Here is a 56,053-nt window from a genome sequence, read left to right as displayed (position 1 = left end):
TTCCCTGCAGCAGTTCCTTGCGGAAGCCATCCGCTTCCTTGCGCACGGTGTCATACACCTGCAGGCCCGCCTCGGTCAGCACGACGAGTTTCACGCGGCGGTCCGTTTCCGATGGCTGGCGCTGCGCGAAGCCCGATTTCACGAGCCGGTCCAGCATCGACACCATGGTGGGGTTTTCCACGCCTAATTGATGGGCCAGCTCGCTTTGCGACGGCGGCTGCGGCGACTTGGCGATCATGGCGATGCACATCCAGCTCGCTTGCCCCAGGTCCAGGTCTTTCAGGCGCCGGTCGATGGCATGGCGCCAGCCGCGCGCCGTCTTGTGGAGGGCGGCGGAAAATCGCTCTTCGATAGAAGTCATAAGGTAAGTCGTCTAATGGTTAGGTTTCTAACTAATATTCTAGCATGCGCGTTTGGCAGGCGTACAGGCCTTCCCGTTTATCGGCGCCGCTGGTACATTAGTGCCAGACCATCATCCTCAGGAGAGCGCCATGACCACCGCAGAACAGAAGCAGGACGGACAGCACCGCGACAGCAGCGACTTTGTCATCACGCAAACTTTCGACGCGCCGCGCGAACTGGTATTCCAGTCGTGGGTGGAGCCGGAGCGCCTGGCCCAATGGTGGGGTCCCGTCGGCTTCGAATTGAGCGTGCTGGCGCTGGATCTCAAACCGGGCGGAGTCTTCCACTACGGCATGCGCGCCGACAATGGCTATGAGATGTGGGGCAAGTTCACTTACCAGTCCATTGAAGCGCCGGAACGCATCGTCTCCATCCTGTCGTTTGCCGACAAGCAGGGCAATGCCGTGCAGCATCCGGTCAGCGCGACGTGGCCTTTGGAATCGTTCAATACCATGACCCTCACCGAGGAAAACGGCAAGACGACGATGACCTTGCGGTCCACGCCGCACAAGGCCACGGATGAGCAGCATGAGACTTTCAAGCAGGGGTTTGAGTCGATGAAGGAGGGGTTTAAGGCTACCTTCGCCCAGCTGGCCCAGTACCTGGCGCGTGTTCAGTAATATTTAAGAACGGCGGGCCAGAGCCGCGGGCCTGAGAAAATGTCCATGGCTGCGTTGCTTGGGCTCGCCGTACATGCGTACTGTCTTCGCCCGCGCGCCTTGCCCTGGCCATTTTTCAGGCTCGCTGGGCCCCGGGAGCCTTTATTTGAGGCGCGGGCGTGTTCTTGCTGTTGCTGGCAGTTTGCGGTTGAGGAAGGTCTGCTTTCGCCCCGAAGCAGACATAGATATGACGCATTCGACATATGCCACCGCAGCAGATTAAGCGTCGTGATAAACAACGCCGTATGTGTCGAACATAGCTCCAGCTAGCTCGACCATGCTTAAGCCGCTGCGCTCCCAAAAAAACAGAAAGTACTCCAACTTGTCGTAAGGTGCTTCAGCGTCCATGCCGTGCAGCGCACAAATCGTGGTTCTGATACGCAACACCTCAGGGTCATCCGACATATCGCGTCCTCGGATGGTCTCCCAAAGCCTCACCCGGACAGCTAAGGCCTCGCTATCCGTTGCCGCGCCCTCAAGATATCGTTTAGCAGCCAAAACAGAAGACTGCGCGGTAACGGGTAGATATTCGATCACCCGAGCCAGGGCGTTAACCATAAAGCGTTGAGCATCACCGTGCTCTACCGGATCATCCAGATCAACGGTGGATGAAATAACATCAAAAGGATCACGGTGAGACATGCTGACTTTCTGAGTAAAGCTTAATTGGTCAATTGCCGACTGTCCGCTTCTGGCCGCTTGCCGCCCGGGCCAATAGTATCAGTTGAAATGAGAAACGGATAATCTCAGCCGGCAGGTTCGCGGCCTTCATTGAGCATGCGTTCCCTCGCCAATCCACCAGGTACGCAGACCTGTAAATACAACGCGATCTTGTGGCCCTCGATATCATAAGTATTGATACTGGTGCAGATCGTCGTGTTTCGTGATGCTTAAAGGCGCATCCCCAGCCAGATCACCGATTCCGTGGCGCCGGACACCACAGCGCTCAGCATGCGTCCGAACATCCCGCTGCCTTGCGTGTAGATCGATGTCTGGTCGTGATGTTCCTGCTCGTCCCTGAGTATCGCTGCAATGGCGTGTACCGCGTCATCGTCCTCGCTCAACATGGTGAGTTGGTGCCGCAGATGTTGGAGGACCACCCGTTCGACGGCGACGGTGGTCAGCGAGATCGCGCGCGCTCCGCACAGTCCCGTGACGATGCCCAGCGCATAGCCTCCGGCCGCACACAGGTAATAGCTGCGGCAGCGCGGCAAGCCACGGCGCTTGAGAACGTCGTGAAATATTGTCCTGTGCTCCCGCTCATGCGTCTTGAAGGCGCGCAGTTCCTGCACGATATGGCTTGCCGTCCAACGTGCCATGAAGATCTGGCCCGTATAAATGCCGATGGCACCTTGCTCTCCCACATGGTTCACCTTCATTACCCGGTCTGAAAACTGTGTATTCGCATCCATTGATCGCTTGCCTTATTGGCTCTTGTCGCTCTCCATCCCCAGCATCTGTTTGATCACCGGCAAAATCATCCCCCAAGCATTCGACGTCGCCGCAATCTCGTCATAATGGCTGGCCCCCGGCAAGATCAGCACTTCCGCATGGTCGCCGGCCAGCCGGGCCTTGGCCGCATAGTCGTGCGCGACGCGGGGTGGGGAGATGGTATCGAGCTCGCCTGTGATCAGGACGGTGCGGCTGCCGTTGGGCATCAGGTCGGCCGCGTTGGTGTCGCTGTAGATGTCGGGGCGCTCGGTGCTGGCGCTACCTGCCAGCTGGGCGATGTCGCGCTCGCAGCTGGTCTTGATCAATTCCTTTTCATGGCGCAGGTCGGCCAGGCCGCCCAGGCTGACGATGTTTTTCACTGGCAGGAACTTGTCGCGGTACAGGGGGCTGGTCTTTGGCAGCTTTTCCCGTCCGGCGATCCACTGCACCAGCTGGCCGCCGGCCGAGTGGCCCATGGCAACGATGCGGTTCACGTCCAGCTGGTACAGGGGCGCGTGCTGCTGCAGGCTGTCGAGCGCCGCGTGCATGTCTTCGTAGGTGCCCGGATAGCCGCCGCCCGGCTCGTCCACCCGCCGGTACTCCACATTCCATACGGCGATGCCTTGCGCCACGAGGGCGCCGGCCACGTTGCGCATCTGCTTGATGCCGCCGAAGGCCACCGTCCAGCAGCCGCCATGCACGAGCACGACGACGGGAAACGGTCCGCTGCCGTCGGGCCGGAACAGTTGCGCGTACTGCGATGGCGCGGGGCCATAGGCGATCTGCGCCGTAGGCGGGGGGCCGTTCAGGGCCAGGTAGTCGTCCAGGCTCATGGGGGCGGCGACGGCGCCGTGGGCGGAGGCGAGCAGGGCGGTGGCGATCAGGGAGGACGGCAAGGAGGTAGGCATGCTGGGATTCGCTTGAGAAGAGAGCAACACTTTAGCATAGGGCCGCGTGGGCGCAGAGATCAAGCGGTGCGCTGTTTTCCTCCTGCAAGAGGGGTGCCCCATGGTATATTTCGGGCATCAGTTTTCCCCTTATCGACACGGTGCACGCAAACAACATTCTTTCCTTGCTGGACGCCGAGCATACTGCGCTGGGCAGCATCGCGGCAGGCGCCAACCTGGCCCATGCATTGGAGCATTTGTTGCAGGCGCTGCAAGACCTGGCCGACGGCGGCGCGCATGCCTGCCTGGTGCTCATCGACGAAGCCGACCGCTTTTGCGGCTTGTCCGCGCCCAGCCTGCCACAAGACCTGTGCCTGGCCTTGCGCCACGGCGGCGACCAGCCATCCCCGTTCGGCACGGCCGCCTTTTCCGGCGCACCCGTGTATTGCGGCGACATCACGCGCGACGTGCACTGGAGCGCGGGCCGCAAGGAAGCCATGCTGCACGGCTACCGTGCCTGCTGGGTCGCCCCCGTGTTTGGCGCCAAGGGGCATATCCTGGGCGTGCTGGGCCTGTTTTTCCAGGCGCCATGCCATCCCACGCAACCCGAGATCGAATTGCTGGCGCTGGCCGCGCGCGTGGCCGCGCATGTCATCGAACGGGGCCAGCTGGAACAGGCGCTGCACGACAGCCGCGAACACTTCCATTACGCCATCGAACTGAACACGCAAGTGCTGTGGACGGCAGACGTCGACGGCAAGCTCGATTATGTGGCGCAGCGCTGGCGCGAATGGACGGGCGGCAATGGCCTGGGCACCAGCTGGCTGGACGCCATCCACCCCGAGGACGTGCCCCATTCCCTGGCGGCCTGGAGCGAAGCGGTGGGCAGTGGTCAACCTTTCGACCAGGAAATGCGCGTGCGCCGGCAGGACGGCCAGTACCGCTGGGTGCATTCGCGCGCCTACTGCCGGCTCGACGAGCGGGGCCAGCCCGTGAAGTGGTATGGCTCGTGCGAGGATATCGACGAGCACTGGCAGGCGCGCAACGCCTTGCTCGACAGCGAAGCGCAGTTCCGTTCGCTCGCGTCCACCATGCCGAACCAGGCCTGGCTGGCGCATGGCAGCGGCGCCACCTACTGGGTCAACGAGCAGGTCTGCGAATACACGGGGCAATCGCTGAAGTCGCTGGTCACCAGCGGTTTTCGCCACTGCGTGCATCCGGACGACATGCTGTCCACCCAGCAGAGCTGGGACCGGGCCGTCGCTACCGCCAGCGCCTATGAACACGAGTTCCGCATGCGCCGCGCCAGCGACGGCGCCTACCGCTGGTTCCTGGCGCGCGCCTTGCCGCTGTTCGACGAGGCGGGCACGGTGCTGCGCTGGGTGGGCACGAATACGGACGTGCAGGAACAGAAGAACGTGCTGGAAAAGATGGCTTACCTGAATTCCTCGCTGGAAGTGGAAATGGCCAACCGCACTGCCGACCGCGACCGCATGTGGCGGCTGTCGACCGACATCATGCTGGTGGCGGACCTGGCCGGCATGATCATCGCCGTCAATCCCGCCTGGAGCCAGATCCTGGACCGGCCGGAAATCGAGTCGCTGGGCATGGATTTCATCAGCCTCGTGCATCCCGACGACCGCATGGCCGCCTTGAAGGACTTGTCGCGCCTGGCCCATGGCGCGCCCACCTTGCGCATGGAAAATCGCTACCGGCGCCGCGATGGCGGCTACCGCTGGATTTCCTGGACGGCCGTGCCGGCGCAAAAGCTGATCCACGCCATCGGCCGCGACGTCACCGATGAAAAGGAAGCGCGGCTGGCGCTGGTGCGCAGCGAGCAAGCCTTATTGCAGGCGCAAAAGCTGGAATCGATCGGCAAGCTGACGGGCGGCGTGGCACACGATTTCAACAACGTGCTGCAAATTATCTCGGGTAATCTGCAGTTGCTGAAACTGACGGTGGCCGACAATCCGTAGGCGGCCAGGCGCCTCGCTTCGGCCGCATCGGCCGTCGAGCGGGGCGCCAAGCTGTCGTCGCAACTGCTGGCCTTTGCGCGGCGTCAACCGTTGCGGCCGCTGGTGACGGACCTGGGGCGCTTGCTGCGCCGCATGCATGAGCTGATCCGGCGCGCGCTGGGCGAAGCGATTGCCGAGGAAACCTTCATCAGCGAAGGCTTGTGGCATACCCTGGTCGACCCGAACCAGATGGAAAACGTGCTGCTGAACATGGCCATCAACGCGCGCGACGCGATGCAGAAGGGCGGGCGCCTGACTTTTACCTTGAGCAATGTCACGCTGGATGCCGCCTACGCCAGCCGGCATGCGGACGTGCTGGAGGGGCAATACGTGCTGCTGACCATCACCGACACGGGCCATGGCATGGCGCGCGACGTGATCGACCAGATATTCGAGCCTTTCTTCACGACCAAGCGTGAAGGCGAGGGCACGGGCCTGGGCCTGTCCATGGCTTACGGCTTCATCCGCCAGAGCGCGGGCCACATCAAGGTGCACAGCGCGCCGGGCGCCGGCACGACGTTCAAGATTTACCTGCCCCGTTCGCTGGAAACGCTGGCCGAGCCGCCACCAGGCCTGACGGGCCCCGTGCTGGGCGGCAGCGAGACCATCCTCGTGGTGGAAGACGATGCTCCTGTGCAGCATACCGTGGTCGACATGCTGCGCGGCCTCGGCTACGACGTGCTGCATGCGGACGATGGCGCCTCGGCGCTGGCCCTGCTGGGCACAGGCGTGGCCATCGACCTGTTGTTTACAGATGTGGTGATGCCGGGCCCCGTCAGCAGCAAGGAGCTGGCGCAGCAGGCCAAATTGCTGCTGCCGGAGCTGGCCATCCTGTTTACCTCGGGTTACACGCACAATGCCATCATGCAGGGCGGGCGGCTGGACCCGGGCGTGGAGCTGTTGAGCAAGCCCTACCAGCGCGAAGACCTGGCGCGGCGCATCCGCCATTTGCTGGCCGACCGCCGCCTGGTGGGCGCGCCCGACCCGTCCGGGCGGCGCATCCTGCTGGTGGAAGATAATGACGATGCACGCGAAATGACGACGGAAATGCTCAATATGCTGGGCCACACCGTGCACGGCGTGTCCAGCGCGGAGGAAGCCTTGCCCCTGCTGGCCTTGCCGGGCCTGGACGTGCTGGTGACGGACATCAGCCTGCCCACCATGTCCGGCCTGGAACTGGCGCGCCATGCGCGCGCGCACTGGCCGCAGCTGGACGTGGTGTTTGCTTCCGGCCACGACTGGGGCGCCAGCCTGATGCAGGACGCCAGCGCGCGCTTCCTGCGCAAGCCGTTTGGCCTGGAAGAGCTGGCCGGCGCACTGAAGGCGCGCCGGCTCGACGTTTACTAGATGGTTAGTCCGGCGGCAGCAAGGCTTGCTGCAATTGTTCCATGGTAAATGGTTTCACCAGGAAGCGCGCCTGCGGGTCAAGCACGCCGGAATTGGCTGGCGCATGGCCGGTGGAAAACACCACTTCCAGCTGCGGATGGTCGCGCGCCGCAACCTCGGCCAGCTCGACGCCCGACATCTGCGGCAGGCTGATATCGGTCAGCAACAGCTCCAGTCCCGGCGTGCCCAGCAGGGGCAAGGCTTCCTCGGCCGTGCCCACGGCCAGCACCGTGTGTCCCAGCATGTCCAGCAGCTCGCCCGTCATGGCGCGCGCGTCCGCATTGTCTTCCACCAATAGGATATGTCGCGCCTCCGATTGCGCGGGCGTGGGAGACTGCGGCGCCAGCTGCGCGCGGTACTGGTGCAGGGCCGTCACGTGGCGGCCATTGGCCAGCAAGTGGCGGATGCGCCGCGCCAGGTCTTCGCGCCGGTAGGGCTTACTCAACAATTCGACGCCCGGTTCCAGCCGGCCTCCCTGCATCATGGCGTCCTGCGTGTAGCCCGAGGTAAACAGCACGGCCAGCTGCGGCAGCAGCGCGCGGGCCTGGCGCGCCAGCGCCGTGCTGGCCACCTTGCCCGGCATCACCACGTCCGTAAACAGCAGGTCGATGGGGACGCCGCTGCCGATGATGGCCAGCGCGCTTTCGCCATCGCTGGCGCGCAGCACGACATAGCCGAGGCCGCGCAGCATGTCCACCACCGTCGTCTGCACCTGCACGTCGTCTTCCACGACAAGGATGGTTTCCTTGCCGCCCAGCACGGGGCCGCCCAGTTGCAGCGGCAGTTCCGTTTCCGCTTCAAGCGAACGCGGCAGATAGATGCGGAAGGTGCTGCCATGGCCCGGTAAACTGTCCACCGTCAGGTGGCCGCCGCTCTGGCGCAGGAAACCGTAGGCCATGGACAGGCCCAGTCCCGTGCCTTCGCCTTCGCGCTTGGTGGTAAAGAACGGTTCGAAAATCTTGTCCAGCAGTTCCGCGGGAATGCCCGTTCCCGTGTCCGAGACGGCCAGCTGCACGTAGTCGCCGGGCGTCACGTCCGCATGGCGGGCCGCGTAGTCGTTGCCCAGCACGCAGTTGCTCAGTTCGATGGTCAGCTGGCCCTGGCCATCCATGGCGTCGCGCGCATTGATGGCCAGGTTGAGGATAACGTTTTCCAGCTGGTGCGGGTCGACCAGGGCGCGCCAGCAATTGTCGGCCAGCAGCAAGCGCGTTTCGATGGTTTCACCGGTGGCGCGCCGCAGCAGCTCTTCCGTTGCGCGCAGCAGTTGCGCCAGGTCCGTCACCAGCGGTTTCAATGGCTGGCGCCGCGCAAAGGCCAGCAACTGGGCCGACAGCTTGGCACCCCGTTCCACGGCGGCAGAGGCGCTGGCGATGCGCTTGGCGGCCAGCGGGTCGTCGTCCAGGCCCAGCTGCAGCAGTTGCAGATTGCCGGAGATAATTTGCAGGACGTTATTGAAATCATGGGCCACGCCGCCCGTCAGCTTGCCCAGCGCTTCGAGTTTTTGCGATTGCAGCAGGGCCATTTCGCTGTGGCGCAACGATTCCTGCATGCTGTGCAAGGTGTTTTGTGCCTCTTTTTCCAGGGTGACATGGCGCCCGGTGGCAAACACCAGGTCGCCTTCGGGCGCCGCCACCCACGACAGCCAGCGGTGGCCGCCATCGCGGTGCCGGTAGCGGTTTTCAAAGCTGGGCATGGATTCCTTGCCGACCTGCAGCAAGGCCTGGCGCGTGGCGGCGGCGTCCTCGGGCAGCACGAAATCGAAGATGCTGCGGCCCAGCATTTCCTCGGGCAGCCAGCCCAGGATGGCGCCGGCGGCCGGGTTGACGGCGGCGAAGCAGCCTTCGGCATCGATGGCCACCATCAGGTCTTGCGCGCTGCGCCACAGCCGTTCGCGCTCGCTGTTGCGCGCGGCCAGGTCCGCTTCCAGCTTCTTTTCCACCGTGATGTCGCGCGCGCTGCAATACACCTTGTCGCCTTCGGGCACGGCCACCCACGACAGCCAGTGCCAGCCGCCCAGCTTGTGGCGGTAGCGGTTTTCGAAGCGCAAGGCAGGCTGGCCCTGGTTGGCCGCCTCCCAGGCCGCATGCGTGCGCGGCAAGTCCTCGGGATGGATCAGTTCCAGGAACTTCGTCGTGCGGATTTCCTCTGCCGACCAGCCCAGGGTGGCTTGCCAGGCTGGGTTCGAATGTTCGAAATAGCCGTCGAGGTTGAGCACGCCCAGCAAATCGGGGCTGACGTTCCAGGTGCGGCCGAACTCGCGCGTGCGTTCGGCCACTTGCGTTTCCATGCTGGCACTGAGGGTGCGCAGCCGCGCTTCCGCCTGGGCCCGCAAAATGGTCGACCAGACCCGTTCCGACACTTGCACGGCCAGTTCGATTTCGTCCGCATGCCACAGGCGCGCCGTGCGGCTGTGCACGACGAACAGGGCCGCCAGCTGGCCATCCTTGGCAATGGGAATGTTGAGGAAGGCACGGATGCCCAGCCGCGCAAACGTGGCCAGTGCGGCCGGCATGGCCGTGCGCGGGTCGCTTGCCACATCGCTCACGGCCAGCGCCTGGCCCGCGCCGAGCGCCTCGGCCAGGCCTGCCGCGTAATCGCCGAGGAAATACTCGCCGGCGGCGCCCGGCGCCAGGCCATCGCTCCACGCATGCTGGAGGGTGGGGCACTGCAGGGCCTGGTCGATATCGAAACAGGCTACTTGCTGGGCGCCCAGGCGTTGCCCCAGCAGCTGCGCCGACAGGGAAAGGATCTCGCCCGTGTCTTGCAGCAGGCGCAGCCGGCGCTCCAGTTGCAGCAAAAAGGCGACGCCGCTGGCGCCGGCCTGGCTGCTGGTGGCAGGGGAGGTGGTCATGCGGGCCTCAGCTGCCGGCCAGCGGCAGGGTGACGCTGAACAGGGCGCCATTGCCGGGCTGGCTTTGCAAGGTGATGGCGCCGCCATGCGCATCGACCAGTTGCTTGGTGATGAACAGGCCCAGGCCCAGGCCGCCAGTGCGGTCCTGGTGGATGACGCGTTCGAAGGCGTCGAAAATGCGTTCCTGGTCGCGCGCGTTGATGCCGATGCCATGGTCGCGCACTTCGATGACGGCGCTGTTCTGCGTGTGCGCCAGGCTGATTTCCACAGGCTGGCCCTGGCCGTAGCGCACGGCATTGCTGATCAGGTTGACAACAATTTGCTCGACGCGGAAGGCATCCCAGAAACCCTGGATGGGTTCGAAGGCCAGCACTTCCAGCACGCTGCCCGTCGTGGCCGCATACGGTGCCAGGTCGTCAGCCACCCGGCGCACGAGGCTGGTCAGGTCGACGGCTTCGCGGCGGATCGACAGCTTGCCGCTGGTGATGCGCGAGACGTCGAGCATGTCGTCGATCAGGCGCACCATGCTGCGGATTTGCCGCCCGTCGCGCGCCACCATCTTGCCCAGCTTTTCCGGTTCAAAGGCGGCCAGGTTGCCCCGTTCCAGGTTGACGGTGCGCATCTGCGTCTCGAGGAATAACGTATTTAATGGGGTGCGCAGTTCGTGCGCCACCATGGACATGAATTCGTCGCGCAGGCGCAGCGAGCGCTGCAGTTCCGCTTGCGTGGCGCGCAATTCCTTCAGCAGCGCTTCCTGCTGCAGGCGGCTGTGCTCGAGCGCCTGTACCTGGCGCCGCGTTTCGCTGCGCTGCTGGTGCAGGGCAACGAACACATTGACCTTGCTTTGCACGGCATTGATGTCGAGCGGCTTGTGCAGGAAATCGACGGCGCCGCTTTCATAGCCCTGGAAGGCGAAATTCATTTCCTTGCCAGCGGCCGTGACGAAGACGATGGGGATGTGGCGCGTCTTTTCCGTGCCGCGCATCAATTGCGCCAGTTCAAAACCATCCATTTCCGGCATCTGCACGTCGAGGATGGCCAGCGCGAAATCGTGCTCCAGTAGCAGGGCCAGCGCTTCTTCGCCTGAGGAGGCCTGGTAGACGCTGCGGTCGCTCTCGCGGATCAGCGCATTGAGCGCGCGCAAGTTTTCCGGCAAATCGTCGACGATCAGCAGTTTGGTGCTTGTTTCATTCATCATGTTTCATTCCTGGCATGGCTTTGCCGTCCAGCGTAGTGGGAAGCAGCGTGCGACGGCGCACGCTTGCGGTAGAGCTTTTCGGGACCCGGCAATGGCTCGAAGTCGGCGGCAAAGCGGGTGAAATGCGTGCTTTCCTTGCTGCCCAGGCCCAGGAAACCCCGGTGGCACAGCGAATCGTGGAACAGGCCCAGGGCCCGTTCCTGCAAGGTTTTGTTGAAGTAAATCAGCACGTTACGGCAGCAAATCAATTGCGTTTCAATAAAAACGCTGTCCGTGGACAGGCTGTGGTCGGCAAAGTTGATCCTGTCGAGCAGGCGCTGCTGGAAACGCGCAGTGACATGTTCGACCGTGTAATAGTCGGCCAGCTGGCCCAGGCCGCCCGCGGCCAGGTAGTTGGCGCCATATTCATCGAGCCGGTGCAGCGGATACACGCCGCGCGCGGCCGTGGCCAGCGCTTGCGGATTGATATCGGTGGCGTAAATCGTGCTGCGTTCAAGCAAGCCTTCCTCGTGCAGCACGATGGCCAGCGACAGCGCTTCTTCGCCCGTGCAGCAGCCGGCCACCCAGATCGTCGGCGACGGGTAGGTTTTCAGCACGGGCACCACCTGTTCGCGCAAGGCGAGAAAAAACGCCGGGTCGCGGAACATTTGCGTGACTGGTACAGTCAAAATCTGCAGCAGCTTGCCAAAGGCGGTCGCATCGCCGAGCACCAGCTGTTGCAAGGCAGTCAAGTCGGCGCAATGGAAGCGTTCGAGCGCCTGATTCAGGCGGCGCCGCTGCGAGGGCAGCGAGTAGTCGCGAAAATCATAGCTGTAGCGCTGATAGATCGCTTCCATCAGCGCCTGCAGTTGCGCATCCGTGTAACGCAGCGACATCAGTGACGCTCCAATCGATGGCGCAGCAGAGGCCGGTGGCGCAGGCGATGTTGCATCACATGCGTTCCATCTTCGGCATCCATACGCGCAGCAGCGAATACAGGCGGTCCAGGTCGATCGGCTTGGCCAGGTAATCGGAGGCGCCCGCCTGCAGGCATTCTTCCTGGTCATTCTTCATGGCCTTGGCCGTGATTGCGATGATGGGCAGCTTGTTGTAGCGGCCGTCGGCGCGTATCAAGCGCGTCGCTTCCAGGCCATCCATGCCCGGCATCATGACATCCATCAACACGAGGTCGATATCGTCTACGCTGTTGAGCTTGCTGATGGCTTCGAAGCCGTTGCGGCCGATTTCCACCACCACGCCTTTCTGTTCCAGCGCATTCGTCAGGGCAAAGATATTGCGCACGTCGTCGTCCACCAGCAAAATCTTGCGCCCTTCAAACACGCGTTCGCGGCTGCGCACCTGCTGCAGCATGCCCTGGCGCTCGCTCGACAGTTCGGACTCCACCTTGTGCAGGAAGAGGGTGACTTCGTCGAGCAGGCGCTCGGGCGAGCGGGCGCCCTTGATGATGATGGAACGCGAATACTTCATCAGGTCCGCTTCTTCTTCGCGGCTCAGGTTGCGGCCCGTGTAGACGATGACGGGCGGGAACGAGCACAGCTCTTCATGTTCCATGCGTTCGAGCAATTCGTTGCCCTGGATATCGGGCAGCTTCAAGTCGATGATCATGCAGTCGAAAATCTGCGTTTTCAGCAATTCCAGCGCCTGCTCGCCCAGGGCCACTGCCGTGATTTCCACGTCGTCGTCGCTAATCAGGTGCACCACGCTTTCACGCTGGCGTTCGTCGTCCTCGACCAGCAGGATGCGTTTCATCTGCTGCGTAAACTTCGATTCGAGCTTGCGGAACACTTCCTTCAACTGCTCGCGCGTGCGCGGCTTGGTGGCGTAACCGATGGCGCCCAGCTGCATGGCTTCCTGGATCTGGTCATTGCCGGAGACGATGTGCACGGGAATGTGGCGCGTCAGCGGGTTTTCCTTGAGCTGCTGCAAGACCAGCAAGCCCGGGCGGTCCGGCAGGCCCATGTCGAGCAGGATGGCGTCGGGCAGGAATTCTTCCGCCAGGCGCAAGCCTTCGTCGGCGCCGTGCGCCACCAGGCAGCGGTATTGCATTTCATGCGCGAGGTCGAACAGGATGCCGGCAAACGACGGTTCATCCTCGATCACCAGCACGGAACGCTGGCCGGTCTTGACAGCCGGCACGCTATTCCTGTCATCCTGGAAGGTGGGCAGCGGCACGGGCTTGGCGGCGGGCGTCGCCTTGGGCGCGGCGGCCGCGGCGGGTGCTTGCGGCGCGGCCGTGGGTACTGCCGCCGCTTCCACTGCGCGTTCCGGCATGGCGGCCGGCAGCACGAGGGTGAACGTGCTGCCCTGGCCAGGTGTGCTGGCCAGTTCGATGCTGCCGCCGAGCAAGGCGGCCAGGTCGCGCGAAATCGACAGGCCCAGGCCCGTGCCGCCATAGCGGCGGCTGGTGGTGCCGTCGGCCTGGTGGAAGGCGTCGAAAATCTTGTGCTGCTGGTCGTCGGCGATGCCGATGCCCGTATCCTGCACCTGGAAGCGCACCTGGCCGGCGGCACCGGTGTTCACGTGCAGCGATACCGTGCCCGCATCGGTGAACTTGATGGCGTTCGACAGCAGGTTTTTCAGGATTTGCTCGAGGCGCTGGCGGTCGCTGACGAATGACGGCGGGGCGTCAGGCGCCACCTTGATGTCAAATACCAGTTTCTTTTGCTGCGCCTGGGCACCGAACAGCATCCTCATGCTGCTGAGCAGTTCGTCGAAGGGCACTGCTTCCGGCGTCAGTTCCAGCTTGCCCGCCTCGACCTTGGAAATGTCGAGGATATCGTTGATAAGGGTGAGTAAGTCGTTGCCGGCCGAATAAATGGTTTGCGCGAAGGTCACTTGCTCCGGCGTCAGGTTGCCGCTGGTATTGTCCGACAGCAGTTTCGACAGGATGAGCGAGCTGTTCAGCGGCGTGCGCAGCTCATGCGACATGTTCGCCAGGAATTCGGACTTGTAGCGGCTGGCCCGCTGCAACTCTTCCGCACGGGCTTCCAGCTGGGCATGCGCTTCGCCGATGGCCATGTTTTTCTGGTCCAGCGACAGCGCCTGCACGGCCAGCTGCTCGTTCGACTGCTCCAGCGCCGCCTTTTGCTCTTCCAGGTGGGCTTGCGACTGTTCCAGCACGCGCGACTGCTCGCCCAGCTCTTCATTGGCCGTGCGCAGTTCTTCCTGCTGCACTTCCAGTTCTTCATTCAGTTGCTGCGTTTCTTCCAGCACATTTTGCAGGCGCTGGCGGTACAGGGCCGCTTCCAGCGAGGTGCCGACATTCGCCGCAATCAGGTTCAGCCATTCCTTGGCGCGGGGACTGACGGGATGCGTAAAGCCCAATTCGATGACGCCGTTGACGGCGCCTTCATTGTTGACTGGCGTCAAGACCAGTTCCAGCGGCGTGCCGCGGCCCAGGCTTGACGTCACGGTCAGGTAATCGTCGGGCACCTGCCGTATATGCTTGAGGCGTTTTTCGCGCGCCGTCTCGCCCACCAGGCCTTCGCCCAGCTTGAAGACTTGCTTGTCCTTCACGCCCTGGTCGTTGAAACCGTACACGGCCGTGCGGCGCAGGCTGCCATCCTCGTCGACGACGTACAGGGTGGCGACGGCCACGTCGAGGCGGTGGGCCAGGAAATCGAGCACGTGACGTCCCAGTTGCGGCAGGCCCAGCTGGCCGCTCGTGTGCGCCGCCAGTTCCGTCTGGCCCGTGCGCAGCCAGGCTTGCTCCTGCAGCACGTCGTTGTCCTTGCCGCGCTGTTCGAGCGCATCGTTGTAGATATCGGACAGGCGCAGCAGTTCGCGCCGTCCCAGATAGGCCAGCAGGCCCGACAATCCCAGGCTGAGGACGAGGAATACGACCACGGCCAGCATGGTGCGGCTTTCGGCCGTATCGGCCCTTTCCTGGCGCAGCCGCTGTTCCATGGACAGGAAAGTGAGGAATTCGCGGCGGATTTCGTCAAATTCCAGCTTGCCTTCACCCTGGCGCACGCGCGCGAGGAATTCCTGGTTGCTGCGGCGCTGGGCGATCACGCCTTCGGCGTAATCGAGCCACTGGCCTTGCAGCGCGCGGATGCGGCGCAAGCGGTCCACCTGGATGGGACTGTCGGATACCAGTTCCAGCAGGGTGGTCATTTCGACGGCGATCTTCGCCTTGCCCGATTTATATGGCGCCAAAAACGTTTCGTCGCCCGTCAGCAGGTAGCCGCGCATGCCCGTTTCCAGGTCGACCGACAACTTCATGACTTCATTTGCATTGCCGATCACCCGTTCGGAATGCTCGACCGAGCGCAGGGCCGAGAGCAGGTAAGCGATGAGGCCGACAAACACGAGGGCCGTGATGACCCCGATGACCAGCGGCAAGGTGACATTGCGGGCGAGGATGCGGCGAAAGCTGAAGGAATCGATCGGGGTCTTGGTATTCATCATGTCCGTATAAGGCTGTCGCGAAAAAATCAATTTTAATTGAAATGCAAGCTTTCTGGTGGTCAAGCATAGCGTGCGCTAGCATAACAGCCTTGGGGACAATTTCCGACTTACAAGACTGTGTAAAGCGTGGTAGCGCACGGATGAAAGTCAAGGAAAAATCAAGTTGGCCACGATTGAGGCAGATCAACGAGATTGGCTGTTGCCATCCTAAGATGCAGGAGGTGGTGGCGTTCTTGCGGACGGCCGCCGTGTGCAAGCCAGAGCCCATGCAGGAGGACATCATGGCCAATCATTTGATACAGCGCGATGCGCTCAACCCCTTGGGGCGTTTTGACCCGTTCAGCGACATGGAAGACATGATGCGCGACTTTTTGTTGCCCGCCTTGCGCGCGCGCGACGTGGGCAATGGACGCATGCGTGTCGACATTGCCGAAACCGAGCAAGCTTATCTGGTGCAGGCAGACATTCCAGGCGTCAACAAGGACGATATCAAGGTCTCCATCGACGGCAACCGCGTCTCCATCAGCGCCGAACTCAAGAACGAAAGGGTGACGCGCGACGGCGGAGGCAAGGTCGTGCGCAGTGAACGCGAGTACGGCCAGCAATACCGTAGCTTCGTGCTGCAGCATGAAGTGGACGAGGCCGGTGCGCAGGCCCGCTATGAAAATGGCGTGTTGCTGCTCGACTTGCCGAAGAAGGAAGGCACGGGCGGGCGGCTGCTGGCGATACAGTGACACGGGCCGGGGCATGAAAAAACGCCGGACGGAGCCGGCGTTTTTTTTGAGGGGGCTGGGTGGCAGCGCGCTGCCACCCGGTTTGCCTCTATATATATGTCAGTCGCGGATTTCCAGCGCCCGGTTCAGGCTCAGGGCGGCCAGCGAGGCGACGGCGCCTGACAGCAGGTAGAAGCTGACATAGGCGAGGCCGAAGTTGGCCGACAGGCCCAGCGCCACCAGCGGGGCGAAGCCGGCGCCGACCAGCCAGGCCAGGTCGGACGTCAATGCCGCGCCCGTGTAGCGGAAGCGGGCAGGGAAGTTGGCCGTCACGGCGCCGGCTGCCTGGCCGTAGGACAAGCCCAGCAGGCTGAAGCCGACGAGGATGAAGACATCCTGGCCGAAGTTGCCGCCACCCATCAGGGTCGGCACGAAGGCGCTGAAGATGGCGATCAGCACGGCCAGCACGCCCAGGGTGGTGCGGCGGCCCACCTTATCGGCCAGCAAGCCGGAAATCACCACGCCGATGGCAGCCAGCACGGCGCCCATCATTTGCACTTGCAGGAAGTCCGAAGCGGAACGCGTCTGGTAGACGGAAATCCACGACAGCGGGAACACGGTCACCAGGTGGAACAGGGCGTAGCTGGCCAGCGCGGCGAGGGCGCCGATCAGCACGTTGCGTCCCTGGCCGCGGCTCATTTCAAACACGCTCACGGGCTGCAGTTCGCGTTCGTCCAGCAGGCGCGCATATTCATTCGTCGACACCAGGCGCAAGCGGGCAAACAGGGCCACCACGTTGATGGCGAATGCCACATAGAACGGATAGCGCCAGCCCCAGTCGAGGAAGTCTTCATCCGTCAGGGTGGTCAGCATGAACCAGAACAGGCCGGCGGCGATCAGGAAGCCGGCGGGCGCACCCAGCTGGCCCAGCATGGCGTACCAGCCGCGCTTGTTTTCCGGCGCGTTCAGGGCCAGCAGCGATGGCAGGCCATCCCATGAACCGCCCAGCGCCACGCCCTGGCCGATGCGCAGCACGGACAGCCAGATGATGGCGGCAAAGCCCAGGTGCGAATAGGTTGGCAGGAAGGCGATGCCGGCCGTCGACACGCCCAGCAGGAAGAGGGCGATCGTCAGCTTGGCGCTGCGTCCCATGCGGCGCTGGATCTCCATGAAGATCACGGTGCCGAAGGGGCGGGCGATGAAGGCGAACGAGAAAATCAGGAACGCATATAAGGTACCTTCCAGGCGTTCTTCAAATGGGAAGAAGACGCGCGGAAACACCAGCACCGAGGCGATGGCGTAGACAAAGAAGTCAAAGTATTCGGAAGCGCGGCCGATGATCACGCCGACGGCGATCTCACCAGGGTCGATATGCGATTCGACCGTGCCGGCCCCGCGTGCGTCGCGCAGGGAGTGGGGGGAAAAGTCGGCGGGTACATCCCCGCTGTGTATGCGCGTGCTGGACATGATGATCGTCTCCAATATAGTTTCGAGTTCGGCCAACGCGTAACTTACTCCGGGTGTCTCACGCCCGGAGTAGGACTATTCATCAGGTAGCCGTAGGAAAACTCCGCGTCTACGCAGTGAAAGTCCGAGCAAGGGGTAGGACAAAACGTCCAATTGCCAACGCGCTCCAGTGAGAATACAGTACCATATCTTCATCCCCTGTACTGGACTTTCCTGTATGTTTTCATTAAAAGTTCGTCGCGGACTGCTTCTTTTACCTCTCGCATTGTTGGCTGGTTGCAATACGGTGGTACTGAATGCGTCTGGTGACATCGCAGTTCAGCAAGGCAATTTGATTGTCATCTCGACATTGCTGATGCTGTTGATTATCGTTCCGGTAATCGCCCTGACCCTGCTTTTCGCATGGCGCTATAGAAAAAACAACACCGCGGCCAAATACGAGCCGGACTGGGACCACTCGACTCGCCTCGAGCTGATCATCTGGGGCGCGCCCCTGCTGATCATCATCGTGCTGGGCCTGCTGACCTGGATCAGCACCCACACCCTCGATCCTTATCGTCCGCTGAGCCGTATCGACGCCAACCGTCCGATTCCTGCCAGCCACAAGCCGATGATCGTCGAAGTGGTGGCGCTGGACTGGAAATGGCTGTTCATCTATCCGGAGCAAGGCATCGCTTCCGTGAATGAACTGTACGCGCCCGTCGATCGTCCGATCCGCTTCAAGATCACCGCGTCGTCCGTCATGAACTCGTTCTTCATCCCCGCACTGGCAGGTCAGATCTACGCCATGCCAGGCATGGAAACGCAGTTGAATGCCGTCATCAACAAGCCTGGCGTCTACAAGGGCTTCTCCGCCAACTACAGCGGTGCCGGTTTCTCGGGCATGCGCTTCAAGTTCCACGGCGTCAATGATGCGGACTTCGATAAATGGGTGGCATCGGCACGTGCCGGTGGCGGCGCGCTGAACCGCGACGACTACCTGTCGCTGGCCCAGCCTAGCGAACGCGACCCGGTCCGCCGCTACAGCGCCGTACCTAGCGATCTGTACAAGGCAATCCTGAACCGCACCATCGTTTCCGACGCCCTGTGCGTGACGCCGGTCGAGCCATACAAATTGACGATGGCAAATAGCCCGGTAGCGGCCGTAACGGCAGTAGTCGCTAGCGATGCAGTAGTTGAAAAGGGCGTTCAAGCCAAGTAACGACTGCATGAATCCCGCAGCGCATTGCGCTGCAGATACTGGCGCCGCTTGCCTGGCGCCTCCCTTTTTTCTCTGAGAGTAACAATGCTAGACCATATTGATCTGACGAAGCTTATATTCGGCCGTCTGACTTGGGATGCAATTCCATTTCACGAACCTATCCTGCTGGTGACCTTTGCCATGGTTGCCCTGGGCGGTATCGCACTCGTTGCGGCACTGACGTATTTCCGCGTCTGGGGTACCCTGTGGCGCGACTGGATCACCAGTATCGACCATAAAAAAATCGGTATCATGTACATGATCCTGGGCCTCGTCATGCTGCTGCGCGGCTTTGCCGACGCGCTCATGATGCGCACCCAGCAGGCTGTCGCCTTTGGCGATAATGCTGGCTTCCTGCCACCGCATCACTACGACCAGATCTTCACCGCCCACGGCGTGATCATGATCTTCTTCGTCGCGATGCCTTTCGTGACGGGTCTGATGAACTACGTGGTGCCGCTGCAAATCGGCGCGCGCGACGTGGCTTTCCCATTCCTTAACAACTTCAGCTTCTGGATGACCACCATGGGCGCCGCCCTGGTCATGGCTTCGCTGTTCGTCGGCGAATTCGCCCGCACGGGCTGGCTGGCCTATCCGCCGCTGTCGGGCATCGTCGGCAGTCCGGACGTGGGGGTAGACTATTACATCTGGTCCTTGCAGATTGCCGGGGTCGGGACGCTATTGTCCGGTGTCAACCTGATCGCCACCATCGTCAAGATGCGCGCGCCAGGCATGACCTGGATGAAAATGCCTGTCTTCACCTGGACCGCACTGTGCACCAACATCCTGATCGTCGCCGCTTTCCCGGTGCTGACGGCTGTGCTGGCCATGCTGTCGCTGGACCGCGTTGCAGGCTTTAACTTCTTCACGACGGAACTGGGCGGCAACGCCATGATGTACGTCAACCTGATCTGGATCTGGGGTCACCCGGAAGTCTATATCCTGATCCTGCCGTTGTTCGGCGTGTTCTCGGAAGTCGTCGCCACCTTCAGCAGCAAGCGCCTGTTCGGCTACGCTTCGATGGTGTACGCCACCTGCGTCATCATGATCCTGTCGTACCTGGTATGGCTGCATCACTTCTTCACCATGGGTTCGGGCGCCAGCGTCAACTCCTTCTTCGGCATCACGACGATGATCATCTCGATCCCGACGGGCGCGAAGATCTTCAACTGGCTGTTTACCATGTACCGCGGCCGTATCCGTTTCGAACTGCCGATGCTGTGGACGATCGGCTTCATGGTCACCTTCACCATCGGCGGCATGACCGGCGTGCTGCTGGCCGTACCACCAGCTGACTTCGTATTGCACAACAGCCTGTTCCTGATTGCCCACTTCCATAACGTGATTATCGGCGGCGTGGTCTTCGGTGTATTCGCTGCGATCAACTACTGGTACCCGAAAGCCTTCGGCTACAAGCTCGACGCGTTCTGGGGCAAGTGCTCGTTCTGGTTCTGGTTCGTCGGCTTCTACCTGGCCTTCATGCCGCTGTACGTGCTGGGCCTGATGGGCGTGACCCGTCGTGTCAACCACTTTGAAGATCCATCGCTGCAGATCTGGACCATCATCGCCTGGTTTGGCGCCGTCTCGATCGCACTGGGTATCGCTTCCATGCTGATCCAGTTCTACGTCAGCTACCGCAACCGTCACGCCCTGCGCGACGTGACCGGCGACCCATGGGGCGGCCGTACGCTGGAATGGTCGACGTCGTCGCCACCGCCAGACTATAATTTCGCCTTCACGCCACAAGTGCACGAACTCGATGCATGGACTGACATGAAGAAACACGGTTACCAGCGTCCGACGTCCGGTTTCACGAAGATCCACATGCCGAAGAACACCTGGGCTGGTTTCGTGATCGCCGCACTGTCCGCACTGGTCGGTTTTGGCCTGATCTGGCAAATGTGGCTCGTCGCCAGCATTGGCTTCGTGATCATGATGGTCACCATCATCGTCCATACCTTTAACTACAAGCGCGATTACTACATTCCTGCGGAAGAAGTGGTCCGTACCGAAGACGCTTATACTAAATTGCTGAGCAGCCATGTCTGATACCATCGCCCATAACACCGGCGCCGCTGGCGCCGCACCAAGCACGCGCAGCTACTTTGTGCGCGAGCACCACCCGGAAAACGGCAGCCTGCTGGGTTTCTGGCTCTACCTGATGAGCGATTGCCTGATCTTCGCCTGTCTGTTCGCCACGTACGCCGTGGTCGGCCGCAGCTACGCGGACGGCCCGACGGGCGCCGCGCTGTTCGACCTGCCGCTGGTGGCCGTCAACACGGCCATGCTGCTGCTGTCGTCGATCACCTACGGTTTCGCCATGCTGGCCATGCAGCGCAAGCAATTGCGCAGCACCCTGGTCTGGCTGGGCATCACGGGCCTGTTCGGCCTGGCCTTCCTGTCGCTGGAAATGTATGAATTCATTCATCTGATCCACGAAGGCGCCGGTCCGCAGCGCAGCGCGTTCCTGTCGTCGTTCTTTGCACTGGTCGGTACCCACGGCTTGCACGTGACGTTCGGCGTGATCTGGCTCGTGACCTTGATGTTCCAGTTGAACAAGCATGGTCTGACCCCGGAAAATGGCCGTCGCATGATGTGTCTGTCGCTGTTCTGGCACTTCCTGGACGTCATCTGGATCGGCGTCTTCACCTTTGTCTACCTGATGGGAGTGCTGCCATGAGCGACCACCACACACACGGCGATAGCCACCACCATGACAATCACGATCATGGCAGCCTGAAAAGCTATGCCATCGGCTTCATCCTGTCGGTGATCCTGACGGCCATTCCTTTCTGGCTGGTGATGACGAAAGCCATCACCAACTCGGGCACCATGGGCCTGGTCCTGCTGGCGTTCGCGGCTGTTCAAGTGGTCGTGCACATGGTGTACTTCCTGCACATGAACACCAAGTCCGAAGGCGGCTGGAACATGATGGCGCTGATCTTCACCATCATGATCGTGGGCATTGCCATGGCCGGTTCCCTGTGGGTCATGTACCACATGAACCACAACATGATGCCGGATCTGATGCCTGAGTACATGCATACGAAAACGGCTCCATGATGAGTAATACGCGCCCAAGCAACACCGGGCGCGCCCCTGGCGCCGCATCGCAAGATGCCGCGCCAGGCCCACGCGGCATGGTCGTGCGGTATGCACTGGCCTTGCTGGCGGGGATCTTGTTTGCCGGTTTCTGTGCCCTGGGCACCTGGCAAGTCAAGCGCCTCTTCTGGAAGCTTGACCTGATCGAGCGCGTCGAACAACGCGTACATGCGCCCGCAACGGACGCACCTGGACCCGCAGCCTGGGCCAGTGTCACGCAGCAAACGGATGAATACCGCCATGTGCGACTCTCCGGAACGTATCTCCCCATTTTCAATACCCTGGTGCAGGCAACGACGGCACTGGGCAGCGGTTATTGGCTGATCACGCCATTGCGCCTGGCCGACGGCAGCACCGTGCTGGTCAACCGCGGCTTCGTGCCGAAACGCGAAGGCATCGCCGCCAGCACGCCGGCCGGCATCGTGCACGTCGACGGCTTGCTGCGCGTCAGCGAGACGGGCGGCGGTTTCCTGCGCGAAAACAGTCCTGCCACGCAGCACTGGTATTCGCGCGACGTGGCCGCCATCGGCGCCTCGCACATGCTGACCAATGTGGCGCCATATTTTGTCGATGCGAAGGAAAAATCGGAAACGGCCAGCGACGCCCCTGTCGGCGGCCTGACCGTGATTTCCTTCCACAACAACCATTTGGTTTATGCCTTGACGTGGTTTGCGCTGGCCCTGATGGTGGCCGGCATCACCTGGTGGCTCGTGCGCGAAGACAAGCGCCGCCGCGCGCGCAAGGCTGGCTTGTCCCAACAGCACCTTGATCAATCGCAAGAAAGCTACCATGCCGGGCAGGATTGAGATCCTGCCCAACCGCGAAGTCTTAGAGCGCGGTGCGGTGGCGGCCGAGATGGAACATCCGGCCGGCCACCAGAACATGAAGCTGCTGATCCAGCTGCGCTGGCTGGCCGTGATCGGCCAGATCAGCACGATCTTCGGCGTGGGCGTCGGGCTGGGCATCGCCTTGCCCGTGCCCTACATGCTCGAAGTGCTGTCCTGCCTCATCGCTTTCAACCTGGCCAGCCTGCTGCGCTGGCACGAACGCCAGCCCGTCTCCAACACGGCCCTGTTCCTCGCTCTGCTGGTCGACGTCACCGTGCTCACGGCCCAGCTCTACCTGAGCGGCGGCATCAGCAACCCGTTCGCCTTCCTGTACTTACTGCAAGTCATCCTCAGCGCCGTCCTGCTGGAAGTGTGGTCGACGTGGATCATGGTAGCCATTACCAGCCTGTGCCTGGCCGGCCTGGCCTTGCTGCCCGGCCCCTTGATCCTGCCGATCGACCCCGAGCGGGGCTTTTCCAGCCTGTACGTGCAAGGCTTGCTGATCTGCTTCATTTTGAACGCCGCCTTGCTGGTGGTGTTCATCACGCGCATCAACCGCAACCAGCGCGCCGGCGACGCCAAGGTGGCCGACCTGCGCCAGCGCGCGGCGGAAGAGGAGCACATCATCCGCATGGGCCTGCTGGCCTCGGGCGCCGCGCACGAGCTGGGCACGCCGTTGGCGACCCTGTCCGTCATCCTCGGCGACTGGCGCCGCATGCCGGAGCTGAGCAAGAACAGCGAATTGCTGGAAGAAATCACGGAAATGCAGGCGCAGTTGCAGCGCTGCAAGAGCATCGTCAGCGGCATCTTGCTGTCGGCGGGCGAGGCGCGCGGCGAATCGTCCGTCAAGACGACGATCAACACCTTCCTCAACGACCTGGTCGACGAGTGGCGCACCAGCCGCCCGATCCAGGATTTCGAGTACGATAACCGCATCGAGCACGACGTGCCCGTCGTCTTCGATTCGACCCTGAAACAAACCATCTGCAATGTGCTCGACAATGCGCTGGAAGCGTCGCCCGAATGGCTGCGCTTCGAAGCGACGCGCGAAGCGGACGCCTTGCACCTGGTCATTACCGATGCGGGCCCCGGCTTCGAACCGTCGATGCTGACGCACCTGGGCAAACCGTACCAAAGCAGCAAGGGCAAGCCGGGCGGCGGCCTCGGGCTGTTCCTGGTGGTCAATGTCGCGCGTACCCTGGGCGGCACGGTGACGGCGCGCAACCGGGTGCAGGGCGGGGCGGTGGTGCACCTGGCCTTGCCGCTGGCGGCCATCAAACTGGAAAGAGAAAGCGACCACCATGCAGGATGACCGTCTGTTACTGATCGTGGAAGACGATGCCGCGTTTGCCCGCACCCTGGGCCGCTCATTCGAGCGGCGCGGCTACCAGGTCATCCTGGCCACCAATTTCGACGAAGCGAGCGCCTTGCTCGAGCAGCATTGCCCCGACTACGCCGTCGTCGATCTGAAGTTGAATGGCAATACCTCGGGTCTGGCCTGCGTGCAGATGCTGCACCAGCACGACCCGGACATGCTCATCGTCGTGCTGACGGGTTACGCCAGCATCGGCACGGCCGTCGAAGCCATCAAGCTGGGCGCCTGCCAGTACCTGGCGAAACCGTCGAACACGGACGACATCGAGGCGGCCTTCGGCCACGTGGCCGGCAACGCCGATATCGAACTGACGAACCGCGCCACCAACATCAAGACCCTGGAATGGGAACGCATCCACGAAATGCTGGCCGAGACGGATTTCAATATCTCGGAAACGGCCAGACGGCTGGGCATGCACCGGCGCACCCTGGCGCGCAAGCTGGAAAAGCAGCGGGTCAAATAGCCCCAGCGCCGTCTAATCGTTGTCGAATGTCAGCTCGAGCACGCTGTCATCGCTCCAGTCCTGCTCCCGCAGCGGCGGCGTAAACGACGAGCCGCTGAATGGCACGGGCGCGCTCTTGCCATTGAAACTGATCGTTGCCGCCGTGATGCGCCGCGGCTCGGAAAAGCTGTAGGTTCCCTTTTGCGACACGAAATTGCAGGGGCCACCCAATGCGCCCATCGCCGTGCGCATGGCGAAAGGCAAGGTTTCCTTGTCGATGGCCCAATGCACTTCGCACGCCAGACGCAAGTCGCCCAGGCGGCGCAGCGTGTCGCTGGTTGATGCGCTCCTGACGTATGGGATCCACCTGACCGACCCCGCCTTGCGGTTCACGGTCAGCTCGGCCTTCTCATACAGCGGACCCGGCTCGACGGGCAAGCTGAAGATATTGCGCTCCCCCAGCGGTATCGCCATGCCGGCCTCGTCGCTTTCCAGCCGCAGCGCGATGGCCTGCATGTCGACATCGGCACGGCGCGGTTCCAGGATGAAGCGCAATTCGGCGCCAGGCGCCAGGCCGTGCTTTTCCTCGAAGCGCTTGACGCCCTTGAGCATGGCACTGTAGGGCTTCCAGTCCGGATCCCGGATGCCTTTGACATTGACGGACGCCGCCTCCTGGCCCGCTTGCTCCACGGTTTGATCCGTATCAGCGTAAGCCTGCACTGCGGCGCCGTATAAACACAGCAGAAGACCAGCTTGTTTGATTGCACGCATACCCTATCTTTCTACTCATCAATGAAAACGTGAGTGTAGAAAAAAAACAGAGGTAAGGGCAGATGTTTAAGACAGAATGCAAATTTGGATGAACGGAGTGTATGAAATCGCTGAATTTCCCCCATACGCGCAATAGTATTTACGTCAATGCCATCAACAAGCCGGAAGCAATGACTGTCGCAGCAAACAGCGCGATGGCAAAGTGATTGTGAGGCGTCCCCCTCGCTGGAGGGTAGTGGCCCAGCGTGAGCAGCCGTAGCATTGCCCAGCCCGGCCAATAGAACAGCTTTTCGATGACTGTTCCTAACAGGTTATAGAGCAACAGGCGAACTATCCAGGCGATGGCATCAAAAACCCAGTCAAGCACAGTTCATCCTCGGGCTGTTCCAATTGCTTGAGTTCATGCAGCCGCCAGCCACTCCATCTTCTGCACCTGGATATGCGGGTGGCTTTCCAGCGCTTCCCATTCCGGTAGAAAGACAAACCCCTGTTTCTGGTAAAACGCGGCCGCGCGGGTGTTCTCCGGCGCCACGTCGAGCACCAGCCGCGTGTGGCCGTTGCCGACGGCGCATCGTTTCACGGCCTCGACCAGGCCCTGCGCCACGGCCATGCCCCGATATACCGGATGTACCCACATGGCGATCAGATGGCACTCGCCATTGCCGGCCACGACTTGCGCGGCGAGGCCGATGGGCTGTTCTCCATCGAAGGCGAGGAAAAACGTGCGCTGCGGCGTGCTGACGGCACGCTGCTGCCAGTCGGCATCGGAAAAAGCGGCGGCGCTGGCGTGGCTGGCGCCAAAGGCCGTGGGGGCGTCGAGCAGGGCGGCCAGGCGTGCGGCTTTCAGGGCTGGCCAGTCGCTGGCGATGGTGGGGTGGATGACAATGTTGTTCAATCTTGCAATGCCTTCATTTTAGGTGGCCATATGCTGGATATGGATATCGTCCGCCTGCGTGGTGGAAAACGAGAACCGCAAGGTGCGGGCTAGCCGTTGATGTTATATCCGGAAACTTTCCAGCTAGAACCTTTTTCGAGTACCGTCGTGATGGTTTCCTGCACGTTGGCCTTGTTTTCGTACTGGCTCACATAATCGATAACGACTTTGTCCGGCCCTGGTTTGCCAGCCGTCGCCTTTTGCAGCGCGGCAGACTTGAGCTTGCGTGACTTGAACTCGCCCAGCGGCCAGTGCACGGCCGTGATGACCATCTTCCAGCTTGATTTCGACATTTCGCTGCGCAGCGATGCGGCGCTGGCGTCCCAGGTGCCAGCCTCGTCGCCCGCATCCATGCGCTTGAGCCAACTTTCCGCAGCAATTTTAGCGGCCGCCACTTCCTGCGCTTCCTGCGCCATGGCAGGCAGGGACGTCAACAAGGCAACGGCAAGACATACGGGGGCGAGGATTTTCATGGCGGCTCTGGAAATTAGTGAACAGTCTTCAAGATTATCCTGAAGGCCCGGTGGGGCAAAGCTCTTTTTAAAAAGCGTGTGCGCACACCAGTTGTTTACGCTTGATCCCACACTTCGATGCTCAGCAGTTGCCCGGGCACGCAGGCGGCGACGCGTTCCCGGTGCACGGTAATGCAGCCGGGCCAGCCCGTCAGGCGGTCCTGTGGAAATTCGCCATCCTGCGCTTCGGCGATGCCCGCCTGCAGCAGGGGGACGATGTCGTCTGCCAGGGCTGTGTAGCGGTTGGGAAAGCCGTTGAAGGCCAGCTGAGTCGCCTTGCCTTGTGCGCACAATTGCGCAATCCAGTCGGCGCCGAACAGGCCTGCTTCCCAGGTGGCGAGAAATGCGTCCTTGTTGACTTTCGTCATATCGGCCATCTGCTCCGGCGTTTCTGTCGAGATAATGGTCCACCAGCCTGACATGGGCGTTCCTTGTGAAAAGTAAAATTTAACGGGTCATGGCGCGGCGCAGCAGGTAGCTGAGGCCATCAACGGCGGCCACCATCATCAGCATGGCGACGATGACGGTGGCGGCGTTCTGCATCTGGAACAGCGACAGATGGTATTTCAGCATTTGCCCCAGGCCGCCCGCACCGACGACGCCGAGGATGGCGGCGGCGCGGATATTGTTTTCCCAACGGTACAAAGTGTAGGACATCATTTGCGGGCTGCATTGCGGCAAGGTCGCGTACAGGAAGGCCACGGCGGGGCGCGCGCCATTGATGCGCAAGGTGGCCGCCGGCAGGGGCGGGCAATTCTCGAAGGCATCGGCAAACAATCGCCCCAGCACGCCCACCGTGTGCAGGGCCAGCGCCAGGGTACCGGCGAACGGGCCCAGGCCGGCGGCGATCAGCAGGATCGAGGCCCATACCAGTTCGGGAATGGAGCGCAGCACATTCAACACGCCACGCGTCGCGTTGCGCGCCAAGTGACCAAAACGCCCGCTGGCGGGCAGGGCCAGCAATGCCCCCAACACTGCCGCGATGACCGTGCCGATGGCCGACATGGCCAGGGTCTCGAACGTGGCCACACCGACTTTCATCAGGAAGGGGCTGGCCAGCTCGGGCGGGGCGAAGCCGTGCAGGAAGTCGGCGCTCGTGCGCACGGCGTCGGCACTGAAAAACTCGCCCCATTTCAAGGGCAGGGTGGCGAAGCTGGCGATGACCAGCAGCAACAAACCGGCCAGCAAGGCCCAGGTCGACCAGCGCACGGGAGCAGGCGCGGGCATCGAGGCGAAATGCTGATGCTTCATGCCAGCCTCCGGCGCAGCATGGCGGACACGGCGTCGGCGCCGGCCACCAGCAGCACGAAGACCATCAGCATGGTGGCCAGCTCGCTGCCCGCCATCATCTTCATCGATTCATCCATGCGCTGGCCCAGGCCGCCTGCGCCGACAAATCCCATGACGACGGAGCCGCGGATCGCGCATTCCCAGCGGTAAATCGTGTACGACACCAGTTCGGCGGCCGACTCGGGCAAGGCGCCGTACAGCAAGGCCTTCAATCTGCCGCTGCCATTGTGGAGCAGGGCGTTGCAGGCGGACGCATCCGACGATTCAAGGATTTCCGCGTACACCTTGCCCAGCATGCCGCAATAGGTGAGGGCAATGGCGATCACGCCCGCCGTCGGTCCCAGGCCGACTATGCGCACCAGCAACAAGGCCCAGACCAGTTCCGGCACGCTGCGCAGCAGCACCAGCAGCGCGCGCACGCCATGGCGCAAGGCGGCGGACAGCGGTGAAACGGTACCACTGCCGATGCGCGAAATCGACAGGCGCTCCGTCACCAGCAGGGTCAGCGGGATGGCGCCCAGCATGGCCAGCGCCATGCCGGCCGTGGCCATGGCAATGGTTTCCCAGCTGGACACCGCCACCAGTTGCAGGAATTCCAGCGAGTGGGCCGGCGGCACGAAGCTGGCGATGAATTGCCAGGTGGCTGCCAGGCTTTGCGCATCCCATAAGATCCATGGCTTGAACTCGGCCTGCACCAGCATCGGCCACAGCACGAGCAGCACGATGGCGGCGCCGGTCAGGCGGCCGCGCCAGGCGGGGTCGCGGGGCATGGCGGTGCTCTTCAGCAAAGGGGCCTCGCGGCATCCAGATTCGTTTCCACGGCCTCGAACTGCGGCGCGGGATCGGCCTTGTTGCGGTACAGCTCGGCGATCATGGCGTCGCTGACCTGGGCGCCAGGCAAGTCGAAGACGATCTTGCCATCGCGCAGGGCGACGATGCGCGTAAAGCAGGCGCGGGCGATTTCCACCTGGTGCAGGCTGCAGATCAGCGTGGCGTTGCGCGCCTGCGCTTCGGCTTGCAGCACATTAATTGTCTGCAAGGCGAGTGTGGGGTCGAGCGCGGACAAGGGTTCGTCGACGAGGAACACTTGCGCATCCGACACGAGCGCGCGCGCCATGCCGCAGCGCTGGCGTTCGCCGCCGGACAGGCGGTCGACACGCGCATACAGTTTATCCTGCAGGTTGAACTTGCCCAGCGCTACCCACGCGGCGCGCGGGTCGACGGGCGCGAGCAGCGAACGGATGGCCGTCCACAAGCTCCATTGCGGCAAGCGTCCCGCCAGCACGGCGTTGACGACCCGCTGGCGCGGCGGCAAGGGCGGCGTTTGCGGCGCCAGGAACAGGCGCGCGCGCAAGGCATGGCGCTCGGCGCTGCCGATTTGCCAGGGAGAAGTACCGAGGATGTCCAAGGTGCCCGATTCCGGGCGCAGCGCGCACGCCAGCGTGTGCAGCAGGCTGGTCTTGCCGGCGCCAGACGGGCCGATCAGGGCGATCTGTTCACCCTGGGCGACGTCCAGGTCCAGGTCGCGCAGGGCCAGCGCATTGCCGGCCGCGCCCGCGTGGTGGACGCTGACCTTGTGAAGTTGGAATGTCATGCTTGAGAAATCAGTAGGTCGGATTAGGCCGCAGGCCGTAATCCGACAACATTGTTGGCATTATTGCCTGTGTCGGATTACGCGGCTTCGCCGCTAATCCGACCTACGGTAAAACGCGTCGATGCAAGTTACTTCAACAACTTCGCATCGCGCGCAGCCGCTTCGATATCCTTGTAGTTCTCGGCCTTGGTCGGGATGAACTTGGTGGCGCGCTGCAGTTCGAGGATTTCCTTGCCTTCGGCCGTCGCTGGGTCCAGCGCCAGGAAGGCGTCCGTCAGCTTTTTGCGCACGACGGGGTTCATGTCGGCGCGCACGCTCCAGTTGTAGTCGTAGTAGCCCGGTGTCGTGTAGAACACGCGCACCTTGCTTGGGTCGACTTTTTTCGCTTCGACGAGCTTTTCCCACACGGAAATGTTCAAGGTGCCCGCGTCGACCTTGCCGCCGGCCACTGCCGCCACGGTGGCATCATGCGCGCCGGAAAATGCGATGCGCTTCATGTCCGTGTCCGGGTTGATCTTGGCGGCCAGCAAGTAGTAGCGTGGCATCAAGTGACCGGATGTCGACGATTCCGAGCCGAACGTGAAATTCTTGCCTTTCAGGTCGGACAACTGGTTGATGTCCTTGCTGGTGGTCACAAACACGGAGCGGAACTTCGTGTCTTCTTCGCGCTGCACCAGCGGGACGATCTTGCCGCCGCTGCGCACGTTCGCTTGCACGAAGGTAAAACCGCCGAACCAGACCATGTCGAGCTTGTTATTGATCAAGCCTTCCACAGAGGCCGCGTAATCGGTGACAGGCGTGAATTCCACCTTCATGCCCAGCTTTTTCTCCAGATAGCTGCCCAGCGGCTTGAACTTGCGCTGCAATTCCGTCGGCGCTTCATCGGGAATGGCGGACACGCGCAACACTTGCTGCGCCTGCGCCAGGCCGCTGTGGATGGCCAGGGTGGCGGCGACGGTGGCAAGGATGGCGGGAAATTTGGAAAATGAGTTGGAAAATGAGTTGGAGAATGTGGTCATGGGACTGCCTTTGCAAAAAATATTCATTAGATTACGGAAACCCCGGTCGTACCTTCCTGCATCTCGCCGATGACGACGGCGTCGGCAAAGCCTTCGGCGCGGAAAATCGCCAGCACTTGTTCGACGGCTTCTGGCGCACAGGCCACCAGCAGGGGGCCGGCCGTTTGCGGGTCCGTCAAAATCGCCTTGTCGATGGCGCTCAGGCTGTCGTCCAGCGCCACTTGCGCGCCGTAGCCCTGCCAGTTGCGGCTTGATGCGCCCGTGATGTTGCCATTTTGCGCCAGTTGCTGCACTTGCGGCAGCAGCGGCACGGAAGCCATGGCGATGCTCGCCTGCAACTTGGCGCCGCGCGCCAGTTCCAGCGTATGGCCCAGCAAGCCGAAGCCCGTCACATCCGTCAGCGCATGCACGCCGTCCAGCAGGGCCAGCTTCTTGCCCGGGGTATTCAATTTGGTGGTGTTGGCTATCAGCGAGGCGTAACCGCCCGCATCGAGTGCATTCTTCTTCAGCGCGGCCGACAAGATGCCCACGCCGATCGGCTTGCCCAGTACCAGTTTATCGCCGGCGCGCGCGCCCGCGTTGCGTTTCACCTGCGACGGGTGCACGAGGCCTAGCACGACCAAGCCATAGATCGGCTCGACGGAATCGATGGTGTGGCCGCCCGCGATGGGGATGCCGGCCTGGGCGCAGATGGTTTCGCCGCCTTTCAATATGAGGCCGATGGTTTCCACGGGCAGCTTGTTGATCGGCATGCCGACCAGGGCCAGCGCCATGATGGGCGTGCCGCCCATGGCGTACACGTCGGAAATGGCATTGGTGGCGGCTATGCGGCCGAAGTCGAACGGGTCGTCGACGATGGGCATGAAGAAATCCGTCGTGGCGATCAGAGCCTGCTCGTCGTTGAGCTGGTAGACGGCCGCGTCATCCGAGGTTTCTATACCGACCAGCAATTCCTTCGGCAGGGGAAAGCCGCCGCTGCCCTTTAAAATGTCGGCCAGCACGCCCGGCGCAATTTTGCAGCCGCAGCCGCCGCCATGGGCAAATTCGGTCAATCGAATGGGTGGTTTGGATGGTGCTGCGGTATCGGACATGGTCGTCATCCTGCTGGAAAAGGTCATTAAAAGCTGCGCCAGCGCTTACGCGGCGCTGGTGGTACGGTGTTCGCCGACGATAGCACATAATGCGCGCGCGGCTTGCTCAAAGGCATGTTCTGAAATATCGGGCAAGACCAGCGGCGTTGCCTGGGCGTAGCGGCTGAAGTTGCGGGCGATCGATTGCCGGTAGACGGGGTCGTAATGCTGCACCAGCAGTTCTTCCACCAGCTCGGCCATGCGGCCAGCCGTGGCCAGCTGCTGCCAATGGGCAATTTTTTCCTTGCCATGCAGCTGTGTCAACAGGGCCAGCTGCACGTTCAGGCGCGCCGGGTCGCCGACGAAATGCGCATAGTCCTGCATCAGCAATTGCACGCGCTCCCCAAGGTCCAGGCGAACGTCCGTGCAATCGGCCGCGCGCATCTTGTCCATCAGCGCATCGGGCACGCGCAAACGGCCTACCTTCTTGCTTTCCGACTCGATGAAGACGGGCAGCGTCGGGTCGAAATGGCGCAACTGCTGCCACAGCGCGCTTTCAAACGCTTTTTGCGATGGCTGGTCTTCCTCTGGCAAGCCACCCAGCACGGAGCCGCGGTGCGCGGCCAGGTCTTCCAGATCGATCACTTGCGCGCCTTGCCTGTCCAGCACTTGCAGCAAACGGCTCTTGCCGCTGCCCGTGGGGCCGCACAGCACGTTGATGAAGTCGAAACGTTCGGGCAGGGTGGCCAGCTCGGCGTTCACGTGGCGGCGGTAATCTTTGTAGCCCCCTTCGAGCTGCGTGACGGGCCAGCCGATGCGCGCCAGGATGTGCGCCATGGCGCCGCTGCGGTTGCCGCCGCGCCAGCAGTAAACCAGTGGCTTCCAATGCTGCGGATGGCCGAGGAAACCGTCTTCGATATGCCGCGCGATATTTTTCGCCACCAGCGCCGCGCCCAGCTTCTTCGCCTCGAAGGCGCTCGTCTGCTTGTATAAAGTGCCGACGCGCACGCGCTGCTCGTCGTCCAGCACGGGCAGGTTGATGGCGCCCGGCAAATGGTCTTCCGCGAACTCGGACGGGCTGCGCACGTCGATGATGGCGTCGAACTCGCTCAAGCTGGGCAGGATGTCGCTGAAAGGCTGAACTGCAGGGTATTTCATCGTGGCGCGGCTGCTTGGAATGGGGAAAGACGTATTATCCCCGATAAACGCCGCTGGCGTGGGGCTCAGGCGCCGCCGCCTGCACTTCGCGCGCCGGGCCGCTGTCTTGCATGCCGGCAAAGAACCGCACCAGGCTGTGCGGCGCGTCATCGGCAAAGCACAGGCGCAGTATGCGCTCGGACTCGGCCGCCGCCGCGCTGCTGCGCGCAAACAGCGCCGTTTCATAAGCCAGCAGGGCCGTTTCCATGTCGTCCGGCTGCGCGGCAAGCACCTGCGCCAGTTCGGCGCCATCGAACATGGCGAGATTCGCCCCTTCGCCGGCCGGCGCCATCAGATGGGCTGCGTCGCCCAGCAAGGTCGCGCCCGCCACGCGCTGCCAGCGGTGATCGACGGGCAGCAAGTGCACGGGACGGGGCACGGGCGGCGTGTCGGCGTCCGTGATCAGGGCCGTCAGCGCCGGCGCCCAGCCGGAAAATTGCGCGGCGATGCGGGCCCGGGCGGCGGCGGGATCGGCAAAATCGATGTCAGCCAGCCAGGCTTCCGGTTTGCTCAGGGCCACGTAGGCATGCAGCACGCCATCGGCTTCGCGGTGGGCCTGGATGCCCTTGCCGGGCGCCAGCGCGAACAGGGCGCCGGCTCCCACGGCGTGCGCGCTGGCCGGGTGGCGGCGGTCGCTGTCGAGTAGATACGTTTCAATAAAGGCAATGCCGCTATACGCGGGCTGCGCGCTGGAGAGCAGAGGCCGCACCTTCGACCAGGCGCCGTCCGCACCGACCAGCAGGTCGGCGGTGGCCGTGGCGCCATTCGCAAAACGCAGCCTGTGCCGGCCACCATCCAGTGTCGCCACGCCTGTCAGCTTATGTCCCCAGCGCACCGTGCCGGCGGGCAGGGACTCGAGCAGGATGCGGCGCAGCTCGCCGCGCGGCACTTCGGGACGGCCACCCGTGCCATCGTCCCCTTCGTCGAGCAAGACCGTCCCGTGCTGGTCGAGCACGCGGCTCGCTTCGCCGCCTGTATGGATGAGGGTGCGGAAGACCTCATGCAGGCCGGCCGCCCGCAGCGCTTGCTGGCCCGTGTCCTCGTGGATGTCGAGCATGCCGCCCTGGCGGCGCGCCTGCGGCGAAGCGTCCGCTTCATAGATGGCGGCGGCGATGCCGTGGACGTGCAGCACGCGGGCGAGCATCAGCCCGCCCAGCCCTGCGCCGATGATGGCGATATGCATGGTGATCCTTGAATTTAGTTTTAAAACGAAACTGGAACGTCATTCCACAAGAATTTTGCGGCACGGCGGCATGTGTGTCAAGATAGGCGATGTCCTCCAATACCGTAATGACCCCACCACGACGCGCCGACTCGCTGACGCGCGACACCATCATCGATGCCGCCATTGCCCTGCTCGATACTGCGGGCGAGGGCGGCCTGACCTTCCGCGCCCTGGCCACGCGCCTGGCGACTGGGGCGGGCGCCATTTACTGGCATGTTGCCGACAAGGATGATTTGTTCACGGCCGCCAGCGACGCCATCGTCGCCCGCGCCATGGCTGCCGTCCTGCAGTGCGAGACGCCACAGGCGGGCATCCGCGCCGTGGCGCTGGCCATGTTCGAGGCGATGGATGCGCATCCGTGGCTGGGTTCGGCCCTGTCGCGCGCGCCGGGCCAGCTGCCTACCGTGCGCATCCTGGAACGCCTGGGGCGGCAAGTGGATGCGCTGGGCGTGCCGCAGGACAGGCAATGGCTGGCGGCATGCACCCTGCTCAATTATCTGCTGGGCGTGAGCGGGCAGAATGCGGCCAATGCCGCCATCGCCCGAGAAAAAGGCCTGGAGCGCGCGCATTTCCTCGACACCATGGCGGGCGCCTGGTCACGCCTCGACGCGCAGGCGTTTCCATTTGCCCGCAAGGTGGCGGGGCAGCTGCGCGCGCACGATGACCGCGAGGATTTCCTGGCAGGAATCGACCTGATCGTGCATGGCATGCAGGCGCTGCAAGCGGGCCGCTAGCCTAGCAGATGCCCCAGCAGGGGCGCCAGCAGTACCGTCACGACGCCCGAGAAAATCATCGTCAGGCTGGCCACGGCGCCTTCTTCAGTGCCCACGCGGCGCGCCACGGATAATCCAAAACCGTGCGCGGCCGCGCCATACGGGGCGCCACGGGCGATGCGCATGCGCAAGGGCAGCAGTTTTAAGAGCGGTTTGCCCAGCATCAAGCCGAACAAACCCGTCATCACCACGAAGATACCTGTCAGCTGGGCCGAGCCGCCCATGTGGCGCGACGCCTCCAACGCGAACGGCGTCGACACGGAGCGCGCCAGCAGGCTGCGCGCCATGTCGCCATGCACGCCCAAAACACTGTCCAGCAGCAGGGTGGCGGCAACCGATGCCAAGATGCCGGCGCAGCTGCCCAGGCTCAAGGCCAGCCAGTGCTTGCGGATCAGTTTGCGCTCCTGAAAGATGGGCAGCGCAAACGCGATGGTGGCCGGGCCCAGCAGCCACGGCAGCCAGCGCGTTTCGCCGAAATACGTGGCGAACGGCGTCGAGGTCGCCTGCACGATGACGATGAGTATTGCCGAGGTGCAGATGGCGGGAGTCAGCAGGAAATGCGGATGGCGGCGGTGCAGGGCCTGGTTGGCGTAGAACAGCACCAGGGTCAGCAGCAAGAACAGCAGGGACAGGAGCAAGGTGCTCATGCTTGCGCCCTGGCGGCGCGCTGGCGCAGCAGTGTTTGCAGGCGCAACTTGCGTTCATAGCGGCACACCCATTCCACGGTGAAGGCCGTGGCCAGCATCACGCTGGCAAAGCCCAGGCCGATGTTTAAGAACAGCATCAAGCCCTGCGACTTCAACAGCTGCGTAAATTGCACCACGGACACAACCAGCGGAATGAAGAACAGCAGCATGTTGGCCAGCAGCCAGTTTGCGCCCAGTTCGATGGCGGCAGGCCGCACCCAACCCGCCAGCAGCAGGGCCACCAGCACGAACAGGCCCACCACGCCGCCGGAAAACGGCAAGTGCAGTGCGGAAGCGGCCTCGTCGGCCAGCCACCAGGCGGCGATCAGCACACCCACTTGCCACACGGTCTGCGCGGGCTGGCGCCAGGCGGGGATGGAGGGCAGGGCGGCGGGATAGGGGGCGGCTTTCACGGCAGGCTTTCAAACGGCAGGGGAAGGTTTCATTGTAGGGACGCCACATCAAAAGATAAAATGACTTAAACTTATGATTATCATTCGATATTGGAATGCATCATGGATATCCGCTCCCTGCGCTACTTCGTCGAAGTGGTGGAACAGAACAGTTTTACGCGGGCGGCCGCCAGGCTGCACGTGACGCAGCCCACCGTCAGCAAGATGGTCCAACAGCTGGAACAGTCGCTGGACCTGGCCTTGCTGGACCGTGCCGGTAAACGTTTTACCCTGACGGACGCGGGCAAGGTGGTGCTGGCGCGCGCGCATACATTGCTGGCCCTGCACGCGGAACTGAAGGTGGAATTGCGCGACCTGCAAGAGCTGGAGCGGGGCGAGTTGCGGGTGGGCGTGTCGCCGCAAACGCATTCCACCCTGGCGCCGTGGCTGGCCGAGTACCACCAGCGCTATCCGGGCATCGAGCTGAAAATGTATGAAAGCGGCACGCAAGCCATCGAGCGCGACTTGCGCACCGGCATGGTGGAGCTGGGCACCATGCTCGATTACCCGGGCAATGCGGCTACCTGGCAGGATTTCGAGGCCTTGCCCCTCGTGCGCTCGCCGCTGTGCCTGCTGGCCGCGCCCGGTTCGCCGTGGCAGGGACGCTCTTCCGTGGCCCTGGCCGAGCTGGCCGACAGCCCCTTCATTTTCTATGGCGCCGCCTTCGCCCTGAACGACATCGTGCTCGATGCCTGCCAGCGGGCCGGTTTTGCGCCGCGCATCACGGGCCGCAGCGGCCAGTGGGATTTCATCGCCTCGCTGGTCCGCCTGGGCGTGGGCATCTGCCTGTTGCCGAAGATGTATTGCGACACGCTCGAGCCAGCGCAGTTTGCCGTGATTCCCTTGGACGGTCCGCCCGTGGAATGGAATCTGATGCTGGCCTGGCGCCGCGGCGGTCGGCTGTCTTTCGCTGCCCGCGCCTGGCTGGAGCTCGTCAGGGCGCGCATGGCGCAGCCCGGGCGATTACAATAGGCGCTCGCCAACCACCGCCAAGAATATGAAGAATATCGGTAAAACAAGTCTGAAACGCACGGCAGGCTCGCTGCTGCTGGGATTGTTATGCACCGTCGGCCTGATGAGCGAGATGGGTTATGCCCAGGCCGCCATTCCCGTGTATGGCTATTTCGTCAAGAATACCTATCCGCACGACCCCCGGGCGTTTACCCAGGGCTTGCTGTTCAAGGATGGTCATCTGTATGAAAGCACGGGCCAGAACGGCCAGTCTTCCTTGCGCAAGGTGGAATTGACGACTGGCAAGGTGCTGCAGAAAAGCATGCTCGATAAAAAAGTATTCGGCGAAGGCATCACGGACGTGGGCGATGACATCCTTGGCCTGACGTGGATGTCGCAGACCGGTTATGTGTTTGACCAGAAAACGTTCAAGCTGAAACGCACATTCAGCTACCAGGGCGAAGGCTGGGGCCTGGCCAGCGACAGTCAATTTGTCTACATGAGCGACGGCAGCTCCGCCATCCGCGTGCTGAACCCGAAAACCCTGGCTGAGGTCCGCCGTTTCGAGGTGAAGGCGGAAGGCCGCCCCATCGAGCGCCTGAACGAACTGGAAATGGTCGACGGCGAGCTGTACGCGAATGTGTGGGGCGCGGACGTGATCGCCCGCATCGACCCGGCCAGCGGCAAGGTGGTCGGCTGGATCGACCTGACGGGCTTGCTGCCGCCCGCGCAGCGGGGTACGGCCAATCCCGACGCCGTACTCAACGGCATCGCCTGGGATGCGCGCGGCAAGCGCTTGTTTGTCACGGGCAAGCTGTGGCCCAAGCTGTTCGAGATCGAACTGATCGAAATCCAGCGCCGTTGATGTTTCCTATCGGACAGTGTTGCTGGCGAGGAATCGTCTATGATGCTGTTCCTTCGCCCAGTGCGACCTTTGCAGGATGCCATGCCGTTCCTACCTCTGTTGCTACCTTTATGCCGCCTGGCGGCCGCCGCCAGCTTGCTTGCCGCCGTCCTGCCTGCCGCCGTCCTGCCTGCCGCGCAGGCGCAAACACCATACGTGCCGGTGATGCAGCAATACGGCGACTTTGTCGTCACGCGCGACCGCCACGATCCGCTCGTCAACTTGTCTTTCCGTAAGCACAGCTATTGGCCCGGCGGCGCGCGCGAAGTGGTGGAAGTGCGTCCCCTCAAGGCCAGGCGCGAAGGCCAGCCCATGCTGCTGGCCTTTACCAAGGGCTATACGGGCCAGGGCACGATATTGATCGGCGTGCAGAACGGCGAACCGCTGATGCGCCCCGTCAGTCCCATGCAGCGCGACGACATGGTGCGCACGGAGCGCGACCCCGAATGGGGCGTGCCGCAGCCGGGCCGCAGCGAAATACTGCTGTTTGCGCGCGACGGCCGCGCGCTCGATACGGACACGGGCGAGCTGCTGTGGTTTGACGTGCCGGGCATCGTCACTGGCGATTACGCGCCCGCCATGCTGGTCTCCGTCTCGCCCGACGGGCGGCGTGGCGCCTATCTGACGAATGCGCTGACGAAGGTAGGGATTATCGTCGCCACGCGCGACGACGGCGTGGCCGGTGTCCTGGCCTTGCCGGCCGACACCTATCAACGGTGGCTGAAGCCCTTGTCGGAAGCCGCTTCCGCGCAGGCGGGCGCCGCCATCAAGGCGCGCCAGGGCCGCACGGATTCGAACCGCATCCGGCGCGAGCTGGAACTGGCCTGGTTCGGCCAGCAATTTCAATGGAAACAGGGCAAGAACGGCTTGCAGGTGACGGGGCTGGGCCTCATTTCCGCGCCGCCGGAAGGAAAACAGCCATGACAATACCCAAACTCCTCGCTGGCTGCCTCGCCGCCTCCCTGCTGGCCGGCTGCGTGCACGGCGAAATGTTCCCCAAGGATTATCTGGCGCAAGATATTGACAAGCAACAAGCCTTGCTGGAACTGGACGTGGTCTTCGGCAAAGAGCCCGATGACAAGCTGACGTCGCGCGTGACGGCCCGCAATACCGTGGAATACACGGGCGCGCCGCATATCGTCGTACCGTTTTACCAGAAGGGCCTCGGCTTCGACCAGGGTTTTGCCGGCACCTACATGTTTGCCGTGCCCTATCCGATCGCCAAGGTCGAAACGGCCACGGCCAGCAGCCGCGTCTTCGGCCAGAAACTTGACGGCCAGCAGCAGGGCAGCCCGCGCTACCGCTTCCGCGTGCCGGGCAAGGCGCAATGGAACAGCAATGAAACCTTCATGCTGGGCTTTGAGCGCAAGGGCCGCCGCGAAGAAATCACTTTCCGCTTCAGCAACGAGCAAAGCTGCCCGTCCGCCTTCCTGGCCACCACGCCAAAATATGGCTTCCCCATCAAGGTCGTCGCCACCTTCAAGGATGACAAAGGCTGCCTGAAAGTATGCGACAGCCGCGACCAGTGGCCCGGCTTTTGCGCCTTCCAGCCGCCGCCCGGCGCCTGACTATCACCATGCAAGCCACGCGCCGGCGTTTGCCGGCGCGCCGCTTATACACGCGCGCGTTTTGCCGATTCTATTCAATTGTCATCGAATGACCGCTGAAAACGCCTATTTTCATGGCCCAGGGCTGACTGCCTTACCCCAAGGCCAGCGCATAAATCTTGCCGCAAAAGTATCTTTCTCAGGCGTATGATTTCCTTGCCGTGAACAGCGTACGCAGATGGCGCGGACCGGCCCGATATCCGAAACGCATCCTTCCTGTGGAGATACAGAATGAAAATGCCCGTTTTAGGAAGCACCCAGGCCCCCATCATCAGGCGCCCGCTCGACATGCTGGACACCGACACGGCCGCCGTGCGCGCCATCGCCCAGGCGGCCGTCAGCGTCGAGCTGTTCACCATTCCCCTGTACATGGCCACCATGTACTCGATCCACGGCACGCACCAGATCAACTCGAAAGGCGTCACCTACTATGAGGGCCGCCAGTGGCCGGGCATGGGCACCACGGCCCGGCCCGAGCTGAAGGAGCAAAAGGCCTTCAACATCATCTTCAGCGTCTTCATCCAGGAAATGCTGCACCTGCAGATGGCGGCCAACCTGGCCACGGCCATCGGCACGGCGCCATGCTTCACGGGTTCGGAGCTGCAATCGCAGGACCATGGCTGGACTTGCTACGGCAAGAGCTGCACGGTGATCCCGCACATCGTCGACTTGCAGGACACGTCCGGCTACCGCCACGTGCGCGTCAACCTGGAAGAGCTGAACAGCAACCAGTGCGACCTGTTCCTCGCCATCGAGCAACCCGAGGAGCAGGCACGCGCCCAGCTGGCCGAGTTCGACAAGCACAACCACACCAAATACTTCCCGGAAGTGCCGCTGCCGGGCTGGACGCCGGGCAAGCACGTGCACGACTTGCCCCTGTTCGGCACCATCGGCTACATGTATGAATGCTATGCGCGCTACATCAGCATCGAATACGCGGATGGCCAGACCCTGTGGCAAAAGCTGTTCGTCAACGGTTCGGTGCAGCAGGACATGTTCAATAGCCAGGTCCAGGGCCATGCGCGGGCGGAATTTCCCAAATTCGATACCTGCTTCGGCCCGCAGGACCAGGATGGCGGCCAGACGGGCTCGTTCAACAAGGCCATCGACATGATGGCGGCCATCACGGACCAGGGCGAGGGCAGCGAAGCGGCCATCCAGCGCTACCGCCGCGATGCGGCACTGCGCCTGAAGGCCGTGCAGCCCGACTACCGCGAAGACCTGGATGCCTTGAAGTGCGATTATCCGTCCTACGCGAATAATGGCAAGGATGCCGAATCGCGCGACGCGCAGGCGCGCCACGACAGCGCCCCGTTCGACCACTACGAGCGTTTCGGCCAGGTCAAGGCGATGCTGCCCGTGACTACCTGGGCCAGCTGGCACAAGCAGGGCCAGCAGTGGAGCGCGGCCATGCTGACCAACGAACGCTACAACCCGGCCAGCGCGCCGCAGAATATCCCGGCGCCGGCGGCCGTGGCGGGTGCCCTGAACCGCCTGAAGGACGCCAGCGGCACCCTGGAGATGCTGAGCACGGTGGCCACGGGCGCCATCTACGGCATCACTTCCGTGCTGGACAAGTACTGGCAGAACCAGCAACTGGACTTTCCGTATCCGTCGATGGTGGGCGCGGGCGACCGCATGGCCATCTGCTGGGCCGTGCTGGGCCAGGCGCCGAACCTGGCGACGGGCGTGCCGCTGGCCGAGAAAAGCGTGCTGTACCACGCCTGCCAGGGCATGCACCTGGCAGGCGAGGCCTCGTCCACCTGCGCCGCGCTGGCCGTCTACCATACCTGCCGCGGCTCCAACGGCTGCCATGCCCAGGGCGGCTGCGGCTTTGCCCAGGCCGACACGGGCGGTTCGTCCTGCGGCCACTCGGTCAAGCTTGCCGCGTCGCCGGGCACGCCGTGCTATGTGCCGCCGCCTCCGCCGCAGGCCGATAAAGTCTACAGCGCGCCCAGCGACAACAAATGCGGGGGATTCGGCGGCTGCGCCGTGCCGATTTCGGCCTCGCAGCTGTATCCGAACACGACGGGCAAGGAACCGCCCGAGCCTGCCACCATGACTTTGTACGATTTCGGACCCGCGCCCGAGCACCGCAGCATTCCGCTGGGCCAGACCATGAGCTTTGCGCTGGGCGACAATGTCTACGACAAGGCCTGGGAAGCCTACGGCAAGGTGATGGCGGCGCGCGGCACGCCGGTGGGGGCGCCGCCGGCGCCTACCGACCTGCGCCTGGCCTTGCCGCCGTCGACCTGATGCGGCGCGCCATGCACACGGTGGCGCCACGCTTGGGCTTGCCGAACCTGGGCCTGGGCGTGGGGCTGCGCCCGCCGCACTATGCGCACATCCTGCGTCACGGTCCGCAGGTGGACTGGTTCGAGATCATCAGCGAGAACTTCATCGACAACCACGGCTATGCGCGCCATGTGTTGGAGCAGGTGGCGGCGCAAGTGCCCATCGTCATGCATGGCGTCTCGCTGTCGATCGGTAGCAGCGATCCGCTCAATCTCGGCTATCTGCGCAAGCTGCGCCAGCTGGCCGGCGAGATCCGGCCCGCGTGGATTTCCGACCACCTGTGCTGGACGGGCGCCGCCTCGCTCAACAGCCACGACTTGCTGCCGCTGCCGCTGGACGAGGCCAGCCTGCGCCACGTGGCGGGACGCGTGCGGCAGGTGCAGGAATTCCTGGGCCGTCCGCTGGTCCTGGAAAACCCCAGCAGCTACGTGGAATTTGCCCAGTCCAGCATGCCGGAATGGGAATTCCTGGGCCGCCTGGCCGAAGACACGGGCTGCGGACTCTTGCTCGACGTCAACAATGTCCACGTCAGCGCGCATAACCACGGCTATGACGCGGCCCACTACATCCGCCAGTTGCCGCACGCGCACATCGTGCAGATCCACCTGGCCGGCCCCACCGTGTGCGGCGCCGTGCTGATCGATACCCATGACGCCCCCGTGCCGGCCGCCGTGTGGCGCCTGTACGCGCTGGCGCAGCGGCTGACGGGCGGCGTGTCGGCCCTGCTGGAATGGGATGCGGAGATTCCCCCGTACCCGCAGCTGCTGGCCGAGCTCGACAAGGCGCGCGCGGCCGAGCGGGGAGAATTCGCGGATGTGGCACCAGTCACGGCTGCCGCCGCCGTCTCTGCGCCGCTGGGCTTTCACCTGGAGGCGGCCCATGCCCCGTAGCACCGCAGCAGGCGAATCTGGCGAGGCCCGCGCACCGCTGGCGCAATTGCAGGCATGGTTCCTAACGGCGATGACGGCGCCGGGCGGCGCGGCGCGCGGCGTCCAGCTGGCCAGCGAGCGCCATGGCTTGACGCAGGAGCAAGTATTGAAACGGGCCAGGGGCGGGCCGGCGCCGCTGCACATCCATGCGGACGGCTATGTGCAGCGCCTGCTCGAATGCCTGCAAGCCGACTATCCCGTGTTGCGCAAGGTCATGGGTGACGAGCTGTTCGCCTTCTTTGCCCGCGCCTATGTCTGGCGCCACCCGTCCGCATCCGCGACCCTGTACGACCTGGGCGCCGGCTTTGCCGATTTTCTCGCCGCCAGCCAGCATGCCGCCGGCGCGCAGGGCGCCGCCTTGCGCTTTCCCGTCGAACTGGCGCAGCTGGAACGGGCGCGCAGCGAAGCGGGCAGGGCGTCCGGCCTGGAAAAGCTGGCGCCGCCCATGTGGCCGTGCGGATTGGATTCGCTATTGGGAAATGCACCGGCCTGGCGCCTGGCGCCGTGCACGCGGCTGCTGGCCCTGTCGTTCCCCTTGTCCGACTACTGGCAACAGGCGCAGGCCGCGCCGGACGACGCCGTGCCGGCCCAGCCTGGTGCCAGGTCCGCCTTTGTCGCCATTTCGCGCATGCATTACCGGCTTGCCATGCAGGATTTGCAGCCCTGGCAGTTTTATTGGCTGCAAGCGTTGGCCGGCGGCGCGCCGCTGGCACAGTGCGCGGGGCAGGCGGCGCGGGCTAGCGGCAGGGCGCCGGACGAGGTACTGGCCGACGCCATGCTGTGGCTGCCGCTGGCGGCCGCGGCCGGTCTGGTCACCATCGATGTATGCGCAGAAAGCGGCTGACGCAAAAAAGGCCGATGAAAATCGGCCTCGATGACAGCTGCGTGCGTTGCTTAGCGGTAAAAAGCTTCGACTTTGCCCTTCAGCTTGATCTGCAGCGGACGGCCGCGGCGGTCGAGGGACTTGGTGGAAGCGACCTTGATCCAGCGTTCGCTGATGCAATATTCTTCCACGTCAAGACGCTCCTTGTCGTTGAAGCGGATGCCGACGTCGTTCTCGAACACGGCTGCAACGTGGTAAGGGCTGCTAGGGTCGATCGACAGGCGATCGGGCAATGGGGGTAAGGTGGTGGTATCGTTCATGGGCGTAATTATCGCCCAGAATGCCGATCCAGACAACGGGGTGCGCATGCTTATCTGGCGACCCGCGGCACTTGGCTGGCCCGGCAATGTATTTTCAGGCAAGTCGGACAGTGGCAGCGCATGCTGCCGCCTTACAGCGTTGCCGCACTAGCATGCAACTGCTGGAATTGCGACAACTGTTGCTGCATCAGCCGCGCATACTGGCCGCCCGCGCGCAGCAGCTCGGCGTGCGTGCCTTGCTGGCAAATCCGGCCCTTGTCCATGACGATGATGCGGTCCGCTTTCACGATGGTGGAGAAGCGGTGGGCGATGATGATGGTGGTGCGCCCATGCATCAGGGTATCGAGGGCGAGCTGCACCTGCTGTTCACTGGCGGCGTCGAGCGCGCTGGTGGCTTCGTCCAGGATGAGGATTTTCGGCGCGCGCAGGATGGCGCGGGCGATCGCGATGCGCTGCTTCTGTCCGCCGGACAATTGCACGCCCCGTTCTCCCACCAGGGTCTCGTAGCCGTCAGGAAAAGCTTGAATAAAATCGTGGGCATGCGCCAGGCGCGCTGCCGCCAGCATCTCTTCGCGCGTCACCTGGCGGTCCGGCACGGCAAAGGCGATATTGTCCGCGATGCTGCCGGAAAACAGGGCAGGTTCCTGTTCCACCACGGCCATCTGGCGCCGCAGTTGCGTTACGCCCAGCATGCCTGCATCGATGCCGTCGAACTGCAGGCTGCCCGCGTCAAGCTGGTAGTGGCCCAGCACCAGGCTGGCGATGGTGGACTTGCCCGCGCCCGAGGCGCCCACCAGGGCGATCTTTTCGCCCGCGCGTATCGACAGGCTGACGCCGTCGAGGGCCGTGACCTGCGTGCGCTCGGGATACGAAAAGCGCGCGTCGCGCAGCGCGATGTGGCCGGCCAGCGGCGGTTGCGGCGTCGCCTCGGGCACGGCGCGGTGGCTGCGCAGGATCTCGAAGATGCGGTCGGTTGAGCCCATGGTGCGCATCCACGTGTTCCAGAATTCGCTGATGGAGCCGGCCGTGTCCGTCACCATGCTGGCATAGATGACAAAAGCCGTCAGCTCTCCCACGCTCAAGCGGCCCTGGCCGATCAGGTGGGCGCCGAAGCACAGGGTGGTCAGCAGGGCAACAAAAGCCAGCAGCCCTTGCGCGCCCTGGAACACGGCCAGCAGCCGCGTGCCGGCCAGGGACACCTCCAGCAGTTGCCGCATGGCTTGCGCATAGCGGGCCATGGCGCCGCCCTGCTGGTTGAATGCCTGCACCAGCCGGGCATGGGCAAAGTATTCCTGCGCCACCTTGCCGCTGGCGGCCAGGGTGGCGGAAATGGCCCGCGAACGCTGCCGGTAATTGCTGCCTGATAACTTGCCGAGATACAGGCTGATGGGAATGAACAGGGCCAGCGGCAGGCTCAGCATGGGTGACAGATGCAGCAGCATGGCGATGCCGCCCAGAAAGACGCATAGCGAGCGCAGGGCATTGGCCGCGCCGATGGTCAAGCTTTCATGCAGGGCCGACACGTCGGATGTCAGCCGGCTGTTCAGTTCGCCGCCATGGTGCTTGTCGAAGAAGGCGATGGGCTGATTGATCACCACGTCAAACAGGCGCCGGCGCACGCCCATGACGATCATGTGGCCGCTCGATTGCAGCAAATAGAAGCGCGCGGTCGTGATCAGCGCATACAGCAGGCTGAAGGCCAACATGGTGGCGACCATGCCCGGCGTGACGCCGCGCCGGGTCAATTCCGCCACGTTGTCGATGAAATACGCGATGGCTTGCGGAAAGGCCAGCTGCGCGCCCACGGTAAGGGCCATGCACACCAGGCCGGCGGCGACGCGCCAGCGCACGGGATACAGCAGGCGCAGGCGTTCAAGATGCGGGCCAACATTCAGATGACTCATGCGGCGCGCTCCTGTGTCGTCTCGTCAGCCAGTTGCTCGACGAGGGCCAGCCAGTCTTCATCGCCGATCAGGCCGGCCGCTTCCACGCTGCCCTGGTGATTGACGAATACATAGGAAGGCGAGCTCATTAGCGGATTCACGCGCCGGTAGTCGCGCAGCGTCAGCCGTGCCGTGGCCGCCCGCAAGGTGTTGCCGGGCAAAAAGGCGCGCAGGCGGCGGACCGGCTCTTCGCTGATCAGCCACAGGGCCAGGCCTGCCTCCCGCGCCAGCGGCAGCAACTGTTCGATGCCGGCCAGCTTTTCCCCGCATTTCGGACAGCGGCTGGCCAGGAACAGCAGCACGGCCGCCTGGCCGCCGGCGCCCGGCTGGAAATGCGCGCCGCCAGCCAGCGGACGGGCTTGCACGGCAGGCAGGGGCTGGCCCGGCTCCAGCGCCGTGGGCGCGATGCGTTCGCGGCGGCTGGCGCGCAGCACGGCCAGGCTGAGCCAGATATTGCCGGCGAGGGCAAACGCCAGCGCCGCCAGCACCAGTTGCAAAGTCGTGGAATCCATCAGTCTGCCTTTGCCAAAGTGGCGATCTCGTGCAGGGAAATCGTGGCCACGCACATGATGGCTGCCAGGCCGGCGGCCAATATGGAGGTGGCGACGGGCAAGGCCGTTTCCTGCGCCAGCGCAAAGTAGGCGCCGTTGATGCCGACCGCCAGCATGTTGCGCAGCAGGTCGTACTGCGACACGGGCCGTGCCGCTTCGCCAAAGCAGCTGCAGCGCACCACGCTGTGCGTGAAGTAGCGGTAAGTCAATATGGCGGTGAGCGTGCTGAGCAGCGATAGCGACAGCAGCATCGGTGTGTGGGTACCGCCGGCCAGCAGCCAGCCGGCCAGCAGCAATTCTGTCATCACCAGGGCTGGCGCAGCGAATTGGGCTGCGGCGGGCGGTACGCCGAACGAGGTGGCCAGGTTGCCGCGAAAGTCTCCGTAGCTGCGCAGCTTGCCCACGCTGGCCGCCAGCAGCAGCAGGGCGATACAGTAGCGCGCGATGTCGGCCAGTAACGCGGCCAGCACGGACGTCAGCATTGTGCGCTCCACATGGGCGCGAAGCCGCCCGGACGCTGGCGCCGCAGCTGCACGCCGTCGCGTGACGCCAGCAGGGCATCGTTCCATGGCTCGTCGGGCGCGCTGCGCAAGGCGCCGCCTATGCTTGCCTGCAATTGCGTCGAAATGGCCCAGCCCAGCCTTTCGGCGTGGATATCGCGCGCCATGTTCAGGCCCAGCTGGGCAAGCTCTTCGCGCGTCAAGGCATAGTTATGCGAGTGATAACCCGTCACCAGTTGCGCGATGATGGCCCGCCGCGCCTCTTGCGTGGCATCGGGCAATTGCCAGGCCAGTAATTCTTCGCCGATCTGTGCCAGCTCCAGGGTGGTGCGGTAGAAGGCCGTCAGGGAAGGGGGGAAGATGCTGCCGCACAGCAGGGACAGCGATTGCTGGCGCGCCTCGCTGGCATCGACGCCAAACCACTGCTGCGCCATGTCGCCGAATACCTTGATATCGAGGCTGGACATCGAGCCGCCGTCGGCGCCATCGAGCTGCGGATCGATGGGCGTGAACAGGGCCAGGTCGCCCGCGATGATTTCATCGGCGCCCAGGGCCAGCAGGGTGGCGGCCGACTGGCAGTGGAAGGGCACGATAAAGCTCAGGTGGCGCGCATGCTGGCGCAGCAGGATGGCGATGCGGCGCGCCGCGTTGACGATGCCGCCGCGGCCGTGCAGCACCACGTCGAGGCGCGCCACGGGGCCGATGCCCTGGCACAGCTCGTACAGGGCGGGCAGCAGCTCCATGTCCAGATGCGAGGCGGCCAGGACGATGGCGCGGCTGTCGCGCGCCTGTTCCAGTTCGCGCAGCCGGACGGGGATCTGGTTCAAGTCTGGCTGCGGCATACGGCTCCTTCGATCAGGGCTGCGGCCACGCTTTCCAGCATGGGCAAGGCTGGTACCAGTTGTTGTACATACAAGAATTGACCAACAGGATTGTTTTCCAGGAAAACATACTCGCCCCCGGGCGTGACGATGAGATCGAGCGCGCCATATTCGAGGCCATAGCTGTGCACGAAAGCGAGGCAGCGCTGCTGTATTTCCGCTGGCAAGGTGCATGCTTCATAGCGGATGGGGGCCGACATGTCGCGCGAGTCGATGGCCGTGCGCGCATCGTCCTGGGAATACAGGCGCGCGGCAAACAGTTGTTTGCCGATCACTGTGATCCGCAGTTCGTATTGCTTGGCGATATATTCCTGGAACTGGCAGCTCAGTTCGCTGACGGCGTCCAGGCTATCGAGCATGGCATCGTCGACGATGGTGGTGCCGATGCCGGCGCTGACCCTGTCAACGTCCTCGACCGCTTCGGCGGCCAGGCTGGGCGTCGACATGCTCTTGAAAATGATAGGCCCTTTGATGGCAGCGCAGAAAGCGCGCACGTCGTCGGGCACGTTGGTGATCACGGTGGCGGGCACGCGAAAGCCCATGCGCGCGGCACGCGCAAGCTGTTCACCTTTCCATTGGGCACCGCGCAGGGCTAGCGGATGGCTGAGCCAGTAGCAATCGAGCCCGTACAGCACGCTGAAGATGGCTTGCTCCGTTTCCAGCTGCGCGTAGGCGCGCTCCTGCGGCGTCAGGTCGGCGCTGGCGTAGGCGTAGTCGGCCGCCTTGCGCAGCCAGACGGCGCCCACCTGCTGCAGGTCTAGCCAGTCGCCATCGGGCAAGTGGCGCATGCGCGCGCTGGCGCGGCCGTCGTGCAGGCGCTGGCACAGCTGATAATCGCGGGGAAAGGCGTCGAGGTCGATACGGAAGGGGGCATGGCCGCGGGCGGCGAGGATGGCTTCGACCAGGTCGACGTGCAGATCGCCGCTATGGCTGATAATCAAAACCTTTTTGTGCATGTCGTGGGCTTGCGGTAAAGGAAGGTGAAAAAGCCTTGCCGTGGCAAGGCTTTCAGCTGGCGAACGTATCAGCAGAACTCGCCGCCGTCACTTGAACCGATACGCGAATAGCGGTATTGCTCCTCGCTGTCGACAGCCGTGCAGCCGGCCACGGCGACGCCATCGCGTACTTTCCAGAGCGCAGGATGCGCTGGCTTTTCTTCTTCCTTTTTTTCCGCCAGTTTGAATGCGAACAGTTTGGTTTCTTTGTGCATGAGATCCTCTATTAATGGTCGTGTTCCGATTTTTACCGATAAATACTTATTTTAAAAAATGGAAACTTTAATTGAAAGGTGTTTGTATATGCATTGCGCGCGGAATAGCCGCGCCGCACGGCGCCAATTTGAATATGGGGGAATATATGAAACCCCCACGCCGGGCGGGGGTTATGGCGTGCCGGGTATCAGCAATACTGGCCGCTGTCGTTGGGCTTGAGGCGCGAAGAGTCGCGATATTGATCATGGGTGCCAACGGCGGTGCAGCCGGCCACGGCGACGCCGTCGCGCACCTTCCAGGCGGTGGCGGGCGCTTCCTGTTTTTGTACCTGTTTTTCAGCCAGTTTGAATGCGAACAATTTGGTTTGGTTTTGCATTGTACTATCCTCTTGTGATGGTTAAGTACTGCTTGCGCTGTATGCCATGGTATATGGCCATTCGATATTAGCGCCTGAATAAATAAGCGTCAACTTGAAAATCAATCGTATCCGCGGTTATATTTTTCAAATACTCACCAAATATCACGCGAGCCATTTATGTTATTGCAGTGCGATAAATAATAAGCGCGGCACTTTAAATAATCGGCACGGTACTCAATTATTGATGGCAAACGGATCGAGCATTCCCGCGGCGACGCACTATAATGGCGCCTGTTGAATGGATAAGGCACGACGTACTCTATGGAAATGGCCATCACAGACAGCCTGCGACAGCTGGCATACGCGCAGGCCGCCGCCTTCGTGCAGACGCTGGACACGCGCGATCCTGTTGCACTGCAGCGCGACTGGGGCTTGTCGCCGGGCGTGGCCGACGAGATCATCGAGATGCTCGACAGTTATTTTGCTGCTAGCCAGACATTGTCCCTGGCGCCGCTGGCGCAAGCCTTCGTGCCGGGCAAGGGTGGCCGTCCCGCCGTCGATGTGTATGCCACCGACGCCGGACCACTGGGCCTGGAATGCATGTTGCTGGCCGACGGCAAGCCGGGCGAAGCGACCTTGCACCTGGAAATGTCCGGCCACGACGGCGCGCTGCGCCTGCATTACCACTACATCGGATCCTGAAACACCATGACTGAACTGATCAGCGAAACACAACGGCGCATCTGCGACAAATTCGGTTTGCCGGCCCAGGCGCCCGAGCCCATGGTGGCCCTGGCCATCGCCAGCCTGGCGCAGTCGCCCATCTACGGCACGCGCATCGCGCTGCCGGAAAACGGCACCATCAGCTGGTTCATCCATTGCGGTGAGCACGACGATGCCAGCGGCTTTTACCAGCCTCTGCATGCGGACCACCTGCACGAACTGCTGCCGCAGGTGGTCGATTACCTGGCCTTGCCCAGTGGCGCCAAGTTCATTCTCGACCGGGAAGGGTATGAAGACGTGTGGCTGGAAGAGTAACTTTCTGAACGGCAAGATTGTCGTTGACGTTGATAAATAGGTATGGGATGCTGCGGTTCCGTTTTCTCCTGCCGAAAGCCACATCTTGAACCCACGCCTCCCGTCTGTCCTGCTCCTCGTGGCGCTTGCCGCCGTCCCCGTTGGCGCCGTGGCTGCCACTGCCACTGCCGCCAGCCAGCCGAAGGTGTTCAACGCGGAACAGGAGATTGCCGCCTTCGTACGCAGCGAAATGCAGGAGCGCCAGATTCCGGGGCTGCAACTGGCCGTGATACAGCGTGGCAAGATCGTACTGGCGCGCAATTTCGGACTGTCCAGCCTGCAGTACCAGGTGCCGGTGACGGACGCCAGCCTGTTTTCCATCAATTCGGCAACGAAAGCGTTTGCCGGCGTGGCCGTCATGCAGCTGGTGCAGCAGGGCAAGATCGACCTGGCCGCGACTATCGGCCAGTATCTGACGGGCTTGCCTTCAGCCTGGCAAGCCGTGACGGTGACGCAATTGCTCAACCATACCTCGGGTTTGCCCGATGTGCTGGACCAGCGCAGCGGCAAACTGGTGGGGCCGCAGCCGGACGACGCCGATGCGGCGTGGACAGCCGTGCAGGCGCTGCCCGTGGAAGCTCCGCCTGGCGAGCGCTACCGCTACAACCAGACCAATTACGTGTTGCTGGCGCAATTGATCGAGCGGCAAGGCGGCCAGCCTTTTACCGCCTTCGTCCAGCGCGGGCAGTTTGACGTGGCGGGCATGCGGCACAGCGGCTTTGGCGACGCAAAGGACGTGATCGCCAACAAGGCCAGTTCCTACGTGCTGGACCGGGGCGGTAACGGTTACCGCAATGTGATCGAAGACTTTCCCGTGTTCATGCGCGCCGGCGCCGGCATCAACAGCAATGCGGGTGAACTGGCGAACTGGCTCATCGCGCTGCAGTCGGGGCGCCTGCTGGCGCCCGCCAGCGTGGAACGGCTGTGGCAGCCGACCAGCTTGAATGACGGCAAGCCGGCGCCGTGGGCGCTGGGCTGGCCCACCATCGGTCGCGATGGACACCGTGCCGTGGCCGGCATCGGCGGCGCCCGTTCAGCCTTTTATGTGTATCCGAACGATGGCCTGGCCGTCGTTATCCTGAGCAACCTGGCCGGCGCCCAGCCGGAACAGCTGATCGATACCGTCGCCGGCTTTTATCTTCCCGCCCTGCGCCAGCAGCGCGGCGGCGCGTATGCCGCGCACCTGCTGCGCAACAAAGCGGCCAGCGCCGGTTTCGATGGACTGGACAAGAAACTGGCGGCCATCCGGCGCCAGCATGGGCTCTCTGCGCCCACCGACGATGACTTGAATGCCTGGGGCTACCGTCTGCTGCGGCGGCAGCAGCCGAAACAGGCGGTAGCCGTCTTCCAGCTCGGCGTGCAACTGTACCCGCAAGGGGCAAATGGCCACGACAGCCTGGCCGAAGCATACGAGGCGGACGGCGCCAAGGCGCTGGCCATCACGCATTACCGCCGTTCGCTGGAACTGGATCCGGGCAACACGCACGCCGTGGCGCGCCTGCGCGTGCTGGATGCCAACTAGCGCATTGGCTGGGCTGCCTTGCCGTGCTCGGCGCCGTGCATGGCCAGGTAAGCCGCCAGGTTGTCATCAGCTATGCCCAGGGAGCGCAAGACCTCGGCCGTAAAGCTGACGGGCGCCGTGCCGGGCGCCGTGATGACGCGCTGGTCGGCCACGGCCCACGGCACATCCTGGTACAGGGCGGCGCCCGCATAGCCGGTATCCTTCAGGTTGTCGGCGGAATTGGAGGTGTGGCGCACAGTGTCGAGCACGCCCGCCTGCGCCAGCACGCGCGTGCCGTCGCAAATGCCGGCCAGCACGATATTCCTGTCGCGGGCCGCGCGCAGCAAGGGGGAGAGGTCGGGCGCCTTGCCGCTTTGCCAGTGGCTGCCGCCACATACCATCAGCAAATCGAGTTCATCGAGCACAATATCTTCCAGCGCCAGTTGCGGCGTGACCAGCATGCCGCCGGACGAGGTGACGGGCAAGCCGCCGGGCGTGGCGAACTGCGTGTAAAAGCCGTAGTACAGGCGCGCCGTGGAATTGATCAGGGCGGTTTCCCAATCGGCAAAGTTCTCGGTCAGAATGGTGATGGCACGTGTCATGAAAAGTCCTGTCGCAGGTGGAGATATGAATAGTAATACAGGCTGTCTGGCCTGCTGGTGCCGAAAGCATAATGAAAAGCACTGACAATTTCTGTCAGGAGCGAGCGTGACTGATGCGCCACCATCAGGGGCCGTATTTATTTTGGCATGCGGCCGAATCCCGATGCGGTTTTACAGGCCACGTTTGCGACAGATCAAGCAAGGTCAAGACCGACCGTGCGGCCTCGCTGCTGTTCGTTTCCGGCCATGACAGGAAGCCTTTACGTCCTTGCAGCGCTTCATGAATGGATTGCGGTAGCCGCCACCAATGAAAAGGCCCGGCGCCGCCGCAGGAAGCGGCGGGGCCGGGCCCCTGGGGTATTGCGGATGACTTTTGCGGATTACTTCTCGGCGAACGCGCGCTCGACAACGAAGTCGCCTGGCGTCGAGGTATTGCCTTCCTTGAAGCCACGCGCTTCCAGCATTTCCTTCAGGTCGCGCAGCATGTCCGAGCTGCCGCAGATCATCACGCGGTCTTCGGCAGGGTTCAGCGCCGGCACGCCCAGATCTTCGGCCAGCTTGCCGTTTTCGATCAGTTCGGTGATGCGGCCCATGTTGCGGAAGTCTTCGCGCGTCACGGTAGGGTAGTAGCGCAGCTTGTCGCTGACCATTTCGCCCAGGAACTCATGCTTCGGCAGATGCTCTTCCAGCAAGTCGTGGTAAGCCAATTCATCGACCTGGCGCACGCCGTGCACGAGGATCAGCTGGTCGAAGCGCTCGTAGATGTCCGGATCGCGCACGATGCTGAGGAAAGGCGCCAGGCCCGTGCCCGTCGACAGCATGTACAGGCGCTTGCCTGGCAGCAGGTAGTCGGACACCAGGGTGCCCGTCGGCTTGCGGCCGACGATGACCGTGTCGCCCACTTGCAAGTGCTGCAAGCGCGACGTCAATGGACCGCCCGGCACCTTGATGCTGAAAAATTCCAGGTGGTCTTCATAATTGGCGCTGGCGATACTATAGGCACGCAGTAACGGCTTGCCATCGACGCGCAGGCCGATCATGGTGAAATGGCCATTCGAGAAACGCAGCGACGGGTCGCGCGTGGTGGTAAAGGAGAACAGGGTATCCGTCCAGTGGTGCACGCTTAAAACGCGCTCTTCATTCATCGAACTCATAGTATTTGTTGGCTGGTCAAAAAAATGGTTAGTTGCTGGCAACTGCTGGCAAAAGTGAAACCCTGTGTAGGCCCAGGCGCTATTGTACCGGCCTCCACACGAAATTGTTACCGTCTATCGCCGCCATTGCTGCCGCAAGCGGTGCCAACATTATAGTGCGGTTGGCAAGGTTGGGCTGAAATACCCATTGAAACAGGCGGGCGGCAGGCAGAGTCTTGACCTGGCTCAGTTTTCTGGCACCCAGGCAGAACTCCGCCGCCCATGCCAATCTTGCAAATTTATTGACTTCAGGAAAGATGGTTGCATTATAATATCTAAACGTCAATACACCGCCTAATATTATGACACTGGATGAAGAGAAGCAAATAGCCGAAATTAAAAAGCTCAGGATTGAACGCCTGAAAACCATGAGTGGTTTATGTGCCGGTCTGAGCTCTACTTTTGGCCTGGTTGCCGTCTTTATTTATTGTTTCTTCGTGATTGGTTTTTTCCCATCCGGGTTAAGTGTTGGCGATACATTATTCTTTATTTTTGTAATGCTGGCTTTTTCCTGTATCGGTGCCTTATCGGTCATCATGGGGTTCTTGCCTTTTGTTCCGTGGGCTACACAAAAAATACTCCCATCCGGGAAGTTAAAGAGTGCCGCATACCTGCTTGGTCTTTGGCTGCTTTCCCTGCTGCTGGTTATGGTTTTCTTTGAGGCTTTGAACAACGGCGCCGGCTCCGCCAGTGGATGTCAATTTGTCGTGTCAAGTATCGTAGCAGTGGTTCTCATTGGCGCGTACTGGTACCTGGCTCGCAAATTGACGGAAGATGGCTGGTTCGCCGTCGCCTACGTTATGCCATTGATTGCTTCCACGTCCATGCTGGGATATATTGCCGCCCTAAACAAGCCTGACGCTGGCAGTGGAGTTTTCAGCTTTCTGGCAATACCCTTGGTGTTGCTATTTTCAGGAATGTTTTTAAGTCTTGGCGTGGCGATGTTTTCCACATTCGTGCCGCTTCCGCCCCCCATTCCGCCCGTTCCACCCGTTCCGCCCGGCCCCGCCACGGCCAACCTCAGCGCCAGCTCCCGGAGCGCTTTTGCCAGTATTGCAGTGGGAATCCTGTTTGCCTATATTCCATTGCTGGCAGGCCAGCATAGTTTTAATTATGTGATGAGTGGCCTCGGGTTGCGCTCCGATGCCGTATTGATCGTCAATAAAACGAATTTCGCCACGATGCAAGCTGCAGCCGATGCCAAGGGTGTGTTGCTGCATAGTTGCAAAATGGATGGCGACAGCTTTTCGATCAGTAATGTCCGGGTTCTGTGGCATGGGGTTGGCCTGCGCAGCTATATCGAACTGAAAGGGACGGCTGCCACCGATACAACAGATACGCGGATTGAGTTGGATAGCGCCGGCGTCAAGGTTTCAAGAGGGGGGAAAGAGACAGTTTGCCAGGAGCTGAAAAACGGGATCTATTTCAGCTCTGGAAAAGAGACGTTCGAAGAAGGGCAGTGGGCTATTTCAAAATCGTACGTCGATAAATTCATGCCGCGGGCAAAAAAAGGCGAAGAGAAAAAAGTAGTTATCGTGGGCTTTGCCGACCCGATGCCTCGCGAAAAAGAGGGTAATTTCGTTTTGGCGCACAAAAGAGCATGCACCGTGTTCCATCAACTGGTACGCGACAAATCGATCAGCGAGGCGGATGCACTGATTGACATACGCCTGGATCGCGACGGCATCAGCGGCTGCGGCGAGATGAAGGACTCGCTCAAGCAACGGGCATGTTTTGAGCAAGGCCGCCGTGTCGAACTTCAGGTTCTGACAGGCGTGGGGAAAGTTTCGCGTGCCGGTACTGCCGATGCGAAAACGGCTTGCGGCGCGCCGGCACATTGACGCTTGGCGAGAGGCGCTTTTGTTGCGCATGCCGCTCCCAGATCAACGATTTGAAAGTTAGTTGAAGCGGGCGGCGTGGCGGGGCGGGGCCGCGCCAACCTTGCGTGTATGATATTGCCGAACAGAATTGTTGGGCATCTGTCATCTTGCGGGCGCGCTTCTTGTGCCTACCGGCCCATGAATCTGCGTGCACGATTCCGACCGCGAGGATGCCTGACCCACAGCGAAAGGTAATAAAGATGTATAAAACAGTGCGCGACCTGTTCCTGCATTTCAAGGAAGCCGTCCCATTCCGCCTCGTCCCCGCCCTGATCTGCACAGCCTTGCTGTTGAGCATGCTATTGCTGCCGGCGCCCGATGGCTTGACGCCCAAAGCCTGGGGCCTGGTGGCGATTTTCCTCACCACCATCCTGGCGATCATTCTGAAGGTCATGCCGATCGGCGTAATGGCGATGATGGCCATCGTCATCGTTTCCTTGTCGCAAGTGACGTCGACCTCGTCCAAGGGCGCCATCACGGATGCGCTCAGCAGTTTCTCGAATCCATTGATCTGGCTGATCGTCGTGGCGATCCTGATTTCGCGCGGCCTGAAAAAGACGGGGCTGGGCAGCCGCATCGGCCTGCTGTTCATTTCCCTG

57 protein-coding genes (2 of these 57 only partly in view) are annotated in these 56,053 nt (G+C 62.6%); 24 read left to right on the top strand and 33 right to left on the bottom strand.

The genetic code is table 11. The features are described from left to right. A protein-coding gene (locus tag U0004_RS16240; RefSeq protein ID WP_070253747.1) for a MarR family winged helix-turn-helix transcriptional regulator crosses the window boundary here: on the bottom strand, positions 1 to 361 show its 5' portion. Its footprint begins 74 nt before the window's first position; 361 of the gene's 435 nt are visible here — the first part of the coding sequence; it begins with the start codon at positions 359 to 361; the stop codon falls past the left edge of the window. A gap of 130 nt (positions 362 to 491) precedes the next feature. On the opposite strand from U0004_RS16240, the gene U0004_RS16235 reads away from it, so the two are divergent. After that, positions 492 to 1,022, top strand: a complete 531-nt coding sequence (locus U0004_RS16235; RefSeq protein WP_034784585.1) for an SRPBCC family protein — start codon at positions 492 to 494, stop codon at positions 1,020 to 1,022. 258 nt (positions 1,023 to 1,280) lie between these two features. Here U0004_RS16235 and U0004_RS16230 read toward each other — a convergent pair whose 3' ends face one another. The 3 genes from U0004_RS16230 to U0004_RS16220 all read right to left on the bottom strand — a co-directional run bounded on the left by U0004_RS16230 (position 1,281) and on the right by U0004_RS16220 (position 3,400). Beyond that, a complete protein-coding gene (locus U0004_RS16230; RefSeq protein ID WP_070253746.1) occupies positions 1,281 to 1,703 on the bottom strand; it encodes a hypothetical protein in 423 nt (140 codons plus the stop codon). Between the two features lie 248 nt (positions 1,704 to 1,951). Continuing rightward, the gene (locus U0004_RS16225) at positions 1,952 to 2,473 is read right to left on the bottom strand and encodes a demethoxyubiquinone hydroxylase family protein (RefSeq protein WP_070253745.1); all 522 of its coding nucleotides are present in this window, start codon (positions 2,471 to 2,473) and stop codon (positions 1,952 to 1,954) included. A 12-nt stretch (positions 2,474 to 2,485) separates the two neighbouring features. Further along, positions 2,486 to 3,400 carry an alpha/beta hydrolase gene (locus U0004_RS16220; RefSeq protein ID WP_070253744.1) on the bottom strand — a complete coding sequence of 305 codons (915 nt, stop codon included), beginning with the start codon at positions 3,398 to 3,400 and terminating at the stop codon, positions 2,486 to 2,488. 140 nt (positions 3,401 to 3,540) lie between these two features. On the opposite strand from U0004_RS16220, the gene U0004_RS16215 reads away from it, so the two are divergent. Next, positions 3,541 to 5,355: a PAS domain-containing protein gene (locus tag U0004_RS16215; protein WP_254675973.1), complete on the top strand. Its 1,815-nt coding sequence runs from the start codon at positions 3,541 to 3,543 to the stop codon at positions 5,353 to 5,355. A gap of 90 nt (positions 5,356 to 5,445) precedes the next feature. After that, a complete protein-coding gene (locus tag U0004_RS16210; RefSeq protein WP_070253742.1) occupies positions 5,446 to 6,741 on the top strand; it encodes a response regulator in 1,296 nt (431 codons plus the stop codon). Between the two features lie 4 nt (positions 6,742 to 6,745). Here U0004_RS16210 and U0004_RS16205 read toward each other — a convergent pair whose 3' ends face one another. From U0004_RS16205 to U0004_RS16190, 4 genes are read right to left on the bottom strand one after another with little or no spacing between them, the layout of a single operon-like run. Beyond that, positions 6,746 to 9,631: a hybrid sensor histidine kinase/response regulator gene (locus tag U0004_RS16205; RefSeq protein ID WP_070253741.1), complete on the bottom strand. Its 2,886-nt coding sequence runs from the start codon at positions 9,629 to 9,631 to the stop codon at positions 6,746 to 6,748. A 7-nt stretch (positions 9,632 to 9,638) separates the two neighbouring features. Beyond that, positions 9,639 to 10,829: a hybrid sensor histidine kinase/response regulator gene (locus U0004_RS16200; RefSeq protein WP_070253740.1), complete on the bottom strand. Its 1,191-nt coding sequence runs from the start codon at positions 10,827 to 10,829 to the stop codon at positions 9,639 to 9,641. After that, positions 10,826 to 11,704, bottom strand: a complete 879-nt coding sequence (locus U0004_RS16195) for a CheR family methyltransferase (protein WP_081345421.1) — start codon at positions 11,702 to 11,704, stop codon at positions 10,826 to 10,828. Before U0004_RS16195 ends, U0004_RS16200 begins: the two co-directional genes overlap by 4 nt. Positions 11,705 to 11,759: 55 nt before the next feature. Continuing rightward, on the bottom strand, positions 11,760 to 15,236 hold the full coding sequence (locus U0004_RS16190; protein WP_115057623.1) for a response regulator: 3,477 nt from the start codon (positions 15,234 to 15,236) through the stop codon (positions 11,760 to 11,762). 284 nt (positions 15,237 to 15,520) lie between these two features. Between U0004_RS16190 and U0004_RS16185 the strand changes: the two genes are divergently transcribed. Further along, entirely contained in the window at positions 15,521 to 15,973 is a 453-nt protein-coding gene (locus tag U0004_RS16185) for an Hsp20/alpha crystallin family protein (protein ID WP_070253491.1), read from the top strand. Between the two features lie 99 nt (positions 15,974 to 16,072). Here the strand turns inward: U0004_RS16185 and U0004_RS16180 are convergent, their stop codons facing one another. After that, complete coding sequence (locus tag U0004_RS16180; RefSeq protein WP_070253490.1) at positions 16,073 to 17,419, bottom strand: MFS transporter; 1,347 nt, start codon at positions 17,417 to 17,419, stop codon at positions 16,073 to 16,075. Positions 17,420 to 17,636: 217 nt separating this feature from the next. Between U0004_RS16180 and cyoA the strand changes: the two genes are divergently transcribed. From cyoA to U0004_RS16145, 7 genes are all read left to right on the top strand, one after another. Further along, positions 17,637 to 18,620 (top strand): ubiquinol oxidase subunit II, encoded by a 984-nt coding sequence (cyoA, locus tag U0004_RS16175; protein ID WP_071653323.1) that lies wholly within the window; start codon positions 17,637 to 17,639, stop codon positions 18,618 to 18,620. An 84-nt stretch (positions 18,621 to 18,704) separates the two neighbouring features. After that, on the top strand, positions 18,705 to 20,708 hold the full coding sequence (gene cyoB, locus U0004_RS16170; protein WP_070253477.1) for a cytochrome o ubiquinol oxidase subunit I: 2,004 nt from the start codon (positions 18,705 to 18,707) through the stop codon (positions 20,706 to 20,708). Next, complete coding sequence (gene cyoC / locus U0004_RS16165; protein ID WP_034788486.1) at positions 20,701 to 21,339, top strand: cytochrome o ubiquinol oxidase subunit III; 639 nt, start codon at positions 20,701 to 20,703, stop codon at positions 21,337 to 21,339. Before cyoB ends, cyoC begins: the two co-directional genes overlap by 8 nt. Continuing rightward, a complete protein-coding gene (gene cyoD, locus U0004_RS16160) occupies positions 21,336 to 21,722 on the top strand; it encodes a cytochrome o ubiquinol oxidase subunit IV (RefSeq protein ID WP_034788483.1) in 387 nt (128 codons plus the stop codon). Before cyoC ends, cyoD begins: the two co-directional genes overlap by 4 nt. After that, complete coding sequence (locus U0004_RS16155; RefSeq protein WP_070253476.1) at positions 21,719 to 22,567, top strand: SURF1 family protein; 849 nt, start codon at positions 21,719 to 21,721, stop codon at positions 22,565 to 22,567. Before cyoD ends, U0004_RS16155 begins: the two co-directional genes overlap by 4 nt. Beyond that, the gene (locus U0004_RS16150; protein WP_034788477.1) at positions 22,551 to 23,900 is read left to right on the top strand and encodes an ATP-binding protein; all 1,350 of its coding nucleotides are present in this window, start codon (positions 22,551 to 22,553) and stop codon (positions 23,898 to 23,900) included. The genes U0004_RS16155 and U0004_RS16150 overlap by 17 nt, the downstream gene beginning before the upstream one ends. Next, positions 23,890 to 24,426, top strand: coding sequence for a response regulator transcription factor (locus tag U0004_RS16145; RefSeq protein WP_034748067.1), 537 nt, complete (start codon positions 23,890 to 23,892; stop codon positions 24,424 to 24,426). The genes U0004_RS16150 and U0004_RS16145 overlap by 11 nt, the downstream gene beginning before the upstream one ends. Before the next feature lie 12 nt (positions 24,427 to 24,438). Here the strand turns inward: U0004_RS16145 and U0004_RS16140 are convergent, their stop codons facing one another. The 12 genes from U0004_RS16140 to U0004_RS16085 form a co-directional block, all read right to left on the bottom strand. Continuing rightward, positions 24,439 to 25,125, bottom strand: a complete 687-nt coding sequence (locus U0004_RS16140; protein WP_115057499.1) for a hypothetical protein — start codon at positions 25,123 to 25,125, stop codon at positions 24,439 to 24,441. Between the two features lie 190 nt (positions 25,126 to 25,315). Beyond that, positions 25,316 to 25,543, bottom strand: a complete 228-nt coding sequence (locus tag U0004_RS16135) for a hypothetical protein (RefSeq protein ID WP_217495201.1) — start codon at positions 25,541 to 25,543, stop codon at positions 25,316 to 25,318. 33 nt (positions 25,544 to 25,576) lie between these two features. After that, a complete protein-coding gene (locus U0004_RS16130; protein ID WP_081345392.1) occupies positions 25,577 to 26,071 on the bottom strand; it encodes a GNAT family N-acetyltransferase in 495 nt (164 codons plus the stop codon). Positions 26,072 to 26,160: 89 nt separating this feature from the next. Beyond that, positions 26,161 to 26,583, bottom strand: coding sequence for a DUF4019 domain-containing protein (locus U0004_RS16125; protein ID WP_070253474.1), 423 nt, complete (start codon positions 26,581 to 26,583; stop codon positions 26,161 to 26,163). Positions 26,584 to 26,678: 95 nt separating this feature from the next. After that, positions 26,679 to 27,044 (bottom strand): hypothetical protein, encoded by a 366-nt coding sequence (locus U0004_RS16120; protein ID WP_070253473.1) that lies wholly within the window; start codon positions 27,042 to 27,044, stop codon positions 26,679 to 26,681. A gap of 25 nt (positions 27,045 to 27,069) precedes the next feature. After that, positions 27,070 to 27,873 carry a phosphonate ABC transporter, permease protein PhnE gene (gene phnE / locus U0004_RS16115; RefSeq protein WP_070253472.1) on the bottom strand — a complete coding sequence of 268 codons (804 nt, stop codon included), beginning with the start codon at positions 27,871 to 27,873 and terminating at the stop codon, positions 27,070 to 27,072. Further along, the gene (locus U0004_RS16110) at positions 27,870 to 28,682 is read right to left on the bottom strand and encodes a PhnE/PtxC family ABC transporter permease (protein WP_070253487.1); all 813 of its coding nucleotides are present in this window, start codon (positions 28,680 to 28,682) and stop codon (positions 27,870 to 27,872) included. The genes phnE and U0004_RS16110 overlap by 4 nt, the downstream gene beginning before the upstream one ends. An 11-nt stretch (positions 28,683 to 28,693) precedes the next feature. Continuing rightward, entirely contained in the window at positions 28,694 to 29,506 is an 813-nt protein-coding gene (locus U0004_RS16105; protein WP_070253471.1) for a phosphonate ABC transporter ATP-binding protein, read from the bottom strand. 128 nt (positions 29,507 to 29,634) lie between these two features. After that, positions 29,635 to 30,525 (bottom strand): putative selenate ABC transporter substrate-binding protein, encoded by an 891-nt coding sequence (locus U0004_RS16100; protein ID WP_170846257.1) that lies wholly within the window; start codon positions 30,523 to 30,525, stop codon positions 29,635 to 29,637. A gap of 26 nt (positions 30,526 to 30,551) precedes the next feature. Continuing rightward, positions 30,552 to 31,616 (bottom strand): selenide, water dikinase SelD, encoded by a 1,065-nt coding sequence (selD, locus tag U0004_RS16095; protein WP_070253485.1) that lies wholly within the window; start codon positions 31,614 to 31,616, stop codon positions 30,552 to 30,554. Positions 31,617 to 31,661: 45 nt separating this feature from the next. Beyond that, entirely contained in the window at positions 31,662 to 32,753 is a 1,092-nt protein-coding gene (gene mnmH, locus U0004_RS16090) for a tRNA 2-selenouridine(34) synthase MnmH (protein ID WP_070253470.1), read from the bottom strand. 34 nt (positions 32,754 to 32,787) lie between these two features. After that, positions 32,788 to 33,975 carry an FAD-dependent oxidoreductase gene (locus tag U0004_RS16085; protein ID WP_070253469.1) on the bottom strand — a complete coding sequence of 396 codons (1,188 nt, stop codon included), beginning with the start codon at positions 33,973 to 33,975 and terminating at the stop codon, positions 32,788 to 32,790. Positions 33,976 to 34,082: 107 nt separating this feature from the next. Between U0004_RS16085 and U0004_RS16080 the strand changes: the two genes are divergently transcribed. Further along, positions 34,083 to 34,751: a TetR/AcrR family transcriptional regulator gene (locus U0004_RS16080; RefSeq protein WP_231958262.1), complete on the top strand. Its 669-nt coding sequence runs from the start codon at positions 34,083 to 34,085 to the stop codon at positions 34,749 to 34,751. On the opposite strand, the gene U0004_RS16075 is transcribed toward U0004_RS16080, so the two are convergent. Together U0004_RS16075 and U0004_RS16070 are read right to left on the bottom strand one after the other, a co-directional pair. Beyond that, a complete protein-coding gene (locus U0004_RS16075; RefSeq protein WP_070253467.1) occupies positions 34,748 to 35,437 on the bottom strand; it encodes an LrgB family protein in 690 nt (229 codons plus the stop codon). The genes U0004_RS16080 and U0004_RS16075 overlap by 4 nt on opposite strands. After that, the gene (locus U0004_RS16070; protein WP_081345390.1) at positions 35,434 to 35,889 is read right to left on the bottom strand and encodes a CidA/LrgA family protein; all 456 of its coding nucleotides are present in this window, start codon (positions 35,887 to 35,889) and stop codon (positions 35,434 to 35,436) included. Before U0004_RS16070 ends, U0004_RS16075 begins: the two co-directional genes overlap by 4 nt. A gap of 102 nt (positions 35,890 to 35,991) precedes the next feature. Between U0004_RS16070 and U0004_RS16065 the strand changes: the two genes are divergently transcribed. From U0004_RS16065 to U0004_RS16035, 7 genes are all read left to right on the top strand, one after another. After that, positions 35,992 to 36,900, top strand: coding sequence for a LysR family transcriptional regulator (locus U0004_RS16065; protein WP_070253483.1), 909 nt, complete (start codon positions 35,992 to 35,994; stop codon positions 36,898 to 36,900). A 25-nt stretch (positions 36,901 to 36,925) separates the two neighbouring features. Then, positions 36,926 to 37,744: a glutaminyl-peptide cyclotransferase gene (locus U0004_RS16060; protein WP_208672405.1), complete on the top strand. Its 819-nt coding sequence runs from the start codon at positions 36,926 to 36,928 to the stop codon at positions 37,742 to 37,744. Positions 37,745 to 37,825: 81 nt separating this feature from the next. Further along, entirely contained in the window at positions 37,826 to 38,707 is an 882-nt protein-coding gene (locus tag U0004_RS16055) for a hypothetical protein (protein ID WP_217495200.1), read from the top strand. Then, a complete protein-coding gene (locus U0004_RS16050; protein ID WP_070253466.1) occupies positions 38,704 to 39,351 on the top strand; it encodes a hypothetical protein in 648 nt (215 codons plus the stop codon). The genes U0004_RS16055 and U0004_RS16050 overlap by 4 nt, the downstream gene beginning before the upstream one ends. 270 nt (positions 39,352 to 39,621) lie before the next feature. After that, positions 39,622 to 41,646: a ferritin-like domain-containing protein gene (locus tag U0004_RS16045; protein ID WP_070253465.1), complete on the top strand. Its 2,025-nt coding sequence runs from the start codon at positions 39,622 to 39,624 to the stop codon at positions 41,644 to 41,646. Further along, complete coding sequence (gene bufB, locus U0004_RS16040) at positions 41,646 to 42,575, top strand: MNIO family bufferin maturase (RefSeq protein WP_231958260.1); 930 nt, start codon at positions 41,646 to 41,648, stop codon at positions 42,573 to 42,575. The genes U0004_RS16045 and bufB overlap by 1 nt, the downstream gene beginning before the upstream one ends. Further along, positions 42,565 to 43,458, top strand: a complete 894-nt coding sequence (locus U0004_RS16035; RefSeq protein WP_070253464.1) for an HvfC/BufC N-terminal domain-containing protein — start codon at positions 42,565 to 42,567, stop codon at positions 43,456 to 43,458. Before bufB ends, U0004_RS16035 begins: the two co-directional genes overlap by 11 nt. Before the next feature lie 50 nt (positions 43,459 to 43,508). Here the strand turns inward: U0004_RS16035 and U0004_RS16030 are convergent, their stop codons facing one another. From U0004_RS16030 to U0004_RS15995, 8 genes are all read right to left on the bottom strand, one after another. Continuing rightward, entirely contained in the window at positions 43,509 to 43,757 is a 249-nt protein-coding gene (locus tag U0004_RS16030; RefSeq protein ID WP_010398340.1) for a DUF3297 family protein, read from the bottom strand. 131 nt (positions 43,758 to 43,888) lie between these two features. Next, on the bottom strand, positions 43,889 to 45,661 hold the full coding sequence (locus U0004_RS16025; RefSeq protein ID WP_070253463.1) for an ABC transporter ATP-binding protein: 1,773 nt from the start codon (positions 45,659 to 45,661) through the stop codon (positions 43,889 to 43,891). Continuing rightward, positions 45,658 to 46,212 (bottom strand): thioredoxin domain-containing protein, encoded by a 555-nt coding sequence (locus U0004_RS16020; protein WP_070253462.1) that lies wholly within the window; start codon positions 46,210 to 46,212, stop codon positions 45,658 to 45,660. Before U0004_RS16020 ends, U0004_RS16025 begins: the two co-directional genes overlap by 4 nt. After that, a complete protein-coding gene (locus U0004_RS16015) occupies positions 46,212 to 46,733 on the bottom strand; it encodes a MauE/DoxX family redox-associated membrane protein (RefSeq protein ID WP_070253461.1) in 522 nt (173 codons plus the stop codon). Before U0004_RS16015 ends, U0004_RS16020 begins: the two co-directional genes overlap by 1 nt. Further along, positions 46,727 to 47,593 (bottom strand): SDH family Clp fold serine proteinase, encoded by an 867-nt coding sequence (locus tag U0004_RS16010; RefSeq protein WP_070253460.1) that lies wholly within the window; start codon positions 47,591 to 47,593, stop codon positions 46,727 to 46,729. Before U0004_RS16010 ends, U0004_RS16015 begins: the two co-directional genes overlap by 7 nt. After that, positions 47,575 to 48,588: an ATP-grasp domain-containing protein gene (locus U0004_RS16005; RefSeq protein WP_070253459.1), complete on the bottom strand. Its 1,014-nt coding sequence runs from the start codon at positions 48,586 to 48,588 to the stop codon at positions 47,575 to 47,577. Before U0004_RS16005 ends, U0004_RS16010 begins: the two co-directional genes overlap by 19 nt. A 68-nt stretch (positions 48,589 to 48,656) precedes the next feature. Next, positions 48,657 to 48,842 (bottom strand): hypothetical protein, encoded by a 186-nt coding sequence (locus U0004_RS16000; protein WP_034786919.1) that lies wholly within the window; start codon positions 48,840 to 48,842, stop codon positions 48,657 to 48,659. Between the two features lie 188 nt (positions 48,843 to 49,030). Continuing rightward, complete coding sequence (locus U0004_RS15995; RefSeq protein ID WP_034786916.1) at positions 49,031 to 49,219, bottom strand: hypothetical protein; 189 nt, start codon at positions 49,217 to 49,219, stop codon at positions 49,031 to 49,033. A gap of 303 nt (positions 49,220 to 49,522) precedes the next feature. Between U0004_RS15995 and U0004_RS15990 the strand changes: the two genes are divergently transcribed. The 3 genes from U0004_RS15990 to U0004_RS15980 all read left to right on the top strand — a co-directional run bounded on the left by U0004_RS15990 (position 49,523) and on the right by U0004_RS15980 (position 51,800). Beyond that, positions 49,523 to 49,903, top strand: a complete 381-nt coding sequence (locus tag U0004_RS15990) for a hypothetical protein (protein WP_081345389.1) — start codon at positions 49,523 to 49,525, stop codon at positions 49,901 to 49,903. 6 nt (positions 49,904 to 49,909) lie between these two features. After that, positions 49,910 to 50,239 (top strand): immunity protein Imm33 domain-containing protein, encoded by a 330-nt coding sequence (locus tag U0004_RS15985; protein ID WP_070253458.1) that lies wholly within the window; start codon positions 49,910 to 49,912, stop codon positions 50,237 to 50,239. 85 nt (positions 50,240 to 50,324) lie between these two features. Beyond that, the gene (locus U0004_RS15980; RefSeq protein WP_081345388.1) at positions 50,325 to 51,800 is read left to right on the top strand and encodes a serine hydrolase domain-containing protein; all 1,476 of its coding nucleotides are present in this window, start codon (positions 50,325 to 50,327) and stop codon (positions 51,798 to 51,800) included. On the opposite strand, the gene U0004_RS15975 is transcribed toward U0004_RS15980, so the two are convergent. Beyond that, a complete protein-coding gene (locus U0004_RS15975; RefSeq protein ID WP_070253457.1) occupies positions 51,797 to 52,381 on the bottom strand; it encodes a type 1 glutamine amidotransferase family protein in 585 nt (194 codons plus the stop codon). The two genes, U0004_RS15980 and U0004_RS15975, sit on opposite strands and share 4 nt — an antisense overlap. A gap of 380 nt (positions 52,382 to 52,761) precedes the next feature. Continuing rightward, complete coding sequence (locus U0004_RS15970; RefSeq protein ID WP_034748152.1) at positions 52,762 to 53,535, bottom strand: ferredoxin--NADP reductase; 774 nt, start codon at positions 53,533 to 53,535, stop codon at positions 52,762 to 52,764. A gap of 341 nt (positions 53,536 to 53,876) precedes the next feature. Here U0004_RS15970 and U0004_RS15965 point away from each other — a divergent pair, with 341 nt between their 5' ends. Both U0004_RS15965 and U0004_RS15960 read left to right on the top strand, forming a co-directional pair. Then, positions 53,877 to 55,415: an OmpA family protein gene (locus tag U0004_RS15965; RefSeq protein ID WP_070253455.1), complete on the top strand. Its 1,539-nt coding sequence runs from the start codon at positions 53,877 to 53,879 to the stop codon at positions 55,413 to 55,415. 239 nt (positions 55,416 to 55,654) lie between these two features. Next, positions 55,655 to 56,053, top strand: partial view of an anion permease gene (locus tag U0004_RS15960; protein WP_070253454.1) — the 5' portion only. 1,107 nt of this gene lie beyond the right edge of the window; only the first 399 of its 1,506 coding nucleotides appear in the window; the start codon lies at positions 55,655 to 55,657; the stop codon falls past the right edge of the window.

The organism is Janthinobacterium lividum (assembly GCF_034424625.1).
Taxonomy (GTDB): Bacteria; Pseudomonadota; Gammaproteobacteria; order Burkholderiales; family Burkholderiaceae_D; genus Janthinobacterium; species Janthinobacterium lividum.
The sequence above is the reverse complement of the archived record's forward strand: the minus strand, read 5'-3'. Positions and strand labels throughout refer to the sequence as shown.

Coding starts and splice junctions, on each gene's coding strand:
- U0004_RS16220 (WP_070253744.1), bottom strand. CDS start 3,400: ATGCCTACCTCCTTGCCGTCCTCCCTGATCGCCACCGCCCTGCTCGCC.
- U0004_RS16100 (WP_170846257.1), bottom strand. CDS start 30,525: ATGACCACATTCTCCAACTCATTTTCCAACTCATTTTCCAAATTTCCC.
- U0004_RS16195 (WP_081345421.1), bottom strand. CDS start 11,704: ATGTCGCTGCGTTACACGGATGCGCAACTGCAGGCGCTGATGGAAGCG.
- U0004_RS16020 (WP_070253462.1), bottom strand. CDS start 46,212: ATGGATTCCACGACTTTGCAACTGGTGCTGGCGGCGCTGGCGTTTGCC.
- U0004_RS16060 (WP_208672405.1), top strand. CDS start 36,926: ATGAAGAATATCGGTAAAACAAGTCTGAAACGCACGGCAGGCTCGCTG.
- U0004_RS15985 (WP_070253458.1), top strand. CDS start 49,910: ATGACTGAACTGATCAGCGAAACACAACGGCGCATCTGCGACAAATTC.
- U0004_RS15990 (WP_081345389.1), top strand. CDS start 49,523: ATGGAAATGGCCATCACAGACAGCCTGCGACAGCTGGCATACGCGCAG.
- U0004_RS16200 (WP_070253740.1), bottom strand. CDS start 10,829: ATGATGAATGAAACAAGCACCAAACTGCTGATCGTCGACGATTTGCCG.
- U0004_RS16005 (WP_070253459.1), bottom strand. CDS start 48,588: ATGCACAAAAAGGTTTTGATTATCAGCCATAGCGGCGATCTGCACGTC.
- U0004_RS16235 (WP_034784585.1), top strand. CDS start 492: ATGACCACCGCAGAACAGAAGCAGGACGGACAGCACCGCGACAGCAGC.
- U0004_RS16185 (WP_070253491.1), top strand. CDS start 15,521: ATGGCCAATCATTTGATACAGCGCGATGCGCTCAACCCCTTGGGGCGT.
- U0004_RS16030 (WP_010398340.1), bottom strand. CDS start 43,757: ATGAACGATACCACCACCTTACCCCCATTGCCCGATCGCCTGTCGATC.
- U0004_RS16075 (WP_070253467.1), bottom strand. CDS start 35,437: ATGAGCACCTTGCTCCTGTCCCTGCTGTTCTTGCTGCTGACCCTGGTG.
- U0004_RS15965 (WP_070253455.1), top strand. CDS start 53,877: ATGACACTGGATGAAGAGAAGCAAATAGCCGAAATTAAAAAGCTCAGG.
- cyoC (WP_034788486.1), top strand. CDS start 20,701: ATGTCTGATACCATCGCCCATAACACCGGCGCCGCTGGCGCCGCACCA.
- U0004_RS16105 (WP_070253471.1), bottom strand. CDS start 29,506: ATGACATTCCAACTTCACAAGGTCAGCGTCCACCACGCGGGCGCGGCC.
- U0004_RS16230 (WP_070253746.1), bottom strand. CDS start 1,703: ATGTCTCACCGTGATCCTTTTGATGTTATTTCATCCACCGTTGATCTG.
- U0004_RS16055 (WP_217495200.1), top strand. CDS start 37,826: ATGCCGTTCCTACCTCTGTTGCTACCTTTATGCCGCCTGGCGGCCGCC.
- U0004_RS15975 (WP_070253457.1), bottom strand. CDS start 52,381: ATGACACGTGCCATCACCATTCTGACCGAGAACTTTGCCGATTGGGAA.
- U0004_RS16205 (WP_070253741.1), bottom strand. CDS start 9,631: ATGACCACCTCCCCTGCCACCAGCAGCCAGGCCGGCGCCAGCGGCGTC.
- U0004_RS16145 (WP_034748067.1), top strand. CDS start 23,890: ATGCAGGATGACCGTCTGTTACTGATCGTGGAAGACGATGCCGCGTTT.
- U0004_RS16010 (WP_070253460.1), bottom strand. CDS start 47,593: ATGCCGCAGCCAGACTTGAACCAGATCCCCGTCCGGCTGCGCGAACTG.
- U0004_RS16085 (WP_070253469.1), bottom strand. CDS start 33,975: ATGCATATCGCCATCATCGGCGCAGGGCTGGGCGGGCTGATGCTCGCC.
- cyoB (WP_070253477.1), top strand. CDS start 18,705: ATGCTAGACCATATTGATCTGACGAAGCTTATATTCGGCCGTCTGACT.
- phnE (WP_070253472.1), bottom strand. CDS start 27,873: ATGAAGCATCAGCATTTCGCCTCGATGCCCGCGCCTGCTCCCGTGCGC.
- U0004_RS16120 (WP_070253473.1), bottom strand. CDS start 27,044: ATGTCAGGCTGGTGGACCATTATCTCGACAGAAACGCCGGAGCAGATG.
- U0004_RS16050 (WP_070253466.1), top strand. CDS start 38,704: ATGACAATACCCAAACTCCTCGCTGGCTGCCTCGCCGCCTCCCTGCTG.
- U0004_RS15995 (WP_034786916.1), bottom strand. CDS start 49,219: ATGCAAAACCAAACCAAATTGTTCGCATTCAAACTGGCTGAAAAACAG.
- bufB (WP_231958260.1), top strand. CDS start 41,646: ATGCGGCGCGCCATGCACACGGTGGCGCCACGCTTGGGCTTGCCGAAC.
- U0004_RS16045 (WP_070253465.1), top strand. CDS start 39,622: ATGAAAATGCCCGTTTTAGGAAGCACCCAGGCCCCCATCATCAGGCGC.
- U0004_RS16025 (WP_070253463.1), bottom strand. CDS start 45,661: ATGAGTCATCTGAATGTTGGCCCGCATCTTGAACGCCTGCGCCTGCTG.
- U0004_RS16155 (WP_070253476.1), top strand. CDS start 21,719: ATGATGAGTAATACGCGCCCAAGCAACACCGGGCGCGCCCCTGGCGCC.
- U0004_RS16000 (WP_034786919.1), bottom strand. CDS start 48,842: ATGCACAAAGAAACCAAACTGTTCGCATTCAAACTGGCGGAAAAAAAG.
- U0004_RS16180 (WP_070253490.1), bottom strand. CDS start 17,419: ATGTCCAGCACGCGCATACACAGCGGGGATGTACCCGCCGACTTTTCC.
- mnmH (WP_070253470.1), bottom strand. CDS start 32,753: ATGAAATACCCTGCAGTTCAGCCTTTCAGCGACATCCTGCCCAGCTTG.
- U0004_RS16110 (WP_070253487.1), bottom strand. CDS start 28,682: ATGCCCCGCGACCCCGCCTGGCGCGGCCGCCTGACCGGCGCCGCCATC.
- U0004_RS15970 (WP_034748152.1), bottom strand. CDS start 53,535: ATGAGTTCGATGAATGAAGAGCGCGTTTTAAGCGTGCACCACTGGACG.
- U0004_RS16125 (WP_070253474.1), bottom strand. CDS start 26,583: ATGAAAATCCTCGCCCCCGTATGTCTTGCCGTTGCCTTGTTGACGTCC.
- cyoD (WP_034788483.1), top strand. CDS start 21,336: ATGAGCGACCACCACACACACGGCGATAGCCACCACCATGACAATCAC.
- U0004_RS16035 (WP_070253464.1), top strand. CDS start 42,565: ATGCCCCGTAGCACCGCAGCAGGCGAATCTGGCGAGGCCCGCGCACCG.
- U0004_RS16065 (WP_070253483.1), top strand. CDS start 35,992: ATGGATATCCGCTCCCTGCGCTACTTCGTCGAAGTGGTGGAACAGAAC.
- U0004_RS16190 (WP_115057623.1), bottom strand. CDS start 15,236: ATGAATACCAAGACCCCGATCGATTCCTTCAGCTTTCGCCGCATCCTC.
- cyoA (WP_071653323.1), top strand. CDS start 17,637: ATGTTTTCATTAAAAGTTCGTCGCGGACTGCTTCTTTTACCTCTCGCA.
- U0004_RS16150 (WP_034788477.1), top strand. CDS start 22,551: ATGCCGGGCAGGATTGAGATCCTGCCCAACCGCGAAGTCTTAGAGCGC.
- U0004_RS16015 (WP_070253461.1), bottom strand. CDS start 46,733: ATGCTGACGTCCGTGCTGGCCGCGTTACTGGCCGACATCGCGCGCTAC.
- U0004_RS16080 (WP_231958262.1), top strand. CDS start 34,083: ATGACCCCACCACGACGCGCCGACTCGCTGACGCGCGACACCATCATC.
- selD (WP_070253485.1), bottom strand. CDS start 31,616: ATGTCCGATACCGCAGCACCATCCAAACCACCCATTCGATTGACCGAA.
- U0004_RS16225 (WP_070253745.1), bottom strand. CDS start 2,473: ATGGATGCGAATACACAGTTTTCAGACCGGGTAATGAAGGTGAACCAT.